Source organism: Streptomyces sp. NPDC052079 (genome assembly GCF_040680275.1).
Lineage (GTDB): Bacteria > Actinomycetota > Actinomycetes > Streptomycetales > Streptomycetaceae > Streptomyces.
In genome coordinates this window covers 1-53,564 of the sequence record NZ_JBFAWL010000031.1, presented here as the reverse complement: position 1 = coordinate 53,564, position 53,564 = coordinate 1, and the positions used below count along the sequence as shown (strand labels likewise).

At 72.1% G+C, this 53,564-nt stretch carries 42 protein-coding genes; 21 read left to right on the top strand and 21 right to left on the bottom strand.

What is annotated here, in order from left to right:
* Positions 1-549 precede the first annotated feature (549 nt).
* Both AB0L56_RS29195 and ptsP read left to right on the top strand, forming a co-directional pair.
* Entirely contained in the window at positions 550-999 is a 450-nt protein-coding gene (locus tag AB0L56_RS29195) for a PTS glucose transporter subunit IIA (protein WP_361033517.1), read from the top strand.
* 79 nt (positions 1,000-1,078) lie between these two features.
* Positions 1,079-2,749: a phosphoenolpyruvate--protein phosphotransferase gene (ptsP, locus tag AB0L56_RS29190; protein WP_365428491.1), complete on the top strand. Its 1,671-nt coding sequence runs from the start codon at positions 1,079-1,081 to the stop codon at positions 2,747-2,749.
* 82 nt (positions 2,750-2,831) lie between these two features.
* Here ptsP and AB0L56_RS29185 read toward each other — a convergent pair whose 3' ends face one another.
* A complete protein-coding gene (locus AB0L56_RS29185; protein ID WP_361033512.1) occupies positions 2,832-3,734 on the bottom strand; it encodes a hypothetical protein in 903 nt (300 codons plus the stop codon).
* 106 nt (positions 3,735-3,840) lie between these two features.
* Positions 3,841-5,817 carry an acetoacetate--CoA ligase gene (locus AB0L56_RS29180; protein ID WP_365428488.1) on the bottom strand — a complete coding sequence of 659 codons (1,977 nt, stop codon included), beginning with the start codon at positions 5,815-5,817 and terminating at the stop codon, positions 3,841-3,843.
* 213 nt (positions 5,818-6,030) lie between these two features.
* On the opposite strand from AB0L56_RS29180, the gene AB0L56_RS29175 reads away from it, so the two are divergent.
* Positions 6,031-8,409, top strand: a complete 2,379-nt coding sequence (locus AB0L56_RS29175) for a glycoside hydrolase family 31 protein (protein ID WP_365428485.1) — start codon at positions 6,031-6,033, stop codon at positions 8,407-8,409.
* On the opposite strand, the gene AB0L56_RS29170 is transcribed toward AB0L56_RS29175, so the two are convergent.
* Both AB0L56_RS29170 and AB0L56_RS29165 read right to left on the bottom strand, forming a co-directional pair.
* The gene (locus AB0L56_RS29170) at positions 8,400-8,933 is read right to left on the bottom strand and encodes an NUDIX domain-containing protein (RefSeq protein ID WP_365428483.1); all 534 of its coding nucleotides are present in this window, start codon (positions 8,931-8,933) and stop codon (positions 8,400-8,402) included. The genes AB0L56_RS29175 and AB0L56_RS29170 overlap by 10 nt on opposite strands.
* Before the next feature lie 47 nt (positions 8,934-8,980).
* Entirely contained in the window at positions 8,981-9,790 is an 810-nt protein-coding gene (locus AB0L56_RS29165; protein WP_365428480.1) for a M15 family metallopeptidase, read from the bottom strand.
* Between the two features lie 332 nt (positions 9,791-10,122).
* Between AB0L56_RS29165 and AB0L56_RS29160 the strand changes: the two genes are divergently transcribed.
* Together AB0L56_RS29160 and glpK are read left to right on the top strand one after the other, a co-directional pair.
* Positions 10,123-10,848: an MIP/aquaporin family protein gene (locus tag AB0L56_RS29160; protein ID WP_361033497.1), complete on the top strand. Its 726-nt coding sequence runs from the start codon at positions 10,123-10,125 to the stop codon at positions 10,846-10,848.
* A gap of 48 nt (positions 10,849-10,896) precedes the next feature.
* Positions 10,897-12,408 carry a glycerol kinase GlpK gene (glpK, locus tag AB0L56_RS29155; RefSeq protein ID WP_365428477.1) on the top strand — a complete coding sequence of 504 codons (1,512 nt, stop codon included), beginning with the start codon at positions 10,897-10,899 and terminating at the stop codon, positions 12,406-12,408.
* An 80-nt stretch (positions 12,409-12,488) separates the two neighbouring features.
* On the opposite strand, the gene AB0L56_RS29150 is transcribed toward glpK, so the two are convergent.
* Genes AB0L56_RS29150 through AB0L56_RS29130 form a run of 5 tightly spaced genes read right to left on the bottom strand, consistent with a single transcriptional unit; the run spans position 12,489 to position 20,627 of the window.
* On the bottom strand, positions 12,489-13,094 hold the full coding sequence (locus tag AB0L56_RS29150; RefSeq protein WP_361033491.1) for an ATP/GTP-binding protein: 606 nt from the start codon (positions 13,092-13,094) through the stop codon (positions 12,489-12,491).
* Positions 13,075-16,773, bottom strand: a complete 3,699-nt coding sequence (locus AB0L56_RS29145) for a hydantoinase B/oxoprolinase family protein (RefSeq protein WP_365428473.1) — start codon at positions 16,771-16,773, stop codon at positions 13,075-13,077. The genes AB0L56_RS29150 and AB0L56_RS29145 overlap by 20 nt, the downstream gene beginning before the upstream one ends.
* 24 nt (positions 16,774-16,797) lie before the next feature.
* Positions 16,798-17,193, bottom strand: a complete 396-nt coding sequence (locus tag AB0L56_RS29140; RefSeq protein WP_365428470.1) for a DUF742 domain-containing protein — start codon at positions 17,191-17,193, stop codon at positions 16,798-16,800.
* A 9-nt stretch (positions 17,194-17,202) separates the two neighbouring features.
* A complete protein-coding gene (locus AB0L56_RS29135; RefSeq protein WP_361033482.1) occupies positions 17,203-17,637 on the bottom strand; it encodes a roadblock/LC7 domain-containing protein in 435 nt (144 codons plus the stop codon).
* Complete coding sequence (locus AB0L56_RS29130; protein WP_365428466.1) at positions 17,634-20,627, bottom strand: nitrate- and nitrite sensing domain-containing protein; 2,994 nt, start codon at positions 20,625-20,627, stop codon at positions 17,634-17,636. Before AB0L56_RS29130 ends, AB0L56_RS29135 begins: the two co-directional genes overlap by 4 nt.
* A gap of 417 nt (positions 20,628-21,044) precedes the next feature.
* Here AB0L56_RS29130 and AB0L56_RS29125 point away from each other — a divergent pair, with 417 nt between their 5' ends.
* The 3 genes from AB0L56_RS29125 (at position 21,045) to AB0L56_RS29115 (ending at position 22,364) form a co-directional block, all read left to right on the top strand.
* A complete protein-coding gene (locus tag AB0L56_RS29125; RefSeq protein WP_365428463.1) occupies positions 21,045-21,671 on the top strand; it encodes a hypothetical protein in 627 nt (208 codons plus the stop codon).
* Positions 21,672-21,799: 128 nt separating this feature from the next.
* Entirely contained in the window at positions 21,800-22,156 is a 357-nt protein-coding gene (locus AB0L56_RS29120; RefSeq protein ID WP_365428460.1) for a hypothetical protein, read from the top strand.
* Positions 22,038-22,364 carry an IclR family transcriptional regulator C-terminal domain-containing protein gene (locus tag AB0L56_RS29115; RefSeq protein ID WP_365428457.1) on the top strand — a complete coding sequence of 109 codons (327 nt, stop codon included), beginning with the start codon at positions 22,038-22,040 and terminating at the stop codon, positions 22,362-22,364. Before AB0L56_RS29120 ends, AB0L56_RS29115 begins: the two co-directional genes overlap by 119 nt.
* 22 nt (positions 22,365-22,386) lie before the next feature.
* Here AB0L56_RS29115 and AB0L56_RS29110 read toward each other — a convergent pair whose 3' ends face one another.
* From AB0L56_RS29110 to AB0L56_RS29095, 4 genes are all read right to left on the bottom strand, one after another.
* The gene (locus tag AB0L56_RS29110) at positions 22,387-27,039 is read right to left on the bottom strand and encodes a hypothetical protein (RefSeq protein ID WP_365428454.1); all 4,653 of its coding nucleotides are present in this window, start codon (positions 27,037-27,039) and stop codon (positions 22,387-22,389) included.
* A gap of 32 nt (positions 27,040-27,071) precedes the next feature.
* Positions 27,072-27,953 carry a hypothetical protein gene (locus AB0L56_RS29105; RefSeq protein WP_365428452.1) on the bottom strand — a complete coding sequence of 294 codons (882 nt, stop codon included), beginning with the start codon at positions 27,951-27,953 and terminating at the stop codon, positions 27,072-27,074.
* 61 nt (positions 27,954-28,014) lie between these two features.
* On the bottom strand, positions 28,015-29,541 hold the full coding sequence (locus AB0L56_RS29100; RefSeq protein WP_361033461.1) for a hypothetical protein: 1,527 nt from the start codon (positions 29,539-29,541) through the stop codon (positions 28,015-28,017).
* 105 nt (positions 29,542-29,646) lie between these two features.
* Entirely contained in the window at positions 29,647-30,351 is a 705-nt protein-coding gene (locus AB0L56_RS29095) for a GntR family transcriptional regulator (protein ID WP_361033458.1), read from the bottom strand.
* Between the two features lie 134 nt (positions 30,352-30,485).
* Here AB0L56_RS29095 and AB0L56_RS29090 point away from each other — a divergent pair, with 134 nt between their 5' ends.
* From AB0L56_RS29090 to AB0L56_RS29070, 5 genes are read left to right on the top strand one after another with little or no spacing between them, the layout of a single operon-like run.
* Positions 30,486-31,805 carry an MFS transporter gene (locus AB0L56_RS29090; protein ID WP_365428447.1) on the top strand — a complete coding sequence of 440 codons (1,320 nt, stop codon included), beginning with the start codon at positions 30,486-30,488 and terminating at the stop codon, positions 31,803-31,805.
* Positions 31,806-31,834: 29 nt separating this feature from the next.
* On the top strand, positions 31,835-32,647 hold the full coding sequence (locus AB0L56_RS29085; RefSeq protein WP_365428497.1) for a putative hydro-lyase: 813 nt from the start codon (positions 31,835-31,837) through the stop codon (positions 32,645-32,647).
* Between the two features lie 58 nt (positions 32,648-32,705).
* Positions 32,706-33,464 (top strand): 5-oxoprolinase subunit PxpA, encoded by a 759-nt coding sequence (locus AB0L56_RS29080; protein ID WP_365428444.1) that lies wholly within the window; start codon positions 32,706-32,708, stop codon positions 33,462-33,464.
* Positions 33,461-34,090 (top strand): allophanate hydrolase subunit 1, encoded by a 630-nt coding sequence (locus AB0L56_RS29075; RefSeq protein ID WP_365428441.1) that lies wholly within the window; start codon positions 33,461-33,463, stop codon positions 34,088-34,090. The genes AB0L56_RS29080 and AB0L56_RS29075 overlap by 4 nt, the downstream gene beginning before the upstream one ends.
* Positions 34,087-34,956: a biotin-dependent carboxyltransferase family protein gene (locus AB0L56_RS29070; protein ID WP_365428438.1), complete on the top strand. Its 870-nt coding sequence runs from the start codon at positions 34,087-34,089 to the stop codon at positions 34,954-34,956. Before AB0L56_RS29075 ends, AB0L56_RS29070 begins: the two co-directional genes overlap by 4 nt.
* Before the next feature lie 909 nt (positions 34,957-35,865).
* On the opposite strand, the gene AB0L56_RS29065 is transcribed toward AB0L56_RS29070, so the two are convergent.
* Together AB0L56_RS29065 and AB0L56_RS29060 are read right to left on the bottom strand one after the other, a co-directional pair.
* A complete protein-coding gene (locus AB0L56_RS29065; protein ID WP_365428435.1) occupies positions 35,866-37,284 on the bottom strand; it encodes a HEAT repeat domain-containing protein in 1,419 nt (472 codons plus the stop codon).
* A 300-nt stretch (positions 37,285-37,584) separates the two neighbouring features.
* The gene (locus AB0L56_RS29060; protein WP_361033440.1) at positions 37,585-37,977 is read right to left on the bottom strand and encodes an ankyrin repeat domain-containing protein; all 393 of its coding nucleotides are present in this window, start codon (positions 37,975-37,977) and stop codon (positions 37,585-37,587) included.
* A 263-nt stretch (positions 37,978-38,240) separates the two neighbouring features.
* Here AB0L56_RS29060 and AB0L56_RS29055 point away from each other — a divergent pair, with 263 nt between their 5' ends.
* Together AB0L56_RS29055 and AB0L56_RS29050 are read left to right on the top strand one after the other, a co-directional pair.
* Positions 38,241-38,435 carry a hypothetical protein gene (locus AB0L56_RS29055; protein ID WP_030832645.1) on the top strand — a complete coding sequence of 65 codons (195 nt, stop codon included), beginning with the start codon at positions 38,241-38,243 and terminating at the stop codon, positions 38,433-38,435.
* A 50-nt stretch (positions 38,436-38,485) separates the two neighbouring features.
* Positions 38,486-40,213 carry a hypothetical protein gene (locus tag AB0L56_RS29050; RefSeq protein WP_365428430.1) on the top strand — a complete coding sequence of 576 codons (1,728 nt, stop codon included), beginning with the start codon at positions 38,486-38,488 and terminating at the stop codon, positions 40,211-40,213.
* A 582-nt stretch (positions 40,214-40,795) separates the two neighbouring features.
* On the opposite strand, the gene AB0L56_RS29045 is transcribed toward AB0L56_RS29050, so the two are convergent.
* Positions 40,796-42,295: a PLP-dependent aminotransferase family protein gene (locus tag AB0L56_RS29045; protein WP_361033434.1), complete on the bottom strand. Its 1,500-nt coding sequence runs from the start codon at positions 42,293-42,295 to the stop codon at positions 40,796-40,798.
* A gap of 100 nt (positions 42,296-42,395) precedes the next feature.
* Here AB0L56_RS29045 and AB0L56_RS29040 point away from each other — a divergent pair, with 100 nt between their 5' ends.
* From AB0L56_RS29040 to AB0L56_RS29025, 4 genes are all read left to right on the top strand, one after another.
* A complete protein-coding gene (locus AB0L56_RS29040; RefSeq protein WP_365428426.1) occupies positions 42,396-43,061 on the top strand; it encodes a hypothetical protein in 666 nt (221 codons plus the stop codon).
* Entirely contained in the window at positions 43,058-43,825 is a 768-nt protein-coding gene (locus AB0L56_RS29035; RefSeq protein WP_361033428.1) for a glycerophosphodiester phosphodiesterase, read from the top strand. Before AB0L56_RS29040 ends, AB0L56_RS29035 begins: the two co-directional genes overlap by 4 nt.
* Before the next feature lie 50 nt (positions 43,826-43,875).
* The gene (locus AB0L56_RS29030; RefSeq protein ID WP_365428422.1) at positions 43,876-45,222 is read left to right on the top strand and encodes an MFS transporter; all 1,347 of its coding nucleotides are present in this window, start codon (positions 43,876-43,878) and stop codon (positions 45,220-45,222) included.
* A gap of 278 nt (positions 45,223-45,500) precedes the next feature.
* Positions 45,501-45,875, top strand: coding sequence for an RNA polymerase-binding protein RbpA (locus AB0L56_RS29025; protein WP_003977404.1), 375 nt, complete (start codon positions 45,501-45,503; stop codon positions 45,873-45,875).
* A gap of 120 nt (positions 45,876-45,995) precedes the next feature.
* Here AB0L56_RS29025 and fxsA read toward each other — a convergent pair whose 3' ends face one another.
* The 4 genes from fxsA to AB0L56_RS29005 all read right to left on the bottom strand — a co-directional run bounded on the left by fxsA (position 45,996) and on the right by AB0L56_RS29005 (position 50,341).
* Positions 45,996-46,580, bottom strand: coding sequence for an FxsA family membrane protein (gene fxsA, locus AB0L56_RS29020; RefSeq protein WP_361033422.1), 585 nt, complete (start codon positions 46,578-46,580; stop codon positions 45,996-45,998).
* A gap of 76 nt (positions 46,581-46,656) precedes the next feature.
* Entirely contained in the window at positions 46,657-47,526 is an 870-nt protein-coding gene (locus AB0L56_RS29015; protein WP_365428418.1) for a polyprenol monophosphomannose synthase, read from the bottom strand.
* Positions 47,527-48,083: 557 nt separating this feature from the next.
* Positions 48,084-49,688 carry an amidohydrolase gene (locus AB0L56_RS29010; RefSeq protein WP_365428415.1) on the bottom strand — a complete coding sequence of 535 codons (1,605 nt, stop codon included), beginning with the start codon at positions 49,686-49,688 and terminating at the stop codon, positions 48,084-48,086.
* Between the two features lie 212 nt (positions 49,689-49,900).
* The gene (locus AB0L56_RS29005) at positions 49,901-50,341 is read right to left on the bottom strand and encodes an Lrp/AsnC family transcriptional regulator (RefSeq protein WP_142196567.1); all 441 of its coding nucleotides are present in this window, start codon (positions 50,339-50,341) and stop codon (positions 49,901-49,903) included.
* A gap of 215 nt (positions 50,342-50,556) precedes the next feature.
* Here AB0L56_RS29005 and AB0L56_RS29000 point away from each other — a divergent pair, with 215 nt between their 5' ends.
* Entirely contained in the window at positions 50,557-50,991 is a 435-nt protein-coding gene (locus AB0L56_RS29000) for a hypothetical protein (RefSeq protein ID WP_365428412.1), read from the top strand.
* A 333-nt stretch (positions 50,992-51,324) separates the two neighbouring features.
* Here AB0L56_RS29000 and AB0L56_RS28995 read toward each other — a convergent pair whose 3' ends face one another.
* A complete protein-coding gene (locus AB0L56_RS28995) occupies positions 51,325-52,497 on the bottom strand; it encodes an acyl-CoA dehydrogenase family protein (protein ID WP_361033410.1) in 1,173 nt (390 codons plus the stop codon).
* 278 nt (positions 52,498-52,775) lie between these two features.
* Here AB0L56_RS28995 and AB0L56_RS28990 point away from each other — a divergent pair.
* Positions 52,776-53,564: M66 family metalloprotease (locus tag AB0L56_RS28990; RefSeq protein ID WP_365428494.1), on the top strand; the 789-nt coding region annotated here is incomplete at its 3' end.

The window sequence follows — 53,564 nt, the reverse complement described above, 5'->3', positions numbered from 1 at the left end:
GGGTGACACATCACGAGAGCGGAACATCGGGAGGAATAATCCCGACGTTCACAGCGTCCTCGCTGTGTTTTTTCAAAGGAACCTCGACCATCCGAGCAAGTCGAATGGACGGGGTATCAACATATCTGGCGTTGACTTTTGGCACGCTGTTGAGTTCTCAAGGAACGGAGGCTTCCTTTGTACTCACCCTCTCGGGCTTTCCTCCGGGCGCTTCCCTTCGGTGTTCTCAACTCTATCAGTGTTTTCCGACTCCCTGACCACCGTCCCGCAGACATGCAGAAAGTGATCCGAAGATGGGATCTGATGAGTTTGGTTGCCTGCCGGGCTGGGACACTCGATCGTGTCACTCGCCCCCGAGCAGGATGTAGCACTCTACAACGGTCGCGGATTGCATGCAAGTCAACTAGAGTGGGTGGTCTAGACCTCTCGTCTAGACCAATATCCGGCCTGTCCCCCGGAACCGGTACGTCACATGACATACCCTGCTGAACAGCACCGGAGACAGGCAGTGACGGCGCTCGTACAACCCCACGCCTTGGGAGGCTTCCCATGACCACCGTGACGTCCCCACTTGCCGGACGTGCCATCGGACTGGCGTCCGTGCCCGATCCCGTCTTCTCCGGCGCCATGGTAGGCCCGGGTACGGCGATCGACCCGGCGCGGGAACCCTCCGAGGCCGTCTCCCCCGTCGACGGCGTGATCGTCTCCCTGCATCCGCACGCGTTCGTCGTCGTGGACGAGAGCGGCCACGGTGTGCTCACCCACCTCGGTATCGACACGGTGCAGCTCAACGGCGAGGGGTTCGAACTGCTTGTCAGCAAGGGCGACACGGTGACCCGCGGTCAGGGCATCGTGCGCTGGGACCCGGCCGCCGTGGAAGCCGCCGGCAAGTCCCCGGTCTGCCCGGTCGTGGCCCTGGAGGCCACGGCGGACGCTCTCTCCGAACTTCGCGACGACGGCGAGGTGAAGGCCGGCGACAGTCTCTTCCTCTGGAAGTGACACAGCGCCGTCCCTCTTACGGCCCCCACGACAACCACCACGGCGGCTGAGGCCGCCGGTACGAGCGGAGACGGGTGAGATGGAGACAACGCTGCGAGGCGTCGGTGTCAGCCACGGTGTGGCGATCGGCGAGGTCCGGCACATGGGTACGGCGGTGCTCGAGCCGCCCGCCAAGCAGATTCCGCCGGAGGACGCGGAGCGCGAGCAGGGGCGTGCCCGCATGGCCGTGGAGGCGGTCGCGGCCGATCTGATGGCACGCGGGAATCTCGCCGGGGGCGAGGCCCAGGCGGTGCTCGAGGCACAGGCCATGATGGCCCAGGACCCCGAGCTGCTGGCCGACGTGGAGCGGCGCATCGCCGTCGGCAGCACGGCTGAGCGGGCGGTGTACGACGCGTTCGCCTCGTACCGCGAGCTGCTGGCGAACGCCGGTGAGTATCTGGCGGGGCGGGTTGCCGACCTCGACGATGTGCGGAACCGTATCGTCGCTCGGCTGCTCGGAGTGCCGATGCCCGGTGTGCCGGACAGCGACGAGCCGTACGTGCTGGTGGCCCGGGATCTGGCGCCGGCGGACACGGCGCTGCTCGACCCGACGCTGGTGCTCGGCTTTGTGACCGAGGAGGGCGGGCCTACCAGTCACAGCGCGATCCTGGCCCGTGCGCTAGGTGTCCCGGCCGTGGTCGCCCTGCCGGGCGCTGGGGAGCTGGCGGAGGGCACGCTGATAGCGGTTGACGGCAGCACCGGTGAGATCTTCCTGAACCCGAGCGACGAGAAGCGGGCCCAGCTCGAGGCGGCTGCTGCTGAGCGCAAGGCCGCACTGGCCGCGTCGACCGGGCCGGGTGCGACCGCGGACGGTCACAAGGTGCCGCTGCTGGCCAACATCGGTGGTCCGGCGGACGTGGCGGCCGCCGTCGAGGCGGGCGCGGAGGGGGTCGGTCTCTTCCGTACCGAGTTCCTGTTTCTGGACGACAGCAAGAACGCTCCTTCCGAGGAGAAGCAGGTCACGGCCTACCGGCAGGTCCTCGAGGCGTTTCCCGAGGGGCGGGTCGTGGTGCGGGTGCTGGACGCGGGCGCGGACAAGCCGCTGGACTTCCTCACCCCGGCGGACGAGCCGAACCCGGCGCTGGGTGTGCGCGGTCTGCGGACGTTGCTGGACCATCCCGAGGTGCTGCGTACCCAGCTGACGGCGCTGGCCAAGGCCGCTGAGGGGCTGCCCGTGTACCTCGAGGTCATGGCCCCGATGGTGGCGGACCGGGCCGATGCCAAGGCCTTCGCGGACGCGTGCCGGGAGGCCGGTTTGCGGGCGAAGTTCGGCGCGATGGTCGAGATTCCGTCGGCCGCGCTGCGGGCGCGCTCGGTGCTGCAGGAGGTGGAGTTCCTGTCGCTGGGGACGAACGACCTCGCGCAGTACACGTTCGCCGCGGACCGTCAGGTGGGTGCGGTCTCCCGGCTGCAGGACCCGTGGCAGCCCGCGCTGCTCGATCTGGTGGCGCTCTCCGCGGAGGCGGCGAAGGCCGAGGGCAAGAGCTGTGGTGTGTGCGGTGAGGCGGCCTCCGATCCGCTTCTGGCGTGTGTGCTGACCGGGCTGGGTGTCACCTCTCTCTCCATGGGTGCGGCGTCGATTCCGTACGTACGGGCGTCGCTGGCGAAGTACACGCTGGCGCAGTGTGAGCGAGCCGCGGCGGCCGCCCGGGCGACGGACAGTGCCCAGGACGCCCGCGCCGCCGCGCACGCGGTGCTGTCGGGCGAGTAGCACTAACTCGATCGGTTTTCCGGAAATCCGGACAAGGGGGCGCTCCGCTGCAGGTGAGGCGCCCCCTTCGGTGCAGCCGGGGTCAGTGGTGGTGGGCCGGGTTGGGGCCCTCCTCTCCGAGGTCGGGTGGCTCGCAGTAGTCGACGTCGGACTCCGGTCCGATGAGTTCTCCGGATTCGGCGTCGGTGCAGTAGGCGTCGAAGACCTCCCCGGCGGTAAGGGGTGCGAGGCCGAAGGCGCGCAGGCGCCAGCCGTGGACGCGGTCGCGGGAGCCGGGTTTGCTGATCCGCATGACCAGTCCGCCGGGGCTCCCGGTGGCGAGGCCGACGGCCAGGACGGTGGTGAACTCCAGGGCCTCGGTTTCGTCGATGTCCAGGCGGCCGGCGAGGTCGTCCGCGTGGTCGTCCGCGTGCAGGACGGCCACAAGGGTGTCCGGTGGCCCTGAGACGCTGCAGACGAGGTGCCGGTCGCCGGGCGGGGCGGTGTCGAGGATGCGTACGAGCAGGTGTGAGGCGCGGGCGAAGGCGGCGCGGCCGAGGTCCTCGCCGCAGGAGGCGCAGGGGCCGAGTCGGGCGAGGAGTGCGGTCGCGTACTCCCAGGTCGCCTGGCGGACGGCCGCGTCGACGAGCGTGGGCAGGAGGTCGGTCAGCGGCCGGCCGTCGTAGGGGACGGTGGGTCCGGTCGACGACAGTTCGGCCGTGAACCGGGAGCGGCTGGTGTGGCTGTCGGGGTCGAGGCCGGTTTGTGCGCAGAACTCGGCGTAGTCCGCGGGGTCGAAGAGGGCCACGGTGGTGTGGCTGCCCTGCAGTGCCCGGGTCCTGAGGACGGCTTCGACGTGTTTGAGGTAGGTGGTGTGGTCGTCGAAGACGAAACTGTCGTAGCGCCGCATGGCGCGGAAGTCGTGCTCGTCGGTCAGCAGGCCGATGGTGCCGACGATCTCGCGGCGCAGGACGCCTCGCAAGGTTCGGTGGTCGGTGTACGCCATGTCTCCCCCTCTGCACAGTCGATCAATGCTCACTCACAGTAATCGACGGCACTGACAGTGAGGGTGTAGTGAGGGTGGAGGAGACGATGGCGTACCCGGAGGGGGCTCAGGCGCGCTTGCGGGCGAGGTCCTCGTAGAAGGTCAGCAGGTCGAGGTTGTCGATGGAGCCCGGGTTGACCGCCTTCTCCAGCGGGGTGCCCTGGAGCAGGCGCTTCACCGGGACTTCGATGCGCTTGCCGGTGAGGGTGTGCGGGACTCCGGGCACCTCGATGATCTCGTCGGGGACGTGGCGGGGTGAGAGCTGCTCGCGGATGGTCCGTTTGATGCGGTTGAGCAGGTCCTCGTCCAGGGTGGCGCCGGGTGTCAGGTGGACGAACAGGGGCATCCAGTAGCCGCCGTCGGGCTGTTCGATGCCGATGACGAGGGATTCCTTGATCTCGGGGAGGCGTTCCACGGCTTCGTAGATGTCGGCCGAGCCCATGCGGACGCCCTGGCGGTTGAGGGTGGAGTCGGAGCGGCCGTGGATGACGACGGATCCCCTCGAGGTGATGGTGATCCAGTCGCCGTGCCGCCAGACGCCGGGGTAGGTGTCGAAGTAGCTGTCGTGGTACCGGCTGCCGTCGGGGTCGTTCCAGAAGCGGATCGGCATGGACGGCATGGGGTTGGTGACCACCAGTTCGCCGACCTCGTCGGTCAGGGGCTTGCCGCTGGGGTCCCATGACTGCAGGTCGGTGCCGAGGCCGGGTGCCTGGAGCTCTCCGACGTGGACGGGGAGGGTCGGTACGGCTCCGGCGAAACAGGAGCAGACGTCCGTGCCGCCGCTGACGGAGGCGATCCACAGGTCGGCCCCGTTCTCGGCGAACTCGTCGTGCAGCCAGCGGAAGCCGTCGGGGGGCAGAGGGGAGCCGGTGGTGGCGACGCACTTGACGGCGGAGAGGTCGTAGTCGCGTGCGGGGTGCACGCCGGCCTTGCGGCAGGCCATGACGTAGGCGGCGGAGGTGCCGTAGAGGGTGGCTCCGGTGCGTTCGGCGATCCGCCACTGGGCGCCGGTGTCGGGGTAGCCGGGGCTGCCGTCGTACAGGACGATCGTCGTTCCGGTCAGGAGGCCGGAGACGAGGAAGTTCCACATCATCCAGCCGGTCGAGGTGTACCAGAAGAAGCGGTCCTCGGGGCCCAGGTCGCAGTGGAGACCGAGCTGCTTGAGGTGTTCGACGAGGATGCCGCCCTGGGACTGCACGATCGCCTTGGGCAGACCGGTGGTGCCGGAGGAGTAGAGCACCCACAGCGGGTGGTCGAAGGGCACCTGCTCGAAGACCGGCTCGGTGTCCGCCGAGGTGAGGGCGGCCCAGTCGAGGGCGCCGTCCGGGGCCCCGGTACCGAGCAGGGGGATGTGTACGACGGCGCGCAGGGTGGGCAGTTCGCGGCGGAGTTCGGCGACGACATCGCGGCGGTCGTGCTCCTTGCCGCCGTAGCGGTAGCCGTCGACGGTGAACAGGACGACGGGTTCGACCTGCTGGAAGCGGTCGAGGACGCTGCGGGCGCCGAAGTCGGGGGCGCAGGAGGTCCAAACGCCGCCCACGGCCGCCGTGGCGAGGAGGGCGACGACGGCCTGCGGGATGTTCGGCAGGTAGCCGCTGACCCGGTCGCCGGGACGTACCCCGAGGGTGCGCAGTTCGGCGGCGAGGGACCCGACCTGGCGGCGCAGTTCGGCCCAGGTGACGGGACGCGGATCATGGGTTTCGTCGACGTGCAGCAGGGCCGGTTCGTCCGCGCGGGTCCCGGTCGCGCGCAGGGCGTGCTCGGCGTAGTTGAGGGTCGCTCCGGGGAACCACTGGGCGCCGGGCATCGAGCGGTCGCCCAGCACGCGCGCGTAGGGCGTCGTGAAGCGGACGTCGAACCACTCCGTGACCGCTTTCCAGAAGGTCTCCAGCTCTTCCACGGACCAGCGGTGGAGCGCCGCGTAGCCGCCCTCGGCGGGGGCGTTGTGGTGCTCGGCGGCCCATGCCTGGAACGAGGTGATCCGTGCCTGGGCGACAGCTTCCGTATCGGGCTGCCAGAGCGGCTGGGGGTTCGCGGTCGACATGGGGCGGCTCCCGGACTGTGCGCGTCGTGTGCGTCCTGCGCGCACGGGCTGGGGTGTGCGCGTGACGCGGCTGACAGGGACGATGCCATGTGATCGACTTCTGCACCAGGGTGCCCCGCACATAGTCCGTGACGTGAAGATGTGGTCCGATCACGGATGAACGGGAGTTGAACGACACCCTTGCCGGGCTCGATCGGTGACAGGGTGAGCACTATGGACGGTCGTGGCCTGGTGCGTTCGGTGAAATCGGTCGGTTCGGTGGGGGCGGCTCAGGGGTTGCGTACCGTACGAGCGGCGTGGCGGAGGAGGCGGGCGGACGCCGACGGGCTGCCGGCGCACGGGCCGGTGCGGGCGCGGGTGCCCGGAACGGTGCGGGAGGCGGAGCCGGGGCCGGGTGGGGGCGTGCTCCGGTTCACCCGTTCGGAACTGCGGATCTTCGTTGCGGTGAACGGGGCCGTCTTCTGGGGCTGGGACGGAGCGGCTCCGGAGCCGTCCTACGCGCTGGCCGGCCGCTGCCCCGATCCGGATCCGCGGGCGGCGCTGGAGCCGGACAAGGACGGTGGCTGGCGCGTGGTGGCCGAGCGGGTCACGGTCGTCGTCTCGCGGCACGGCGCGGTGGAGGTGCTGACTCCGGGCGGGGTGACGCTGCGGCGCGACCTGCCGCCGCTGTGGTGGGAGCCGGTCAGGGGTGGCACCGCGCGGTGGAAGCAGCGGTCCGAGGTGCCGGCGGACGCCCGCTTCTTCGGTCTCGGGGGCCGTGCGTCGGGGCCTCGGCTGCGGGACGGTGTGTACCGGTTGTGGAACACCGGTCCCCGTCGTGCCGTGGGGCCGGGCGACGGTGCGCTGTCCGTCACGATGCCGGTGCAGATGGTGGTGGCCGACGCGGGCACGCATCTGGTGTTCCACGACAGTGCGTGGGACGGCACGGTGACGCTGCGGGAGGGTACGGAGGGCGTGGGGTCCGGGCACGACCGGGCCGGTACGAGCGAGCTGCGGATGGACGGCGGCCCGCTGCGCTGCTGGGTGATGGTCGGTACTCCCGCGCGCGTGCTGCTCGCCTGGGCGTCGCTCACCGGTGCGCCGGCGCTGCCGCCCGCGTGGGCGCTCGGTCACCAGCACGCGTGGTCGGGCGGCGGCGGTGAGGAGGAGCTGCGGCGGATCGTCGAGGACCACGTGGCGCACGAGGTGCCGCTGGAGGCCGTGCACCTCGGTGTGGGCCACTTCGACTCGCGGCAGGTGTTCACCGTCGACCGGGAGCGGTTCCCGAAGCTGCCGGTCCTCGCGGACGAGCTGCTGCGCAAGGGCGTCAGGCTGGTGTCGGTGGTGGCGCCTGCCGTCGGGGCGGTTTCCGGGAATGCCGTGTACGACGACGGGGTGGAACGGGACGCCTTCGTGCGGGGCGCCGACGGGAAGGCCGTACGGGGAGTGTCGTGGACGGGGGAGGCGGTCTTCCCGGACTTCACGCACGCGCGGGTGCGTGCGTGGTGGGGCGCGTTGTACGCGGAGCGGCTGGCCCAGGGGTTCGCCGGTTTCTGGCACACGCTGGACGAGCCGACGTCGTTCACGGCGTTCGGCGAGTCGACGCTGCCGCGGTCGGCCCGGCACGCTCTGGACGGCAGGGACGGCGATCACCGCGAGGCGCACAACCTCTACGGGCTGTGCATGGCCCGGGCGGCGTACGAAGGGCTCCTCAAGCAGGCACCGCGGGATCGTCCGTTCGTCCTGTCGCGCTCCGGGTGGGCCGGTGTGCAGCGCTACGGCGGGGTGTGGTGGGGCGTGGCGGGGTCGGGCTGGTCCGGGTTGCGGGCGTCGCTGGCTCTGGCGCTGGGACTGGGGCTGTGCGGGGTGCCCTGTGCGGGTCCGGACCTCGGCGGCTCGGACCGGGAGCGGTCGCCGGAGCTGTATCTGCGCCGGCTCCAGCTGGGTGCCTATCTGCCCGTGTTCCGTACGCGCACCGGTCCGCGTGCCGGGAGCGGGGAGCCCTGGGGGTTCGGTGCCGAGGTCCTTGAGCACGCACGTGGGACGCTCCTCGAGCGCCGGCGGCTGCTGCCGTACTTCATGACGCTGGCGCACCTCGCGCGGCGTACCGGTGCACCCTATGTGCGTCCGCTGTGGTGGGCGGCGCCGGAGGAGCGCTCGTTGCGCGACTGTGAGGACGCCTTCCTGCTCGGTGACTGTCTGCTGGTGGCTCCGGTCCTCGACCCGGGTGCGGACCGGCGGGCCGTCGTGCTGCCGCTTGGGCGGTGGTACGACACGGCGACGGAACGGGCGTACGAGGGCCCCGCCCAGGTGCTGGTCGACGCACCCCTGGGACGGATTCCGGTGTTCGCGCGCGGGGGCTCGGTCCTGCCGGTCCTGGGTGAGGACGGCGGTACGGAGCTCGAGGTGTGGGCGCCGGCCCGGGGGCGGAGCGGGGGCGGGCCGGCCGTGACGGAGGCCGGCGAGGGGTGGGAGGAGCCGGAGATCGAGCGGTACACGGTCCGCTGGTCGGGCCCGCGGATCGTCGTCGAGCGGGAGGGCGAGGACGGGGCGGAGGTGCCGGCCCGCCCGGTACGCGTCCGCGGGCTGGGGCCGGCCGGGGATCAGATGTAGCGCCCCTCGAACCAGGCCCGCACGGCCAGGGTGTGGAGGGGGAAGGCGAGTTCCTCGGGGCGGCGGAGCAGGCCCCGGGCCTCGGTCTCGTCGGTGGGGGCGAAGGGCGGCAGGTCGTCCGCGGGACGTTCGGGCAGGATCCCGAAGAGCAGCAGATGTCCGTCGGGCGAGCTCATGGCGTCGGCGAGGCGTACGTCGCGGCTCGCCGCCTCGATGCCGGTCTCTTCCCTGAGTTCACGGACGACGGCCTGGCGCCAGTCCTCCCGGTCGTCGATGTAGCCGCCGGGCAGGGCGGTGCGGCCGCGTGCGGGAGCGATGGCCCGGGTGACGACGACCAGGGCGGTGCCCTGGGTGTCGTACACGGGCTGGAGGGCCACCGCGACCGGGAGCGGGTTGCGGTAGGCGACGGTGCCGCAGGCCGGGCAGGTGCGGGGCCAGCCGGAGACGCCCTCTCCGAAGGGCGTGCCGCAGCTCGAACAGTGGGAGTCCGGCGCGGAGTTGGGAACCATGGGAGTTTCGGACACGCGCGGGACTGTATCCGATCACGGTGAGGGAGTCTCCGGGGGGTCGGTCAGCGGTGGCCGTGGAGTGACCTGCGGGACACCGGGAAGTCGAAGTAGGTGTCCGGGTGGGTCTCCGGCTTGAAGGTGTAATGCCACCATTCCTCGGCCAGGTTCACGAATCCGAGCTCCTCCAGGGTGTTCTTGAGCAGCAACCGGTTGGCGCGCTGTTCGCCCTGGATGCGCGGGTCGAGGGTGTGGCTGAGGGTGTCGAAGCAGTCGTAACCGGTGCCCATGTCCAGGGAATTGTCGGGGAACCGCTGGTCCTGGGGTGCGAAGCAGGGGCTGAGGGGTTGCCCGAGGTGGTAGGGCCGGGTGGGCCGCGCGGGGAGCTTCACGATGGTGAGGTCCACCGTCGAGCCGCGGCTGTGGCCGGACTTCTCCGCGATGTAACCGTCGGCGAACAGCCTGGTCTTGTCGACGTTCGGGTAGAACTCGGTCTTCATCCGCTGGTCGTCGAGGTCCTTGGCCCAGCGGACGAAGTGGTCCACCGCGCGTTGCGGCCGGTAACAGTCGTACACCTTGAGGGAGTAGCCCCGGCGCAGGAGCTTCGTCTGGGCCGTGTGGAGGGCCTTAGCGGCGGGCCTGGTGAGGATGCACAGGGGCTGGCGGTAGCCGTCGATGGGCTCGCCGACGAAGTTGTGCGGTGTGACGTAGCGGATCTCCTGAATGATCGTCGGGTCCACGCTGTTCAGCGCCACGAAGTCCCGAGGTGCCTTGGGTTCGGGCTCCGCCCGGGCGGGAGCGGCAGCGGCGGTCGCGGTGAGCAGGGCAGCGATGGTGGTGGCCAGACCGCGTACCGCGGTGGAGAGTCGTGTCATGTTCCCTGCATCTATCAGGAGTCGGGCTGGTGCGGGAAGCAGGTGGCCGAAAACCGTTGCGGTCGGCGACCTTGACGCCCCTTGAGCGCCGGTGAACACTTCCGGTGTCAGTCGACATCGCCGTACATCTCGGTGCTTTCCGGCATGCCCGTCCAGGGGTCCTCCTGCGACAAGGCCCACTCCCCACGGGCGATTCGACTGCGACGGCACGCTCGTCACGGACGCCGGGCGGGGCGCGGGTTCTCCCTGCCTTCGGCTGACGTAGCAAGGGAAACGCACCCTGCACGTGAGGTCCGGGGCGGATCGTCCTGGGCCAGGGCCTAGGAGCCGCCATGAGCAACGGAGACATATTCGTCGGGGAAGTCATCGGCACCGCGATCCTCATCCTGTTCGGCGCAGGGGTGGTCGCGGCCGTCGTACTGAACTACTCGAAGGCCAAGGACGCCGGCTGGGTCGTCATCGCGCTGGGCTGGGGTTTCGGCGTGATGGCCGGGGCGTACACCGCCGCCCCGCTGTCCGGTGGGCATCTCAACCCGGCGGTCACCCTCGGGATCGCCATCGACACAGGGGAATGGGACAAGGTCCACATCTACGTCGCCGGGCAGATGGTCGGTGCCATGCTCGGCGCCGTCCTGTGCTGGCTGGTCTACTACGCGCAGTTCCAGGCCAACTCGGAGGAGGACATCGCCCAGCCGACGCTCGGGATCTTCTCCACGTCGCCGACGATCCGCAATCCTGTCGCGAACCTCATGACGGAGATCATCGCGACCATGGGGCTGGTGCTGCCGATCCTCGCGTTCGGTCTGACGAAGGGGCTCGGCGAGTCGGGCACCGCGATCCTCATCGTCTCGTTCCTGGTGGTCGGCATCGGTCTCTCGCTCGGCGGTCCGACCGGATATGCCATCAACCCGGCCCGTGACCTCGGACCGCGCATCGTCCACGCGCTGCTCCCGATCCCCAACAAGGGCACCTCCGACTGGGGGTACGCGTGGGTTCCCGTGGTGGGACCGCTCATCGGTGCGGCGCTGTCCGGGCTGGTCTTCAACGCAGCCTTCTGAACGCAGCCTTCTGCACGAACCTCCGCACGAACCGACGAAGGGGACGTCATGACGGACAAGTTCGTCGCCGCGATCGATCAAGGCACCACCTCCAGTCGCTGCATCGTCTTCGACCAGCACGGCGGGATCGTCGCCGTCGACCAGCGCGAGCACCGCCAGATCTTCCCGAAGCCGGGCTGGGTGGAGCACGACGCCACCGAGATCTGGTCCAAGGTGCAGGCCGTGGTCGCCGGGGCGATAGCCAAGGCAGGCCTGCGTGCGGACCAGTTGAGCGCGCTCGGCATCACCAACCAGCGGGAGACGACGGTCCTGTGGGACCGGGCCACGGGCAAGCCCGTGCACAACGCGGTCGTCTGGCAGGACACCCGGACCGCCGCGCTCTGCAACCAGTTGGGCGGATCGGACGGGCAGGACCGTTTCCGCGGGCAGACCGGGCTGCCGCTGGCGAGTTACTTCTCCGGGCCGAAGGCGGCCTGGCTGCTGGACAACGTGCCCGGCCTCAGGGCGCGTGCGGAGAACGGCGAGATCGCGTTCGGCACCATCGACTCCTGGCTGATCTGGAACCTCACGGGCGGCACGGACGGCGGCCGGCACGTCACCGATGTGACCAACGCCGGCCGGACCATGCTGATGAACCTGGAGACGCTCCAGTGGGACGCGTCCATCCTGTCCGCGATGAACGTACCCGAGGCGATGCTCCCGGAGATCAGGTCCTCCTCCGAGGTCTACGGCACCGCCGTCGGCCAGCTCTCCGGCGTTCCCGTCGCCTCGGCGCTCGGCGACCAGCAGGCGGCCGTCTTCGGACAGGCCTGCTACGACGTGGGCACGGCGAAGAACACGTACGGCACGGGCAGCTTCCTGCTCCTCAACACCGGGAACCGGCCGGTGCCGTCGAAGAGCGGGCTCCTCACGACGATGGGCTACAAGATCGGTGACGAGGCGCCCGTCTACTGCCTGGAGGGGTCGATCGCCATCACGGGCGCGCTGGTGCAGTGGTTCCGTGACCAGCTCGGCATCATCCGTACCGCCGACGAGATCGAACCGCTCGCCAGGAGCGTGGAGGACAACGGCGGGGCCTACATCGTGCCCGCGTTCTCCGGCCTCTTCGCCCCGTACTGGCGTTCCGACGCGCGCGGTGTGGTCACGGGCCTCACCCGGTACGTGACGAAGGCGCACCTCGCGCGTGCCGTGCTGGAGGCGACGAGCTGGCAGACGCGCGAGGTCGTGGACGCCATGTACCAGGATTCGGGGGTGCCGATCACCACCTTGAAGGTCGACGGCGGTATGACGAAGAACAACCTGCTCATGCAGCACCAGGCGGACGTGCTCGGGGTGCCCGTGATCCGGCCCCGCGTGTCGGAGACGACCTGTCTCGGCGCCGCCTACGCGGCGGGGCTCGCCACGGGCGTGTGGAACGGCCTGGACGAGCTGAAGTCGCACTGGCAGAAGGACGCCGAGTGGACGCCCGCCATGGAGGCGTCGGTGCGCGACCGCGAGTACCACAACTGGCGCAAGGCGGTGGAGAAGAGCTTCGGCTGGATGGAGGAGGGCGACGACTGACCACGTGCGGTCGTCCCCTCCTTCGCGCGGCGGCCCGTGCTCCGGTCGGCGGGAGCACGGGCCGCACCTCCGCGGCCGCGTCAGGTGGTGACGGCCGCCCGTCTCTGCGAGGCCTGCGCCATGGCGTGCTGGACGACGCCGACCAGCACCTCCTTGACCGACTCGCGCTGCCGCGCGTCGCACATCACGAGCGGTACGTGATCGTCGAGGTCGAGGGCCCGGCGGACGTCCTCGGCCGGGTAACGGGGCGCGCCCTCGAAGCAGTTGACGCCGACGAGGAACGGTATGGAGCGTCGCTCGAAGTAGTCGACGGCCGCGAAGCAGTCCTCCAGCCGCCGGGTGTCGGCGAGGACCACGGCTCCGAGGGCGCCCTCGGACAGCTCGTCCCACATGAACCAGAACCGCTCCTGTCCGGGTGTCCCGAAGAGGTACAGCACCAGGTCCTCGCGGAGCGTGATGCGGCCGAAGTCCATGGCCACGGTGGTGGTGTTCTTGGCTTCCACACCGCTGGTGTCGTCGACGGGGCGGCCGGCCTCGGTGAGGAGCTCCTCGGTGCGCAGCGGCCTGATCTCGCTGACCGCGCCGACGAGCGTGGTCTTGCCCACGCCGAAGCCGCCGGCCACCAGGATCTTGAGCGTGACGGGCTCGACCGGGGGCTTGCCGCGCTCAGAACGCCCGAAGATCATCGATCTCTTCTCCTGCTTGATGGGTTTCGGGCGGCGGGCCGTATCCCCCGCCGCCGGGGGTTTCGATGACGAGTACGTCGTCGGGGCCGACGTCCGCCGAGTCGCTGCCGGCGAGCGGGGTGACCGTGCCGTCCGCGCGCTCGACCCGGTTGGCGCCCAGTGCTCCGGGTGCGCCTCCCGCCATGCCGTACGGGGGCACCCTGCGGTGCTGGGACAGCGTGGAGACGGTCATCGGCTCCAGGAAACGGATCCTGCGCACGGCCCCGTCCCCGCCGCGCCACCGGCCGGCGCCGCCGCTGCCGCGGCGCACCGCGAACTCCTCGAGCCTGACGGGCAGTCGCCACTCCAGGATCTCGGGGTCGGTGAGCCGGGAGTTGGTCATGTGGGTCTGTACGACGGACGCGCCCGGGAAGCCGTCCCCGGCGCCGGAACCGGATGCGACGGTCTCGTAGTACTGGTGGCGCGCGTTGCCGAAGGTGACGTTGTTCATGGTGCCGGAGCCCTCCGCCTGGACGCCCAGGGCGGCGTAGAGCGCGCCCGTGATGGCCTGGGAGGTCTCCACGTTGCCCGCGACGACGGCGGCCGGCGGCTCGGGCGCGAGCATGGAACCGCGCGGGACGACGATGTGCAGCGGGCGCAGGCAGCCGTCGTTCAGCGGGATGTCGTCGGCGACCAGGGTGCGGAAGACGTACAGGACGGCCGCGTTGACGACCGAGAAGGGGGCGTTGAAGTTGGTGGCCAGCTGCGCCGACGTCCCGGTGAAGTCGATGGTCGCGGACCGGTTCCCACGGTCCACCCGGACGCTTACCCGGATGACGGCGCCCGAGTCGGTCTCGTAGGCGTAGTCGCCGTCGTCGAGGGCGTCGATGACGCGGCGAACCGCTTCCTCGGCGTTGTCCTGGACGTGCTTCATATAGGCCTGGACGACGTCGAGTCCGAAGTTCTCGATCATGCGGCCGACCTCCTCGACGCCCTTGTGGTTGGCGGCGATCTGGGCGCGCAGGTCGGCGAGGTTGGTGGTCGGGTTGCGGGAGGGGTGGGGAGCCTCGGTGAGGAGGCGGAGGGTCTCCTCCTCCCGGAAGCGGCCGTTCTCGGTCAGCAGCCAGTTGTCGAAGAGGACGCCTTCCTCGTCGATGGTGCGGCTGTCGGCAGGCATGGAGCCCGGGGCGATGCCGCCGATCTCCGCGTGGTGGCCGCGTGAGGCGACGTAGAAGAGGATCTTCCGGTCACTCTGTGTGTCGTCCGAGGGCCGGGTGCCGAAGACCGGGGTGATCACGGTGACGTCGGGCAGATGGGTGCCGCCGTGGTATGGGTCGTTGACGGCATAGGTGTCCCCGGGGCGCATGCCGGAGGCGCGTCGTCTGATGACCTCCTTGACGCTGGTGCCCATCGAGCCCAGGTGGACGGGGATGTGCGGTGCGTTGGCCACCAGGTTTCCGTCGGGGTCGAAGAGGGCGCAGGAGAAGTCCAGACGCTCCTTGATGTTGACGGACTGAGCGGTGGACTCGAGTCGGGCACCCATCTGTTCGGCGATGGACATGAAGAGGTTGTTGAAGATCTCGAGCAGAACGGGATCGGCTGCCGTGTCGATGTCGGAACTCTGCGTGACCGCGGCGCGTTCCATGACCAGATGCCCGTGGTCGGTCGCGGCCGCCCGCCAGCCGTCGTCGACGACGGTCGTCGCACCGGATTCGGTGATGATCGCCGGACCGGTGACGGTCTCGCCGGGGGGAAGGTCCTCGCGGCGGTGGAGGGGTACGTCGCGCCAGGTGCCGCCGGTGTGGAGGCGGACGGTCCGCGGGGCCGCGGTGTGGCGTTCCGGGGTGCCGTGTTCCGGGGTGCCTTCGTAGGGAGCGAGGGCGGAGAGATCGGGGGGTTGCGTGATGCCGGTGGCTTCGACGGAGAGGGCTTCGACGACGATCGGGCGGTCGAGCGTGAAGGAGTACGTGGCGCGATGACGTTCCTCGAAGGTGCGCCGCATGACGTCCGGCTCGGTCAGCTCGACGGTGAGGGTGGTGTCGGTGCCGTCGTAGCGGAGCTGGGCGCGGCGGGTGACCTCGATCCGCTCCGCGGGGACGTCCTCGGCGAGGAGTTCGGCGCGGGCCGCGTTCTCCAGGTCGTCGGCGGTCTTGTGGACGCCGGGCATCGCGGCGGGCTCCAGGGGCGCCTCCACGGACTGCTCCCGCATGGCGGTGGTGTCGGCGAGGCCGATGCCGAGTGCCGACAGGACTCCCGCCATGGGCGGGACGAGGACGGTGCGGATGCCGAGGGAGTCGGCGACCATGCACGCGTGCTGTCCGCCCGCCCCGCCGAAGGTGGTGAGGGCGTACCGGGTGATGTCGTGGCCTTTCTGGACGGAGATCCGCTTCACCGCGCCGGCGATGTTGGCGACGGCGATCTGCAGATAGCCCTCCGCGACCTGTTCGGGGGTGCGGTCGTCGCCGGTCCGTTCGCGGATCTCGCGGGCGAGGGCGGTGAAGCGGTCGCGGACGAGCGCGTCCTCGAGCGGCTGGTCGCCGTCCGGGCCGAAGACCGCGGGGAAGTGGGCCGGCTGGATACGGCCGAGCATGACGTTGGCATCGGTGACGGCCAGCGGGCCGCCGCGCCGGTAGCAGACGGGGCCCGGGTCGGCGCCGGCGGAGTCCGGGCCCACGCGGTAGCGGGAGCCGTCGAAGTGGAGGACGGAGCCGCCGCCGGCGGCGACGGTGTGGATGTCCAGCATGGGCGCGCGGAGCCGGACTCCGGCGATCTGTGTGGTGAAGACGCGTTCGTACTCGCCCGCGAAGTGCGAGACGTCGGTGGAGGTACCGCCCATGTCGAAGCCGATGACGCGGTCGTAGCCGGCGAGCTGGGACATGCGCGCCATGCCGACGATGCCGCCGGCCGGCCCGGAGAGGATGGCGTCCTTGCCGCGGAACTGGCCGGCCTCGGCGAGGCCACCGTTGGACTGCATGAACATCAGCCGTACGCCCTGGAGTTCGTCGGCGACGTGGCGGACGTAGCGGCGCAGCACGGGCGAGAGGTAGGCGTCGACGACGGCGGTGTCCCCGCGCGGGACGAGCTTCATCAGGGGGCTGACCTCGCTGGACAGCGAGATCTGCGGGAAGCCGATGCGGGCGGCGAGTTCCCCGATGCGCTGTTCGTGGGCGGGGTGGAGGTGGCTGTGCATGCAGACCACGGCGACGGCCCGGATCCCGTCGTCGTAGGCCCGGCGCAGCGGTCCGGTGAGGGCGTCCAGGTCCGGTTCGCGCAGGACGGTGCCGTCGGCGGCGATGCGTTCGTCCACCTCGACGACCTGTTCGTACAGCAGTTCGGGCAGGTCGATGCGGCGGGCGAAGATGCGGGGGCGGTTCTGGTAGGCGATGCGCAGGGCATCGCGGTAGCCGCGGGTGACGACGAGCAGTGTTCGTTCGCCCTTGCGTTCGAGAAGGGCGTTGGTGGCGACCGTGGTTCCCATGCGTACGGCGTCGACGGGGTCGCCGGACCCGGCCAGCAGCGCGCGGACGCCCACGACGGCCGCGTCGGTGCCAGCCGTCGCTCTGCGGGTGCCGGGCGGGGACGGGTCCGGGGCCGGGCGGTCGGACAGCACCTTGTGGGTGAGCAGCCGGCCGTCGGGGCGCCGCGCGACGATGTCGGTGAAGGTGCCGCCTCGGTCGACCCAGAACTGCCAGCCTGTCACGTCAGTACCCCGCTTCCGCGCCGGTCACAGCGCCCGGAGGCCGTTGATCACGTCGCGCAGAATACTCTCGTCCGGCAGTTCTGCCGGGGGTACCGGCCGGTTCACATGAACGAATTCGGCGTCCACGAGGTCGCCGACGAGGACCCGGACCACTCCGATCGGCAGGTCGAGTTCGGCGGAGAGTTCGGCGACGGTCTGCGAGCTGTCGCGGCACAGTCCCACGATGTCCACGTGCTCCGGGGAGAGGGTCGGATCGTCCTCCGGATCGTCCGCGTGCGGCTCCGTGACGACCACCGCGATCAGGTCGAGGCGGTGCTGGGCCGCACTGGTGGTGCGGCCCCGCGTCATCGCGTACGGACGGACGACCGGTCCGGCCTCGTCGTCGAACCAGTGGCTCCTGTCCTGACCGTCAGCGCTCATGACATCCCACTACCCGCCCGCGGGCAGATCGGTGCGCGGGGCGGCGCCGAGATGTACGCCGACCCGCTTCACGAGGAGCGTCATCTCGTAGGCGACCTGTCCGACGTCGGAGTCGGCGTCCGCGAGGACGGCGAGGCAGCTGCCGTCACCGGCGGCTGTGACGAACAGGAACGCCTCGTCGAGTTCGACGACCGTCTGGCGGACGTCACCCGCCTCGAAGTGGCGGCCCACGCCCTTGGCGAGGCTGTGGAAGCCGGAGGCGACGGCGGCCAGATGCTCGCTGTCCTCCCGGGTCAGGTCCTTCGACGCTCCGGTGGCCAGGCCGTCGCCGGAGAGCACGATCGCCTTGCGGATGCTGGCGACCCGGTCCACCAAGTCGTCGAGGAGCCAGTTCAGCTCCCCCTTGTCGGTCTCAGTGTGGCCGGTGGCCCTTGGTGCGGTCATCGACCGTCCCCCTTTGTCGTTCGTCGTGCTTCTGTGCCGCTGTCGGCCTCGTCGCCCGCGGCGTTCTCCTCGCGGCCGCGCTGCCAGCCGCGCTGGAGCGAGGCCATGCGGCTGCGTACTTCGTCCGCGTCCCGTTCAACGGGCCGGGCCCGGTCGGCGTTCCGAGTTTCGGCACTCCGCTTGAGCTGGGGGGCCAAGCTGGCCTGCCGTACCCGCCGGGGTAGCGAGCCGCCGCCGGGCGGTGCCGAGCCGGCGTCCGGTGCGCCGGGGGCCGGCGGCGCGTCATCGGGTCCGCCGTCCCCGGTCGCGGGGCGGCGGGTGCGCTGGGGAAGGCCGGCCGGCGGCTCCGGCCGGGCCTCGCGCGCGGGGCCGGTGGCTGCCGAAGTGCCGCCGCGCCCCGCGTCGCCGATGCCGGGGCGGGAGGCCTCGGCGGAGCGCCGGCGGGCGGGCAGCGGCGGCGGTGTCTCCGCGTCCGGTTCTTCGCGCTCCTGGTCGGAGGAGAGCCGGTCGGCGCGCCGGCGGGCGGGCAGCGGGGCAAGGGCCTCCGAGCCCGGGCGGCCGGTCCCCCGGCGTGCTGTGGGGTCCTCACCGCGGCGGCGGGCGGGCAGCGCAGGCGCTGCCTCGAGCTCGGTGCGGGCGGAGGGGCCGGTCGTCTCCTCCTCCGTACGCTCCCCGCGGGCACGCCGGTCGCGGACCGGACGGCCGTGGGAGCTGACCAGTTTGGGGGCCGCCCTGCGGGTGAGCGGAACCGGGGAGTCCGTACGGTCGTCCCCTTCGGGTGCCTCCGGGGTGCCGGGCCCCGGTGGCCCGGACTCATGGCAGGGGCCCGTTCGCTCGTCGGTGGTTCCGCTGACGGAACGGCGGGGGCGGAAGAGGCCGCCGTGCTCGCCGTCCTCCTCGCCCAGGACGCCGGGGAAACCCTCGAGGGCGTCCAGGTCGACGGGGGACTCCAGTTCCACCGGCCCGTCCAGGAGCGAGGCGGGCAGCCGGGGCAGCTGCACGGGCACCTGGGAGAGCGCCGCGCGACGGCTCTCCTCCGGCTCCCGGTCCTTGGTGCGCCGAGGCCGGTCGAGACGGAACCCGACGCCGTTGGTGTCCGGGATGTCGTCCGTCAGCAGGGCGTCGGGGATGAAGACGATGGCCGTGGTGCCTCCGTACGGGGAGGGCTGCAGGGAGACCCGGACGTTCTGGCGCTGTGCGAGACGGCTGACCACGAACAGCCCGAGCCGGTCGGTGTCGGACAGCTCGAACTCCGGCGTCTCGGCGAGACGGAGGTTGGCGTCCAGGAGCGCGTCGGCCGCCATGCCGAGACCGCGGTCGTGGATCTCCAGGGTGAAGCCGTTGCCCACCCGGTCGCCCAGGACCTGGACGGCGGTGTGCGGCGGGGAGAACACCGTGGCGTTCTCCAGCAGTTCGGCCACGAGATGGGTGAGGTCGGCGACGGCCGGTCCGGTGACGGCGACCCTCGGCAGCCGGCGGACCTCGATGCGCTCGTAGTCCTCGACCTCGGCGACGGCGGCGCGTACCACGTCCATGAGCTGGACGGGTTTGCGCCACTGCCGGGAGGGCGCGGCGCCGGAGAGGATCACCAGGCCCTCGGCGTGCCGGCGCATGCGGGTGGTGAGGTGGTCGAGGCGGAACAGGTCGGCGAGTTCCTCGGTGTCCTCGGTCCTGCGCTCCATGGTGTCCAGCAGGGTGAGCTGCTTGTGCAGCAGGACCTGGCTGCGGCGGGCGAGGTTGACGAACACCTCGGAGACGCCGGCGCGCAGTTCCGCCTGCTTGACGGCGGCTTCCACGGCGGCGCGCTGCAGAGTGTTGAGGGCCTGGCCGACCTCGCCCATCTCGTTCTTGTCGTACTCCAGGCGCGGGACCTCGGTCTCGATGTCGACCTGTTCACCGGCCGAGAGGCGGCGCATCACGCTGGGCAGCCGCACGCCGGACGCCTCGTGGGCCTCCAGGCGCAGCTGCCGGAGGTCGCGGATGAGTCCCCGGCCGACGCGTACGGAGAGGAAGAGGGAGACCAGAAGGGCGATCAGTCCGAGGACACCGGCGATGACGGCCTGGGCGATGACGCCCATGGCGACGGGGCGTACGCGGTCCTGATAGCGGTCGGTGGCCTGGTCGTTGAGCGTGCCGAGTTCGGCGAGCACATTGCCGGCGGCGGTGTCCCAGCTCTTCGCGGTGATCCCCCGGGGCGGCCCGGTGCCGGAGGAGACGGCGGCCTCTTCGCCCACGCGCAGCGGGGCGGACGCGGCGTTCTTCCAGAAGGTCTCGTAGCGGTCGCGTTCGGCCGCGGGCAGCTGCGGCAGTCCGGCGTCGTACATCAGCGTGCGCTGGGCCATGAGGTCGGAGATGTCCCGCACTTCGGAAGGGGACAGCTTGCCGACGATCAGGGCGGAGCCGAGCAGGGCGTCCTCGCGGGAGAGCAGTTCGCGGGCGCGGGCGAGACTGACGAGGGCGCGGTACTGCTTGTCGAGCTCGACGTCCTCGACCACGTGCAGATTGGCCAGCAGCACGTAGCACGGGTCGACCAGCCGGTTGTAGAGGTCGAGGGCCTGGGAGCGGTCGACGGTGCCGTCCTCGACGCTGCGCCTGAGGGACTCGATGCCGTTGAAGGATTCCAGCACCGCGCTCAGCTCGTCGGAGCCGCCGTGCATGGCCTCGCGCACCTCGGGGTCGGCCGCGCTGGTGCGGATGCCCTCGACGGCCTTGTCGGTGGCGGCCCGGCTGCGCCGGAGTGCGGCAAGTCCGTCGGAGGCGCGGGGGTCGGCGAGATAGACCAGGGTCTGTCTGCGCTCCTGCTGGAGGACGCGCACGGTGTCCTCGACGGGGTAGCCGACCTCCTCCATCACGGATGACACGTCGAAGAGGTGGCTTGCCTCGCGGCCCGTGATCACCGTGGTGAAGGCCCAGATCGTCGTCAGGGACAGCAGCGGCACGAGAAGCAGCGCCACGATCTTCCGGCGGATGGACTTCCCGCGAAAGCGCATGGCCTCCCCCAGCTCGGCCCCCGAGAGACCCGGGGGTACACATGTGCGTCAACAAACGGCGCGAGCCTACTACCGTGCCGGGGTCAACTCGAAGACCCGTCCGGAATCTGTAGTTCCGTGCCGGTGGCGGGAGATGGTGAGTTGTCCGGCCATTGCGGGAGATTGCCTCCCGGAATCCGGGGTGTGCCCCCTGGGCCGATCTCCCGGGCGGGCGGGGGCGGTTGGCCGATTTCTTTCCCGATCGGGAATCTTCACGACGTGCCGTTCGTCCTTCTCTGTGGGAAATGGGGGCGGAATCGGCCACAGGAGCCGTGTCCCGCACCTGGGCGGCGTAAAACAGCGCAAGCCGGGCAGCCACTGAAGAGTCGGGTCTTCGGACAAGCAAGCGGTCTGCTGGCGGTGGGGAGTGACACGTTGATGGGCACGGCGGAGCGGCGCGAGGCGCCCGTGGACGGCGCGGCGGCGCGGATGACGGCGCGGCCGGACTCCGGGTCACCCGGTCGCGGTATACCCGCGGCCGAGCGCGGGGCAGCCGACGGGCGGGGCTCTCCGGCAACCGGGGACCGCCCGGCGCCCGAGGTCCGGCCCGGCACGGCGGAGCGGCAGGTTCCGCGAGACACCGAGGGGTCCGGCGATGCCCGCGAACAGGTGCGCTACCGGCCGCTGTGGGTCGAGGAGCCGGCGCGACGGCGCCGACTGCCGGATCCGGTGCGTACGGCAGCCGTGCGTGCCGTGCTCGTGGTCGCGGTGACACTGATTCAGGCCATGGTGGCCTTCCTGTGCACGCTGGCGGGGTCCTGGCTGGCCTTCCCGATGGTCATCAGCAGTGTCGTGAGTACGATCCTTGCCACCTGGGCGGCGCTGGACGTCTGGGTGACCCGGCAGGTCTGGGTTCAGCGCCATGGTGTGGTGTCCATGCCCAGCAGCACCGCGCGCGCCCTGCGTCGCGAGCGGCGGCGTGCCCGTCGTCAGGAGCGCTCCGCCCAGCGGTCGCAGACGCGAATAGGCAGGCCCGGTGGAGCCGGGCAGCTCTCCCACCCCTGACACGCCGGCTCTCGCACCCCGAGGTTTCTTATGGCGCACCGGTGAGTGGGCTGCGCAACCGCTCCGACAGAGGGTAAGAGCCGAACCGTGACCCGCGCGCAGAACCGGAGATCGCCGACGAGCTGGGGGTGCACAAGTCCACGGCCTACCGGCTGCTCGGTGTGCTGGAGAACAGCGGACTGGTGGCCCAGGCGGGCGTCCCGGTCTGCCGGGAGCTCGCGGACGAGCTGGGCGAGACGGTGAACACGGCCGTGCCGGACGAGGACACGGCCGTCAACATCATGCAGGCGCGGCGGCACGGCGTCGGTCACGGCGCAGAACTGGCTCGGCAGACGCACCCCGTTGTACGTGACCTCCAGCGGCAAGGTGTATCCGGCGCATATGTCCCCGCGGTGCGCGAGGACCGCTTCTCCCGCCCGCTCCAGCGGTTCACGGAGCACACGGTCACCGAGCCGTCGGTACTGCGCGGTGGCTGGAGCAGGTGAGCAGGGCTACGCGACGACGCTGGAGGAGCTGGAACCGGGGCCGGCGGCCGTTGCGGCGCCCGTCCGCTCGCACGACGGCACGGTCGTCGCGGCGATCAGCGTCTCGGGTCCGGTGCACCGGCTGACCGCGGACCGGCTGCCCCGGCTGGGCAGCCGGACGGCGAAGGCTGCGGCCGACCTGTCCCGGCGCATGGGTTGCGGCTTCTGAGCCACCCCCGGCTGACGCCTGATCAGCCGCTCGCTGCAGCAGGCCGCTTGAACATCCGCGTCGCGGTGATCTCGCTGTGCGCCTCCTCGGCCGGGTCCTGCTGGGGAAGCCCTGGCCTCAGATGCTCCTCCACGCTGATGTACTTCAGGCCCGCTCGCAGGTCGGCGTCGTTGCGCAGCCGGATGACCAGCGGGAACTCGGCGAGTGCCGTGGTGTCGAACAGGCCGGTGGTGTACAGCAGCTGGACGCCGAGCGCGTCGGCGACGGCTCGCTGGAGTTCCAGTAGGTAGGTGGCGTTGGCGCGGCCGATGGGGTTGTCCAGGAACAGCGTGCCGGCGTGCCGGTGCTTGTCCCGGCCCCGGTCGTTGGAGCGCAGGGCGGCCATCGTGCAGTACAGGGCGATGGCGGCGGTGAGCAGCTGGCCGCCGGAGAACACGTCTCCCATCTGGCCCACGGGCACCCGCTCGGCACGCAGGACCGCGTCGGGCTTGAGGATCTCGACGGCGACGCCCTTGGGCTGGAGGGCGGCGGCCACCCCGCGCAACAGCAGCGACATGCCGTCGCGCCGCAGATCGGAGTTCTTTCTGACGGCCGCCCGGGTCGCCTCGTCGATGACCTCCCCGAGACGCTCGGTCAGGGTGGCCTGGTCGGGTTCTTCGAAGCGGATGCGCAGGAACTCCTGGCCGGACCACTCGCCGAGGCCTTCCGGCAGCCGGGACAGCCGCTGGGCCGATCGTAGGGTGGCGAGGGCGGACTCGACCAGGCCCCGCAGGCGGTCGACGATGGAGTCGCGGTTGCGTTCGAGCTGTTCCAGCTCGTCGGTGAGGACCCGGAGCCGGGGGGCGAAGGCGTCCGCCCACTTCTGGGCGTGCTCGGGCAGCGCGGAGGCGGGCAGTTCGCGGATCTGCTGGCGTGCCGGTGTGCGGACCTGCTCATAGCGCGTGGAGTTGGCGTGCCGGACGAGGACGTCGCTCGCCTCGCGCACGGCGGACTCGGCGGCGGACAGATCGGCGGCGCAGCCGCGCAGCGAGCGGCGGGCCTCGGCGGCGGACTGCCGGGCCTCCTCCGGAGTGCCCGGGTAGGGCTCGGTCTCCTCCTGCTCCTCCTCGGTGGCGTTCTCGCGCAGCAGGTCGCGGAGCATGGCGGCGATCTCGTCGAAGCCGCCCGCCGCGTCCTCGGCGCTGCGGTGGGCGTCGAGCAGTTCGGCGTGGGCCTCCCGGGCCTGGCTCAACGCCTCGTTGCGGGAGGCAAGTTCGCTGGTGGCGGTGCGCAGCAGCGCCTGTGCGTGCTCGGCGTCGCCCGGGACCAGTTCCTCGGGAAGTTCGGTGTGCGCCTCGCCGTCCTCGGGCGCGAGCCGTTCGGCCTCGCCGCGCAGCCGTCCGAGCTGCTCGCTCGCGCCGGACATCCTGGTCTCCAGGAGCTGCACCAGCTCCTCGGCGCGGGCGGCGGCGGACTGCCGGCTGGGCCCGTCGGAACCGTCGGGCGACTCGAGCAGTTGTTCGGCGCGGGTGCGGACCTTGTTGCTGAGCCGGTCCAGCTCCGCGCGGGCGGCGCTCTCGTCGCTCTCCGCGCGGGCCTGTTCGGCGCGCAGATCGGCGCCGACGCCGACCTTCTCGTACACCTGGGACGCGGCCCGGTACGCCTCGCGCAGGGCGGGCAGGGACGCCTGCGGGGCGCCGCCGCCGTCCTCGGGCACGTCGTCGGGGGCGCCGGCGATCTCGGAGCGCTCGGCGCGCAGCGCACGGGCGGTGCGCCGGGCGTCGTCGGCGGCGCGCTGGGCGGCGCGGCGGTCCTCGTCGGCGGCGCGTGCCCGCTCCAGACAGGTCTGGGCGCGTGCTTCCGCCTCGGCCGCGTCGTCGGCCAGTTCCCGCAGTTTGACCTGCCAGCCGGCCCGTTCGCGCAACCGGAAGGCGAGCCCGGCCAGCGCGTCGGCCGCGCGCCGGGCCTTCTGTGCGGCCTCCTGCCGCTCGTCACGGACCCGGGCGGCCTCGGCGGCGGCCTCGTCGGCCTCGGCGCGTGCGGTGCGCGCCTCGGCGAGTTCGGCCTCGGCCTCTTCGGCGAAGACCCGCGCGTGGTGCGCCGTCGCGGCCAGTTCCGCGAGGCGTCCGGCGGGGCAGGCGGTGCGCCAGGAGACGAGCCGGGCGGCCAGTTCGCGGTCCTTGCCGAGCCGGGCGGCGAGGGCGCGGATCGTCTCGTCCCGCTCGGTCGCCCGGGCGCGCAGCGCCTGCCGTTCCTCGTCGGCCGCGTGCTCGTCGTGCATGGCCGGGTTCGGCGGTACGAGGAAGACGTCACCGGTGCCGCTGTCCGGCGCCGGGGTGGGGGCGAGCAGGGCGGCGGCGGTGCCGACGGCGACGGCGGACCGAGGCAGCAGCGCCGCGTCGCTGAGCGCCTCGCGGGCGCGGACGTGGGAGTCGGGGTCGGTGATGATGACGCCGTCGACCAGCTCGGGGCGGGCGGCGAGCACGCGGGCGTGGTCGGCCGGGTCGACGGCCTGGGCGAGGTAGCGCCAGCCGGGGAGGGCGGGGATGCCGTGCTCGCCGAGGAACTCGACCGTCGCCAGCACGTCCGGGCCCGGCGGCAGCAGTCCGCCGTCGCCGAGGGCGCCGAGGATCCGGGAGTCGTCCGCGGCGGCGGTCCGCAGGTCGAACAACTGGCGCTCGGCGGAGGAGACGGCGTCGTCGAGCAGTGCGCGCAGTTCGTCGGCGAAACGGTCGAGTTCCTCGGCGGTGAGGACGCCCTCGCCGGGGGCGACCACGGCGTCGGAGGCGTCCGGGACGCGATGCGCGCCCGTCCGTTGGCCCGGGACGGCGGCCCCTCGCCCGGCCGGCGCTTTGGGGAGGCTCAGCAGTTCCGCCGCCCGCGGCTCGGCGGCGAGGGCCTCGGCGGTACGGCGTTCGGCTTCGTGGGCGCGTTCGGCCGCCGTGGCCGCGTCGGCCGCGCGAGCGGCGGTGAGTTCCGCGCGGCTTTCGGCGGCGGCGGTCTCGCGCGCCTGCTCGGTGGCACGGCGGGAGGCCTCACGTGCGGAGTCCCAGGCGGCGACGGCCGCCTTCTCGGCGTCGCTGGCCGCGAGGGCGGCCCGGGCGGGATCGGCGTCGGGGGCGCTGTCGTCGAGCCAGCCGGCGCGTACGGCCTCCGCGGTCTCCTGCTCGACCTCGGCGAGCCGCTGCCGCAGGTGGCCGATCTCGCTGCGGGCCCGCTGTGCCTCGGTGGCGGCGGCCGTGGAGTCACGGTGGGCGCCGTCGCCGACGTCCTGGAGGGCAGCCGACCGCTCCTCCTCCTCGTTGGCGAGGTTCTCGGCGTTGCGGGCGGCCATGTGCAGGGCGCGTACCAGGTCGACGGCGGCCTTGGCGCGCGCGGCCAGCGCCGGGGCCGCGTCCCGCTCGGCCTCCTGGATGGCGGCGGCGACGCGGGCCACGCGGTCGGCGGCGGCGCGGTGGCGCAGCACCGCTTCGGCGGCCTGCCAGCCCGCGTACAGCGTGCGCGCGTCGGCGAGTTCGCGCTTCTGGGCGGCGGCGGACTTCTCGGCGGCGGCGAGCGCCAGGGAGGCGTGGCGGTACGCGAGTTCGGCGGAGACGAGTGCGCTGTGCTCGCGCGCCGACTCGGCCTGGGTGACGGCGTGCGCGGCGGCGGTGACCCGCCCGGCGAGGTCGGCGGCGCGGACGCGTTCCCGGGCGCCGCGTGCGGAGAGCCTGCGGGCCAGGGTGCGGGTGCGGCGTTCGGCGGCGGTGTGGATCTCCCGCGCGCGGGTGCGGGCCTCAGCGGCCTCCACGATCCGGCCGAGCAGATCGACCGACCCGGCGGTGAACTCCCGCTCGGCGATCAGTTCGGCGCGCCGGCCCAGCTTGTTGCCGAAGCCGCTGACGAGGTCGGCGAGTCCGTCGGTGTCGCGGGTGTCGGTGACGGCGCGCAGCAGCAGGTCGGTGAAGTCGGAGTCCTTCTTGACCGCGAAGAGGCCGGCGGCCTCGCCCTCGTCGGCGTTCATCTCCCGCTGATACCGGAAGAGTTCCGGGTCGAGGCCCAGGTCACCGAGGTGTTCGGTCCAGCGCTCGTGGATCTCCTCCCAGTGCACCTCAAGGTGCGGGTAGTTCTTGCCCGCCTCGGTGAGGGCATCCCGGAAGCCCTTCATGGTGCGCCGCCGTCCGCGGGCGCCCGACTGGCCCTCGACGGGCGCGCGCACGGCCGTGGACTCGGCGACGGGGAGGCCGTCCAGGCTGAGCCCGGGGCCGGGGCGCAGGGAGTACCAGGCCTCGGCGAACTTCCTCGGGTCGTTGGAGACCTGACGGCCCCGCCACTCGCTGACCTTGCCGACGACGACGCACTCGCCGGTCTGCACATGCTGCCACTCGAGCGCCACATGACCGCAGTCGTCGGCGAGCAGGAACTTGCGCAGCACGCCGGAGCTGGCTCCGCCGAGCGTGTTGCGGTGGCCCGGGAGCATCACCGAGAAGATCAGCTTCAGCAGGACGGACTTGCCGCCGCCGTTCTCCAGGAAGAGCACCCCGGCGGGGGCGGGGCGGCGGGGCGGGCCGACGGGCTCCTCCTCGAAGAACTCCGCCTGCGTCGGCGCGGGGTCCGGCACGGCGGCGCCGACACCGCGCAGGTCGAGCACCGTGTCGGCGTAACGCGCGCCGGCCGGCCCGATGGAGTAGAGGCGGACCCGGGACAGCTCGTACATGGCGGACTCTCGTGAGGCTTCGTGAGGGGAGTTCAGGCGGAGTGGAACGGCAGGCCGGCGTCGGCGACCAGCTCCAGGTCGTCGGCGTCCTGGGGCGGCAGCAGGGTGGGCGTGCCGTCGGTGACCGGGACGACGCCCAGTTCCAGCAGTTCGGCGAGGGCCGCGCTGCCCGCCAGGTCGCGGACCTGGAGCTGGTAGCGGGCCGTGGTGCGGTAGGTGCCGCCGTTGTCGTCGCCGGTGCGCTGCAGGAAGCCTGAGTCGGTGAGGAAGGTGACGGCCTTGGCGACGATACCGGTGGTGGAGCCCGCGAGCCGGCGCGCGTCCTTGGTGGCGCCGGTCGCGCTGCGCCGGGCCCAGATCCGCCAGGCGGCCTCCAGACCGGGGGCGTCGCTGGCCGGGTCGGTGTTCTCTCCCTGTTCGGCGGCCCGCTCCTCCAGGCGGTGGCAGGCCTGGCGTACGAAGGCGTCCACGCCGTTGACCGTGACGCGGCCGATGTAGCCGTCGTCGGCGAGGTCCTCGGGACGGGGGAAGGCCAGGGCGGCGACGGCGAGGTGGGCGAGTCCGTGCAGGAACCGGTCGCCACCGTCGGCGGAGGTGCGGCGCGCGTAGTCGCCCATGCGGACGGCGAAGACGGAGTCCTCGGCGGCGGTGACGGCCATGCCGGCGCGCGGCGACACCTCCAGCACGATAAGTCCCAGGCCCGTGGCCACGGCGTCGGCGAGCCGGGCGAACGGCGCGTCCTCCCGGTAGCGGCGCAGCAGGTCGGCGTACTCCTGGTCGCGCGCGGGCTGGAGCTTGGGCTGGAGGCCGAAGGCGACGAGCCGTGCCGCGTCGGCGGCGTCGGCGGGCGTGACGGCGGCGCTCGCCGGTGCGGCGGGGGCCTCCGGCTCACTCCACTCGACGTGCTCGGTCACGGTCGGGACTCCTCGCTGGGGGAAACGTGGGAAAGGTCGGTACGGGTCGCTGCTGGCGCCGTCATGCCGCCTCCGTCCGGTCCGCGGCCATGCCCGCCGCGTCCAGCAGGGCGGTGCCGACGATGAGGTCGGCGCCGCCGAACTCGGGGTCGTCCAGGTCGGTGCCGTCGTCCACGGCGAACAGCAGCTTCCGTTCGCCCTGGCGGTAGGCGGTGCCGACCGGGGGGCTGGCGGCGTGGATGGCCAGCAGGGCCACCAGGTAGGGCAGTTCGGGGTCCTGGCGGCGGGCTTCGGCGAGCAGCCCCGACAGCCGGCGCGGGGCGTCGGCCGGCAGGTCCAGCAGTTCGGTGGCGGCGGCCAGTTGCTCCTCGCTGAAACGGCTGTCGTCGGGTGTGGCGATCAGATCGGGCTCCGGCATCTCGGCGCCGAGGTGTTCCCGCTCCACGGGCGGCGTCAGCAGTATGCCGACGAGGTCGGTGACCCGGACGGACACCGGGGTGCGCAGTCCGGTGCCGTGGGTGAAGAAGGCGTCGGTGACCCGGGACGCCCGCTCGACGGGCAGCGGGAGCAGGGGCGCCAGGAGGTGGCCGTAGAGGTCGGTGCCGGAGGTGGACATGGGGGTGGCGAACGCCTGCCGGTCCTGTTCGGCACGGAACAGCGGGCCGGCCTCCAACAGCCGGGACTGCAGCTGGGTATGGCGCCGGATGCAGTCCTTGACGATGTCCACCAGCTCGGCCGCGCGGCGCTTGTGCTCGGGGTCCTCGGACTCGTCGCGGGCCCTGCGGATGTTGGTGAGGATCGCGTTCTCGTGGCGGTACCGGTCCGCCACGTGGTCGAGGGCCTCGGCGATCATGTCGGGCACGGCGCTCAGCCAGTCCACCGCGCGGACATTGCGGCGGGTGGCCTCCAGGGCCCGGCGCAGGGTCTCGGAGTACTGGACGGTGCGGTAGCGGGCCTGTTCGGCTGCGAGCTGGGCGTCGGCGAGCCGGCCCCTGCTGATCAGCACCTCCAGCTTGACCTCGGCGGCGATCTGCGCGCTGGTGACATCGGTGTCCAGGGCGCCGACCAGGACGTTGACCGCCTCGTCCGTGGTCCGCAGATACACCGTGCCGCCAGGTCCGGGGACCTCTTCGACCAGCTTGAAGTCGTAGTCGCGGCGCACATAGGTGCCGTCCGCGCCGAACACGCCGTACACCGCGCGGAAGCCGCGGTCGACGCTGCCGACGTTGATCAGGTTCTCCAGGACCCAGCGGGCCACCCGCTCGTGTTCGGCGGCGGGACGGCGCGGGGCCTGGGCGGCGATGCGCGGGATGAGCCGGGCGACGATCTGGTCGTGGTCGGCGCCGGTGTCGAAGTCCATGTTGAGCGTGACCAGGTCGATGGCGGCGAGGGCGATCTCCGCCATGCCGTACACCGAGTACTCACCGGCCAGGTTGGCCTTGCGCACGTCGAGGTCGTGCAGCGGCGCGGTGCAGGCGAGCGCGCGCAGCCGCCGCGCCAGCCCCTCGTCGGCGGCCGGACCCGGCGCGGGCCGCGGCCCCGCGCTGAGCTGCGGCGGAATGCTGTCCGTCGATGAAGGCGAGGTCACGGTGCACAGACTAGGTCCTCGGTCTGACAAGGACCCAAACGAGGCAGATGGGCCCCGGCGTCACGGTTGTCACACCGCCGTCGCACGCGCCGGCCCGCCGACGGCTCAGCCGCCCTGCCCCTCCTCCCCCACCCGGCGCCGGTACACCTCCACCACGCGTTCCAGCGACACGTCGAGGTACGCCGCGAGCAGCTCCTCGGCCTTCTCCCGTTCGCCCACCTGAAGGGCCCCAAGAATGGCGACATTTCGCGCGATGTACGGTTCGTGCAGCCGCTTGGGCTCGTCCACGACGTGGAAGGCCAGCCGCAGTTCGGCGAAGACGCTGCGCATCAGTTCGTCCGTGCGCTCGCTCCCGGCGAGCGCGATCAGTTCCCGGTGGAAGTGGATATTGGCCGTACCCACCGCTTTCCAGTCACCTTCGCGCGCGGCCCGTCGCCCTTGTTCGACCACGGCCGCGAGCGTGCCGAGCGCATAGGGCGGGTCGCCCAGTCCGCGTACCACGGCGCACTCGACGAGCCGCCGGGTGCGGTAGATGTCCTCGACATCCTCGACGGTCAGCACCCGGACGAAGACACCGCGGTTGAGTTCGTGGACGAGCAGCCGCTCGTGCGTGAGCAGGCGGAACGCCTCCCGCAATGTGTTGCGGGACACGCCGAGGGCCCCGCCGATGCTGTCCTCCGACAGCCGGGTTCCGGGCGGGAAGTACCCCTCGGCGATCCGGCTTCTGAGGATGTCCGCGACCCGCTCGGCGGTGCTGGTGCGGCCCAACAGGGCACGGTCGTCGGCCAGTCCGCTCAGCTGCTCCGTCATGCCCGGAATTGAATCGCACACCGAAGGACGAGACAACACGGGTATTGAAGGATCGTTCAACGATCCTCTACCTTGCTGCGCACGGCACGGCTCACTTCTTCCCGCACCCTCCGTCCTCCCTCTGCGAGGTGCCCATGAGCACGACCCCTCCACCGAAGGCCCCGACCGACGAACCACCCCCCGTGGCGCCCGAAGGCACGGCAGACGACGGGGCATTGGGCTGGCTGCGCGCGCTGGGGCCGCGCGGCCGACGCGCCTTCGGCGGCGCGTTCGGCGGCTATGCCCTGGACTCGTACGACTACTTCACGCTGCCGCTGACCATGGTCGCGCTGTCGGCGTACTTCGGCCTGGACAGCGGCCAGACGGGCCTGCTGACGACCGTCACCCTGGTGGTCTCGGCGGTCGGCGGCGCCCTCGCGGGTGTGCTGGCGGACCGCATCGGCCGGGTGAAGGCGCTGCTGCTGACCGTGATCACGTACGCGGTGTTCACCGTGGCGTGCGGCTTCTCGCCCAACTACGAGACGCTGCTGGTGTTCCGGGCGCTTCAGGGACTCGGCTTCGGCGGTGAGTGGGCGGTCGGCGCCATCCTGGTCGCCGAGTACGCGAGCGCCCGGCACCGCGGCCGTACCCTCGGCGCGGTGCAGAGCTCCTGGGCCGTGGGCTGGGCGCTGGCCGTGATCGTGTACACGATGGTCTTCTCACTGCTGGACGACGACCTGGCCTGGCGCGTGATGTTCTGGACCGGCGCGCTGCCGGCGCTGCTTGTCGTGTGGGTACGGCGCAGTGTGCGGGACGCGCCCGAGGCGGCCGCCGCGCGGGAGAAGAGCACCCGGAAGGGCTCGTTCTCGGCGATCTTCCAGCCGGACCGGCCCGGATCGGCCGGGCTGCTGCGCACCACGCTGTTCGCTGTGCTGCTGTCCACCGGGGTCCAGGGCGGCTACTACACGCTCGCCACGTGGGTGCCGACGTATCTGAAGACGGAGCGCGATCTGTCGGTCGTGGGCACCGGCGGCTATCTGGCCTTTCTGATCTCGGGTGCCTTCACCGGGTATCTGACCGGCGGCTATCTCACCGACCGGCTGGGCCGCCGGCGCAACATCTGGCTGTTCGCCCTGCTCTCGGCGGTGTGCATCCTGGCGTACACGAACCTCCCCAGCGGCGCCAACACCCTGGTTCTGGTGCTCGGTTTCCCGCTCGGGTTCTGCATGTCGGCCATCTTCAGCGGCTTCGGCTCCTACCTGAGCGAGCTGTACCCGGCAGCGGTGCGCGGCACGGGACAGGGCTTCACGTACAACACCGGGCGTGCCGTGGGCGCCGTCTTCCCCACGACGGTCGGCTTCCTGGCCGACAGCTGGGGCGTGGGCGGGGCGCTGGTGTTTGGAGCGATCGGCTACGGCCTCGCGGCGCTGGCGCTGCTGGGGCTGCCGGAGACGCGTGGGAAGGAGCTGGAGTGAACCACGGCGACGACGCCACGCCGACCGTCATGGACGACCGCCCCGTGACCCTGGCCGACGGCCGCGCGCACGCGTGGACCCCGCGCGCGGCGCGCGCCCGCTTCCGGGAGGGCCTGTCGGGTCCCACGGCGGGTGTGGCCGCGGGACACACGCAGGCCAACCTGATCTCGGTCCCCGCCGACTGGGCATACGAGATGCTGCTGTTCTGCCAGCGCAACCCCAAGCCCTGCCCGGTCCTGGACGTCACCGACGCCGGGGCCGTGACCACCGTCCTGGCCGACGGCGCCGACCTGCGCACCGACCTGCCGCGCTACCGGGTGTGGGAACACGGAAAGCTGGTGGACGAGCCGACGGACGTGCGGGCGCACTGGCGCGCCGATCTGGTGTCGTTCCTGATCGGCTGCAGCTTCACCTTCGAGTGGGCGCTGTCGGCGGCGGGAGTTCCCGTCCGGCACGTCGAGCAGGGCCGCAACGTCCCCATGTACGTGACGAGTTGGCAGTGCCGTCCGGCGGGGCGGCTGAGCGGGCCGATGGTGGTGTCCATGCGGCCGGTACCGCCCGGGCTGCTCTCGGCGGCGATCCGGGAGAGCAGCCTGCTCCCGGCCGTGCACGGCGGTCCCGTGCACTGCGGCGACCCCTTCGGGCTGGGCATCGACGACCTCGGCCGTCCGGACTTCGGCGACCCGGTGGACTTCGAGCCGGACGACATCCCGGTGTTCTGGGCCTGTGGAGTGACCCCGCAGGCCGCGGTCATGGCCTCCCGGCCGCCGTTCGCCGTCACGCACGCACCGGGTCAGATGTTCGTCAGCGACGCCCGGGACGAACAGTTCCGCGTGGCATGACGCAACCGCGCGCACGAACAACGGAACCGCGCGCACGAACAGGAGACACGACGCACTCATGACCTCGATCGACCTGAACGCCGACCTCGGCGAGGGCTTCGGCCGTTGGCGGCTCACCGACGACGAGCGGCTGCTGTCCGTCGTCACCAGCGCCAATGTGGCCTGCGGCTTCCACGCCGGGGACGCGGCCACCATGCGCCGGGTGTGCGAACTCGCCGCCGAGCGCGGGGTGCGGATCGGCGCCCACGTCTCCTACCGGGACCTGGCGGGGTTCGGGCGCCGCGCGATGGACGTGCCGTCCGCCGAGCTGGCGGCCGAGGTGGCCTATCAGATCGGAGCCCTGGAGGTGTTCGCCCGCGCGGCGGGCGCTCGCGTGGCCTACGTCAAACCGCACGGAGCGCTGTACAACCGGGTCGTGCGGGACCAGGAGCAGGCCCGCGCGGTGGTCGACGGGGTGGTCCTCGCGGACGCCACGCTGCCCCTGCTCGCCATGCCCGGCTCCCGTCTGCTGGAGCTGGCAGGGAAGGCGGGTCTGCCCGTGGTGTCCGAGGCGTTCGCCGACCGGGCGTACACGGACGAGGGCACGCTGGTGCCCCGTCGTGAGGAGGGCTCGGTGGTCACCGACGCGGCGTCCGTCGTGGCCCGCTCGGTGGAACTCGCCCGGTACGGGGAGGTGGACGCGCTGTCGGGGCGACGTGTCGAGGTGCGGGCGCGCTCGCTGTGCCTGCACGGCGACACGCCCGGCGCGGTGGATCTGGCGCGCCGGGTGCGTGCCGCGCTGGAGACGTCCGGGGTCAAAGTCGAGGCCTTCGCATGAGAGTGCTGCCCGTCGGCGAGAACGCCCTGCTCGTCGAGGTCTCCTCGGGGGGCGAGGCGCAGGCGCTCCACGCGGAACTGCTGCGGCGCCGCGCGGAGGGCACGTTGCGGGCCGGCGAGATCGTCCCGGCGGCACGCACCGTGCTGCTCGACGGCCTGCCCGAGCCCGCCCGGCTGGCCGCCGAACTGACCGCCCTCCAACTGCCGCCCGTACCCCCGCGCGCGACGGAGACGGTCGAGATCCCGGTGCGGTACGACGGCCCGGACCTCGCCGATGTCGCCGCGCACTGGGGCGTCTCCGCGCGGGAGGTGGCCCGTGTCCACGCGGGCGTCGAGTTCCGTGTCGCGTTCTGCGGATTCGCGCCCGGCTTCGGCTACCTCACCGGTCTGCCGGCGCGCTACGCCGTGCCCCGCCGGCCGACCCCGCGCACCGCCGTCCCCGCAGGATCGGTGGCCCTCGCCGGACCCTATACGGGTGTGTACCCGCGGTCCTCGCCGGGCGGCTGGCAGCTGATCGGCACGACCGACCTCGTGCTGTGGGACCACGCGCGCGTGCCGGCGGCGCTGCTGTCCCCCGGCACGCGCGTGCGCTTCGTCCCGGTGGCAGCGCAGGAGCCGGCGGCATGACGGACCGTGCGCTTGCCGTCGTCCGCGCGGGGGCCCTGACCACCGTGCAGGACCGGGGCCGCCCTGGCCATGCCCACCTCGGGGTGCCCCGCTCCGGGGCGCTGGACGGGCCCGCCGCGGCGCTCGCCAACCGGCTGGCGGGCAACGCGCCGGACGCGGCCGTCCTGGAGACGACCCTCAACGGCTGCTCCGTACGCCCCCGTTCGACGGTCACGGTGGCGGTCACCGGGGCGCCCTGTCCCGTCGCCGTGGACGGCCGTCCAGTCGCCTGGGGCGCACCGGTACGGGTGCGTGCGGGGTCCGTGCTCGACGTCGGGACGGCGGTGCGCGGGGTACGTGCCTATGTGGCCGTCTCCGGCGGGATCGCCGTCGAACCGGTGCTCGGCAGCCGCTCGACCGACCTGCTCTCGGGTCTCGGCCCGGCCCCCCTCACGGACGGTGCGGTGCTCCCCCTCGGGGCCCCGCGCGAGGGTCGTGCGCGCGCGGAGGTCGCCCCGCAGCCGGGGCCCCCGTCGGAGCTCGTGCTGCGCGTGACCCCGGGTCCGCGCGACGACTGGTTCACCCCGGGGGCCCTGCGCCTCCTGACGTCCCGCACGTACCACGTGTCCCCTGCGAGCAACCGCATCGGACTGCGCACGACCGGACCGGCCCTGGAACGGGCCAGGGCGGACGAGCTCCCCAGCGAGGGCCTGGTGCTGGGCGCCGTCCAGGTACCGCCGGACGGCACGCCGGTGGTCTTCCTGGCCGATCATCCGACGACCGGCGGCTACCCGGTGATCGCCGTCGTCCGCCCCTCCGACCTCCCGGCCGCCGCCCAGGCCCGCCCCGGCACCCCGATCCGCTTCGTCGCCGTACGCCGCCGCTGAGGATCCCCGGCGCAGGTGCGCAGGCCCGGCCCGGGTGCTCGTGCCCCGCGCGGTGACGCGCGTTCGGTCGGCGGTCAGGGCAAGCGCTTGCGGCGGACCACTGCAGGCTCGCGCACTGAGTAGGCGCGGGGCTCGCTTCGTCGAGCGGGGGCAGATCGCAACACTGCGGATGCACCGGCAAAACGGCCGAACGACCGCCTCACCGCCGCTCACGTTCCTACGGGGCACACCCGGCGGGATCGATCCGGCGGACGGCAACGGCGGGCAGACCCAGCGCGTGCGCCGGGAAGGCCCTGCACGTGCACCCAGGCGCAGACCAGGACGAGGCCCAGCACGCGCGCCCGACCGTCGGCCCAGCTCGTACGCCGGGAAAAGGCCCGGCACGCGCACCCAGCCGCAGACCACCACGGGCCCCAGGACGAGGCCAAGCCCCAGGCCCACCGCGTACACCGGGAGAAGGCCCAGCACGCAAAGCCCAGGCGCAGACCCACCAAGGGCCCCACCACGGGCCCCAGCACGAGCCCAGCACGCAAGCCCAACCGCAGGCCCAACGCGTACGCCGGGAAACGGCCCAGCACGCGCGCCCGAGCACAGGCCCAACGCGTACGCCGGGAAAAGGGCCCAGCACGCGACCCCAGGCGCAGACCCACCAAGGGCCCCACCACGGGCCCCAGCACGAGCCCAGCATGCGAGCCCAACCGTAGGCCCGGCGCGTACGCCGGGGGAAGGCCCAGCACGCAAAGCCCAGGCGCAGACCAGCACGAGCCCCGGGGACAGCTACGGCGCGGGCTCCGGGGTCAGAGCGCTGCGGCCCCGGGCAGATTCAGGGCGGGCCCCGGGGTCAGAGCCCTGCAGCCGCGGGCAGATTCAGGGCGGGCCCCGGGGTGGGCCGGCACGTGTGCCGGGGGATCACACGGCGGTTTCCTTGGGGCCGATGCGGTTCCGTACGGCGGTCTGCACCTCGGCCTCCTCGGCCGGGTCGGCGGCGAGCCGGTGCAGACGGTCGATGACCCGGGTGTCACCGGTCTCGGCGTGCCGGGCGGCGATCTCGCGGGTGGTCTCCTCGCAGTCCCACAGGCACTCGACGGCGAAGCCCGTGCCGAAGGACGGATCGGTGGCGGCGAGGGCGCGGGCGGCCCTGCCGCGCAGGTGGGAGGAGGCGGTCTCGCGGTAGATATGGCGGAGCACGGGGGCGGCGCAGGCGATGCCGAGACGGCCGGCACCGTCGACGAGGGTCCACAGGGTGGGGGCGTCGGGCCCGTCCCCGCGCACCGCCTCCCGGAGCGCGGCCAGGACCAGGTCACGGTCCTGGAGGCCGCCCCGGCAGGCGAGGACCCGGCCGGCGGCGGCACCCAGCGGATCGGGCCGGCGGGCCCAGCCGCGCGCCCGGTCGACGGCGGCGAGACTGCGCATGCGTTCGAAGGCGTCGACGGCGGCTTCCACGACGGGCGTGGAGCCGGTGGCCACGGCACGTTCGATCAGCGCCAGGGCGTCGGGATCGTTGTGGTCGGCCAGGTACCGCAGGGCGGTGCAGCGGGCTCCCTCGGTGCCGTCCTCGGCGGCCCGTACGATCTCGGGCCGGTCCTCCGGGCCCGCCACGGCACCGAGACACCGGGCGGCCGGGACATGGAGCGCGGCGCCGCGTTCGATGCCTTGCTGGGCCCAGTCGAACACCGCTCGCACGCTCCAGCCGGGGCGCGGGCCGCTGGGGCGCATCTGGCGCTGCCAGCGGTCGAAACAGCCGGCCTCCTGGGCGGCACGCACGCGTGTGGCGATGGATGGGCGCGGATCGTCGGCCCACAGCCGCCAGGGCCGTGGTTCGAAGGCGTCGCGGACGGTGGCGGCGAGCTCCGCCTCGCCCTCGGCGTCGGTGGTGAACCGCGCGAGGACCGGTGCGGCCAGGGCGCGCAGGCCCGCGTCGTCGTCCCTGAGCGCCAGTTCGTCCAGGGCCCAGGCCCAGTTGGTCCCGTGGGCGGCGTACCTGCGCAACAGGTCGAGGGCGTCCCGCCGGCCGTAGGAGGCGAGATGGCCGAGGACGGCGAGGGCGAGTCCGGTGCGTGACTCGTCGCTGTCGAGGATGTCCTCGGGGTCGAAGAGGTGGGACTCGATGGCGTCCAGTTCGCCGTGCAGATCGAGATAGAGGCGGGCGTAGTAGAGGGAGCGGTTCTCCACCTGCCAGTCGTGGCGCGGGTCGCGCAGCACACAGTGGTTCAGCGCCGCGAGCGCTTCGGAGCGCGGGGCGGTGAGCGCGTGCAGCGTGCCGTCGCCGCGGCCCCGCTGGAGCAGGCCGAGCAGCGTACCGCTGGGCGCTATGACCGGATCGAACATGGGAAACAGCCTCACATCAAGCGTCGACGCAACCGGGGACGTGCATTACCTGGCCGCGTGACAACACGTCGGTGCGCCCGCCGTTTCCTGCTTGCTGTAGACCATCTCTCTCTGCCTCTCGTCGGTGGCCCATGCGGACCGCATCACGGCCCGCGCGGTGCGGCAACACCTGCCCAGCCATCGCGTCCGTGAATCACGTCGTCATGATGACCCGGCGGTCACATCTACCGCGACCGAAATTTCGGCGGCCCTGTACCGCCTCCCCCGTTTTCCGTGTCTTCGCTGGTCGGAGCGGGTCGCTCAGCGCTCGCCGAACAGCTCCAGCAGTTCCGTACGGCCGAACATCCGGGCCGTGTCGACGGCCGAGGGGGTGCCCGCGGACGGATCGGCGCCGCCCTTCAGCAGGGCTTCGATCACCTCGGTCTCACCCTTGAAGACCGCCCCCGCGAGTGGTGTCTGGCCCCGGTCGTTGACGCGGTCGGCGTCGGCCCCGCGCCCGAGCAGCGCCCGCACCGCCTCGGCGTGACCGTGGTAGGCGGCGAGCATGACGAGCGAGTCGCCGCGGTCGTTGGTGAGGTCGGCAGGCACACCCGCGTCGACATAGGCGACGAGCTCCTCGGTCCGGCCACGCCTGGCCAGGTCGAAGATCTTGGTCGCCAGCTCCACGACCTCGGGGTCGGGGGCTTCAGTCATTGCCGGACCGCCTCTCACTGCACATTGCTTCACGCATCGGGGACAGGGCGTACGTCTGCGAGCGGTGCAGAGCCGTACGGGTGAAACGCCAGCGTACTGGCTCGCGCGGCACATGACCTGATGCGCCGGAGGTAAGGATCATGGCAGGTCCGAACGGGGGTAATCAACGAAAATCCACCCAGTTGCACCTTTTATCGTATAGATACATTCTGTGATCCTGGAAGTACTCATGGTGACTGTCCCCGCGAACCAGGAGAACTCACATGATCATCTCGATCTCATGCGTGGTGCTGCTCGGCGTTGTCGTCTTCATTTTCTTCCGCAAGGACGGACTGAAGGCGTCGCATGCCCTGGTGGCGATGCTGTTCGGCTTCTATCTGGCCAGCACGGCCATCGCGCCCAGCATCAAGGCGGGCGGCGAAAGCCTGGCCGGCCTCCTGGGCGGCTTCAAATTCTGACCCGCCCTCGACCACGCCCCGCCCGCCCGTACGACCCTCTGGAGACAGCAGTGGCCCGGCGCCCCCTCCCCCGCATTCTGAGCAACGGCAGCGGACAGCTCGCCCGGAGCCGGGAGCTGGCCAAGGCGGCGGCCGACAGCGCCACGGATGTCCTCCACCCGCTGATCACCATCACGCGCGGTCTGCGCCGGCTGGCCTCGGCCGGGCGGCGCAGGTGGGCCGACACGCCGAAGGACTGGCGCGGTGCGCTGCTCTTCCTCGCAGCGTCGGTGGTGCTGGTCGTGGCGCTCGCGCCGTACGGCCCGCTGCTCGCCGTCGTCGGTCTGATGGCGGCGGCGGCCTGGCAGGGCCGGGACCGCGCCACGGCGGCCAACGGGCCGGACCCGTCCCAGGCCCAGCGCCTGAGGTCGCTCTACGAGGCTCTGGTCCCGTACTTCTCGACCGCCAAGGACCCGCAACCGCTCTACGCCCACGGCGGCGACTGGGGGAAGGTCTTCTCCGAATACGAGTTCGACGGCAACGGCCGCATCACGCACCTGGTGATCGCGTACCCCGCCTACTTCACCGACGGCGAGCCGGAGTCCCGCGCGCGGATCGAGCATCTGCTCGGCGCCAAGTCGGGGCGGGGCCGCGAGTACCACTTCGGGTGGGACCAGGAGGGCAACCAGCTCACCGTCCGCGTCCTCGCACCCTTGCCCACGGACATCGCCGCGCAGCCCTTCGTCACGGCCCCCGGAGAGACGGTCCTCGGCTTCACCGACCCCATCCGGGTGCAGCGGACGCTGCCGCTCACGCACGGCGTGTTCGGTGATGAGCAGCGCGACGTGCCGCCCGTTGTCTGGCGCACCGGCATCCGCTCGACCGAGCCCCATCTGCTGGCCGTCGGCCAGCCGGGCAGCGGCACTTCCACGCTGCTGCGCTCCATCGCCCTGCAGGCCCTGCACCACGGCGACGTGGTGATCGTCGACGGCGGGGGCACCGGCGAGTACGCGTGCCTCACCGGCCGGGACGGCGTGCTGGCCGTCGAGTGCGGGCCGGCGGGCGCGCTCACGAGTCTGGAGTGGGCCGCGCAGGAGACGGAACGCCGGCTGATCGCCGCGAACCGGGCCCATCAGGCCGGGGACCCACCGCCGGAGGACACCAGACGCCCCCTGTGGCTGCTGCTGGACCGGCCGAGCGCGTTCACGCACCTGGCCGACGGGGACGGCCGCAAGGACCCCCAGTCGCTGCTCCAGGTCCCGCTGCGGCACGGCCGCCCGGCGAACGTCACCGTGGTCGTCGCTGAACAGTTCGACAGCCTGGACGCCCTCAGCGATCCGGTACGGCAGCACACGCGCGCGCGTGTCGTCCTCGGCCCCGCGACGGCGGAGCAGCTGACGGCCGTCCTGGGCGCTCCTCCGCACATCACTCCGGTCGACCAGGTCCCGCCGGGACGCGGGTACGCCCGCCTGGGTGCGGGGCCGGTGCACCGCCTCCAGGTTCCGGCGACGCCGAACCCGTACGACGACGCGACCAGCGACGCCCACCGGCAGGCGGTCATGGACCTGCTGCCGCCCCGGACGACACCGGCGGACGAGGAGCCGGAGCGGCTGGAGGCGGAGGCGGCGGAACCGGGGGCGGCGCCCGCGGAGTCCGTACGCCTGGACAAGGTGACGACGGAGAAGCTGCCCGCCGAGGCCGGAGGGCCCGCGGGGCGTGCGGCGGGCGACGTCGTCACCGCCGAACCCGTCTCCGAAGAGACCGTACCCGCCGAAGCGGCGGTCGCCGAGTCCTCCTGAGCCCGACCCGGCCGGGGCGGCACCACGCCGTGCCGTGCCACTCCCGCGCCGGGGCCGGCCAGAACCGACCCGGCCGGGGCCCCGGCGGCGGACGCGCCACCCAGGGAACGCGGGTGTCGCACACGCCCGTGGCATGCAAGGGGCAGGCCCGCCAGGGTCCCGGTGCAACGCAAGCTGGTGCGGCGGGCGTCCATCCGCCCCCGTGCACGCCGTCTGCGGCGCCAGAGGAGGCGGGCCTTCTGGCCCAGGTCCCGGGACTGACGCGCTGACCGGGTGGTGGCGGTGCCCCGGCCCGGGCGCGCTGTCCCAGACGCAGACGCGGGGCGAGCCCGCCGCCCCGAGCCCCGGTACCACGCACGCTCCCACCCGGGAGCCGCCCGTCTCCGCACGACCGTGGTACCGGGCCCGGACGAGACCGCTCCCCTCAAGCCGGGGGCGGAGGCGAGCCCGCCGCCCCGAGCCCCGGTACCACGCACGCTCCCACCCGGGCGCCGCCCGTCTCCGCACGACCGTGGTACCGGGCCCGGACGACACCGCTCCCGTCGAGCGGCGGGCGGACGGCCATGGTCCCCTCGGCTCGCGCTACGCCACGAACGTGCCGGGTGCCTCCGCGCCCAGCGTCCCGCCGGACTCCACCACCCGGGCCGCCGCGGCCAGCCGTACCGCCGCTTCCTCCGCAACGGCGCCGCCCACGGTGAACGGCAGCCGCACATAGCCCTCGAACGCCCCGTCGACTCCGAAGCGGGGTCCGGACGGCACCCGCACGCCGACCCGCTCCCCTGCCTCGGCCAGCCGCGAGCCGGAGAGCCCGCCGGTGCGCACCCACAGCGTGAGCCCGCCCCGCGGTACCTCGAACTCCCAGTCGGGCAGCTCCCGCCGCACCGCGCTCACCAGTTCGTCGCGGTTCTGCCGGGCCTGGGCACGCCGGATCTCCACCGCCCGCTCCCAGCCCTCCGTACCGAACAGCCAGTTCACGGCGAGCTGTTCCAGCACCGGCGTGCCCATATCGGCGTACGCGCGGGCGGCGACGAGGCTGCGGATGACATCCGGTGCCGCGCGGACCCAGCCGATACGCATCCCGGCCCAGAAGGCCTTGCTCGCCGAGCCGACCGTGATCACCGTGGACCCGGCCGGGTCGAAGGCGCACACTCGGCGGGGCATCTCCACGTCCGGGTCGAGCCACAGCTCGGTCATCGTCTCGTCGGCGACCAGCACCGTCCCGGCCGAACGGGCCGCGTCCACCAGTTTGCGCCGCTGGTCCTCGTCGGCCAGCGCACCGGTCGGGTTGTGGAAGTCGGCGACGACGTACGCGATGCGGGGAGCCGCCTCACGCAGCACCTGGCGCCAGCGGTCCATGTCCCAGCCGGTCAGGCCCTCGGCCATCGCGACGGGCACGAGCCGCGCGCCGGCCTCCCGCATCAGCTGCAGGATGTTGGCGTAGGACGGCGACTCGACGGCGATCCGTTCACCACGCCCGCCGAAGAGGTGGCAGATGGCATCGATCGCGCCCATCGCACCGGTCGTCACCATGATCTGCTCGGGCATGGTCGGGATGCCCCGCGCGGTGTAGCGGTCCGCGATCATCGACCGAAGCGCGGGAAGCCCGGCGGGATAGTCGCCGTGCGTGTGTGCGTACGGGGGGAGTTCCTCCAGGGCGCCCTGGACGGCCCGGGTGAGCCAGGGTTCGGGAGCGGGGAGTGCGGCGCAGCCGAGGTCGATCATGGAGCCGAGGGCCTCGGGCGGCAGCGGTTCCAGTCCCCGCGAGGGGACCGGGTTGCCCGCCGGGACCGCGGTCCAGCTGCCCGCGCCGCGCCGTGACTCCAGGAAGCCCTCGGCGCGCAGCGCCTCGTAGGCGGCGGCGACGGTGGTGCGGCTGACGGACAGCGCGAGCGCCAGTTCCCGCTCGGCGGGCAGCCGCGCGGCGACCGGCACCCGCCCCTCGAGCACCAGCAGGCGGACGCCGTCGGCGAGCGCGCGGTAGGCGGGCGGGCGCCGGGTTCCGGGGCCGGCCGGACGGTCCTGCTGGGAGTTGAGCAGCCGCGCGAGCTGTGCCGCACCTACTGCCGAAGTCCACTGTGCCATGATAATCAGTCCACCTTCCCCGGATTGGCCATGGATGGCATGACCAGTCACGCCACAGGGTGTCACGCATCGGTCCACTTCCACCACAGGGGGGCACGTTTTGGCCAGGTACTCGTCCCGGCACGGGCATCTCACACGCCGGCTGTTCCAGCTGTACGCGGGGCTGGCGCTGTACGGCGCGAGTTCGGCGCTGCTGGTGCGGTCCGGGCTCGGTCTCGAACCCTGGAACGTGCTGCACCAGGGCCTGTCCGAGCGGACCGGGCTGTCGATGGGTGTGGTGCTGACCATCACGGGTGCGGCCGTGCTGCTGCTGTGGATCCCGCTGCGCCAGCGGCCCGGGCTGGGCACCGTCTCCAACGTCCTGGTGATCGGCGCGGCGATGGACGCGACGCTGGCCGTGGTGCCGGACGCGCAGGCCATGGTCGTACGGGTGTCCCTGATGGTGGCGGGCATCGTGCTGAACGGGGCGGCGACCGGGCTGTACATCGCGGCGCGCTTCGGGCCCGGCCCGCGCGACGGCCTGATGACGGGGCTGAACCGGCGCACGGGGGTGTCCGTCCGTCTGGTCCGTACGGCCATCGAGATCACGGTGGTGGTGACCGGCTTCCTCCTCGGCGGCACCGTGGGTGTGGGCACCCTGCTGTACGCGGTGAGCATCGGCCCGCTCGCCCAGCTGTTCCTGCGGGTCTTCGCCGTCCCCTCGGCATCCGAGGGCAGCCAGGTCGTTGCCGGTGGGCGGCCGCGGCGCGCGATACTGCGTCCGTGAGCCCTCGGATACGCCACCCCTATCTCGACCATCCCGGCCCCCTCGCCTTCGCCCACCGGGGCGGGGCCGCGGACGGCCTGGAGAACACCGTGCGGCAGTTCCGGTGTGCCGTCGAGGCGGGCTACCGGTACATCGAGACCGATGTGCACGCCACGCGCGACGGCGGGCTCGTCGCCTTCCACGACGCGACGCTCGACCGGGTGACGGACGGCGCGGGGCGGATCGCCGACCTGCCCTGGCGTGACGTGGCGCACGCGCGCGTGGCGGGCCAGGAACCGATCCCCCTGTTCGAGGAGCTCCTGGAGACCTTCCCCGAGACGCGCTGGAACATCGACGTCAAGGCCGAGCCGGCCCTGTTGCCCCTGCTCGACCTGATGAAGCGCACCGACGCGTGGGACCGGATCTGTGTCGGCTCGTTCTCCGAGGCCCGCGTGGTGCGGGCACAGCGGCTCGCCGGACCGCGGCTGGCGACGTCGTACGGCACCCGGGGTGTGCTGAACCTCCGGCTGCGGTCGTGGGGGATACCGGCCGCGCTGCGCCGGTCGGCCGTCGCCGCCCAGGTGCCCGAGGTGCAGTCGGGCGTGCGGGTGGTGGACCACCGCTTCGTGCGGGCGGCCCATGCGCGCGGGCTGCAGATTCATGTGTGGACCGTGAACGAACCCGAGCGGATGCACCGCCTCCTGGACCTCGGAGTGGATGGCATCATGACCGATCACATCGACACACTGCGCAAGGTCATGGAGGACCGCGGCATCTGGGTCTGAGACCCCCGCACCCCGTCGCCTCGGCGCGTTCACGGGGAAGCGAGGCGCGGGTGGACACCGACACCCTGCGGTCACCGGCGGGCGACGAGACCGCCGGCCGGCGACGCGAACAGCGCGGCTGGTACGTCTACGACTGGGCATGCTCCGTGTACTCCACGAGCGTGCTCACCGTGTTCCTCGGCCCTTATCTGACGTCGGTCGCCGAGGCGGCGGCGGACGCGGACGGGTTCGTCCACCCGCTGGGCGTCCCGGTGCGCGCGGGATCCTTCTTCGCGTACGCGGTCTCCCTGTCGGTGATCCTGGCCGTGCTGGTGATGCCGCTGGTGGGTGCCGCCGCCGACCGCACGGGCCGGAAGAAGCCCCTGCTCGCGGCCGCGGCCTACACGGGGGCGGCGGCCACGGCGGGCATGTTCTTCCTCGACGGCGAGCGCTATCTGCTCGGCGGTGTGCTGCTGGTCGTGGCGAACGCGGCGCAGTCCGTGGCGATGATGCTCTACAACTCCTACCTTCCGCAGATCGCCCCGCCCGAGGAGCGCGACGCGGTCTCCTCGCGCGGATGGGCCTTCGGCTACGCGGCCGGGGCACTGGTCCTCGTCCTGAACCTCCTCCTCTACAACGGTCACGACAGCTTCGGGGTCTCCGAGGGCATGGCGGTGCGCATCTGCCTGGCCTCGGCCGGCCTGTGGTGGGGCGCCTTCGCGCTGGTGCCGCTGCGCCGGCTGCGCGACCGCCGCGCTCCCGCGCGGGAGGCCGCCCTGCCGGGCTTCCGGCAGCTCGCGGCGACCGTCCGCGACATGCGCCGGCACCCGCTGACGCTCGCCTTCCTGCTGGCGTACCTCGTCTACAACGACGGCATCCAGACGGTGATCTCCCAGGCCTCGGTGTACGGGTCGAAGGAGCTGGGGCTCGGACAGTCGACGCTGATCGTCGCCGTGCTGCTGGTGCAGGTGCTGGCGGTGGCGGGCGCGCTGGCGCTGGGCCGGATGGCCCGGCGGTACGGCGCGAAACGCACGATCCTGGGCTCGCTGGTGGCCTGGACCGTGACCCTGGGCGCGGGGTACTTCCTGCCGGCCGGCGCGCCCGTGTGGTTCTTCGTGCTGGCCGCCGGCATCGGCCTGGTCCTCGGGGGAAGCCAGGCCCTGTCCCGCTCGCTCTTCTCCCACCTGGTACCGCCGGGCAAGGAGGCCGAATACTTCTCCGCCTATGAGCTGAGCGACCGCGGGATGAGCTGGCTAGGACCGCTGCTGTTCGGGCTCACCTACCAGCTCACGGGCAGCTACCGGGACGCAATCATCTCGTTGGTGGGCTTCTTCGTCCTGGGATTCGCGCTGCTCGCGCGGGTGCCGGTGCGGCGGGCGATCGCCGACGCGGGCAACGCGGTTCCCGAACGGATTTAGTACTCGGCACGAAAGGGCGGTAGTGTACGCGTTTGGCCTGCCAGGCGTACCGTTACTGCGCGTCAAAGATGCCGAAACGCTGTGTGACATCTGCTATCAGATGTGACAAACCGGGCGTCGGTGGGTACTGCAATGGTTGACAAGGCTGCGGCTACGACGGCGACGCAGGACCCGGAACGGGACACGGAACGGGAATCTTTACCGCCGACCGGACGTTGACCGGATGACGACGACAGCGACACCTGTCCTGTGGGCGACAAGCCCGGGAGGCACGATTCATGAGTGAGCGAGCTCTTCGCGGCACGCGCCTCGTGGTGACCAGCTACGAGACGGACCGCGGCATCGACCTGGCCCCGCGCCAGGCCGTGGAGTACGCATGCGAGAAGGGGCACCGCTTCGAGATGCCCTTCTCGGTCGAGGCGGAGATCCCGCCGGAGTGGGAGTGCAAGGTCTGCGGTGCCCAGGCGCTCCTGGTGGACGGCGACGGCCCGGAGGAGAAGAAGGCCAAGCCGGCGCGTACGCATTGGGACATGCTGATGGAGCGGCGCACCCGAGAGGAGCTCGAAGAGGTCCTCGAGGAGCGTCTCGCCGTTCTGCGTTCCGGTGCCATGAACATCGCGGTTCACCCTCGGGACAGCCGAAAGTCGGCTTGATCCCCGGCGGAGGCCGGCGCGGAAGCACCATCGCACAGCGGTAACAGGACCGTGGGCGCCGAACATGTTCGGCGCCCACGGTCCTGTTCGCGTGCGTTCGCCGCGGCGGGTCGGCGGGAGCTAGCGGGTCAGCGGCGGGCGCGGGCCCTGCGGGGCGTCGCCGTCGGTGCTTCCGGGCTCGTCGCGGATGACCTCGCCCTGGACGACCTTGCCGTCGGGCCGGTGGATATGGGCCTGCTGGAAGGCGTCGCCCAGTGAGCCGTGCGCGGCCTCACGGAGCTTGCGCTCGAAGGTGCGCTCGGCATAGCGGCTCACGGCTTTCTGGACCGGCGGCACCAGCAGAAGCAGCCCCAGCGCGTCCGAGACGAGGCCGGGGATGATCAGGAGCAGGCCGCCCAGCATCATCAGGCCGTTGCCCTCGCTGTTCGGCCGGGCCGCCTCGGGTGCCATGCCGCTCTGCTGCTGTTGCAGCGTCTCGGTGAGGTTCTTGAAGGCCCGCCTGCCGGCCCGCTTGATGACGATCGAGCCGAGGACCAGACCGGCCATCAGGACGAGGAAGACCACCAGGCCGTTCGACGCCCCGGCGACCACCGTGAGCAGCCAGATCTCCAGAACGAACCACGCGGCGACGGCGAGCGGCAGAACACCGCGCAGCCGGGAGCGCCGGGGCCGGACGGGATGCGGGGTCTGAGCGCCAGTCGTCATGGTCCCAGTGTGCCTGGGCCCGGCTCAGAGCGGTATAAACGGGCGGTCGCAAGGCTGTCGGCGTCCTGCCGTACGCCTACGCTTCGGTCTGGCCCTCCGGCTCGGAGCGCTTTGTCGCCGACCGGACCTGCCGCTCGACGTCCGGCTCGGGCCGCTTGTGGTCGCCGCGTCCCAGGACCTTGCCGACGCGCTCCCGCACCCCCCACGCCGTGACCCGCCACAGCGCCTCGACGAGGATGTCGCGGCTCATCTTCGAGTCCCCGAGCTCGCGTTCGACAAAAGTGATCGGCACCTCGACGACGTGGCAGCCCGCCTTGACCGCGCGGCGGGCCAGGTCGACCTGGAAGCAGTACCCCTGGGAGGCCACCTCTTCCAGGCCGAGTCCCTCCAGGGTCTCGCGGCGGAACGCGCGGAAGCCGCCGGTGATGTCACGCAGCGGGAGATCGAGCGCCATCCGCGAGTAGAAACTGCCCCCGCGCGAGATGAACTCGCGGGACTTCGGCCAGTTCACCACCCGGCCGCCGGGCACCCAGCGGGAACCGAGCACGAGGTCGGCGCCCTTGAGGGCGGTCAGCAGACGGGGCAGTTCCTCGGGCTGGTGGGAACCGTCGGCGTCCATCTCGACCAGTACGCCGTAGCCATGCTCCATGCCCCAGCGGAACCCGGCGAGGTAGGCAGCGCCCAGGCCTTCCTTGCCCTTGCGGTGCAGCACCTGGACGTGGTCGTCCTCGGCGGCCAGCTCGTCGGCGAGCTTGCCCGTGCCGTCGGGGCTGTTGTCGTCGGCCACGAGGACGTGCGCCTCGGGGACGGACTCGCGCACCCGGCCCACGATTGCCTTGATGTTCTCCGCCTCGTTATAGGTCGGGATGATCACCAAAGCCGTACCGAGCGGGCCGAAGTTCCGCCCCTGGGATCCCGCCTCGAGGGTCCCGTCGCCGTCGTCCACTGCTGCCCCTTCACGTCCTGTGCGCAGGGTCCCACCATAGTCGTCGGGCTCTGCGGCGACGCGACAGGACGTTCGTATGGCGGTGTCGTTCCCCGAAGATCGGGTAGCCATACGTTTTTCGGCCGCGCCGCGGGGCGGCGTCGCGGGGTACGGCAGCGGATGGGGGCCCGGCGCTCTTCGGGCCGGCCTGGGATCCGCCGGCTGCGGATCGACCTGAAGCCGTTGTCTACTGAGCGCCCGGGCCCCACCCGGGGTCACACCTCCCCGGCCGTCTGGAACGTTCCCTCGGTACGGCGCCGACGCTGAGCCTGGCTCCCAGTGGCGGTGCCCCGGTGCGGCACACCGTCCCTGACCCAGCGGCGCTGACCCGAGTGGCCGGAAGTTCCCCGGTCGGGCGTCCGGTGGTGGACCCGGCCGAACCTACCGGCCCCCTGCCGCCGCCTGTCAACAGTCGTTTGACCTGCGTAATGTGGTTCAAATGCCTGGTCAGCGGCGAGGATGCGCAGGTCGCGAACGAGCGGCGCGGCGCATGATCGTCACCGCGCCCACCTCGTAGATCACTCGCCCGGCCGTACGAAGACCGTGCGCCCGCCGACCACCGTGCGCAGGCAGACGGGCAGGTCACGGCCAGGAGTGAGGTCGGGCAGACCCGGGGTGCCGGAGCGGGGGTCGGTGGACCAGCGGGCCACCCGGTCGTCGGGTGCCTGGACGACGAGTTCGCCAGTGCGCCAGACGGCGTAGTCGGCGGGTGCGCCGGGCACCAGGACGCCCGCGTCGTCACGTCCGACGGCGCGCCAGCCGCCGCGCGTGTGGGCGGTGAAGGCGGCGCGGACGGAGACACGGTGCTCCGGAGTGCGGTGGAAGGCCGCGGCGCGGACCGTGCCCCACGGGTCGAGGGGGGTGACCGGGCTGTCGGAGCCGAAGGCGAGCGGGACTCCGGCCCGCAGCAGCGCCGCGAACGGGTTGAGGGTGCGCGCCCGCTCCGCGCCCAGGCGCCGGGCGTACATGCCCGCCTCGCCGCCCCACAGCGCGTCGAAAGCGGGCTGGACGGAGGCGGTCAGGCCGAGTTCGGCGAAGGCGGCGATGGTCTCGGGGGTGAGCATCTCGGCGTGCTCGACGCGGTGCCGGGCGGCGCGGACGCGGGCGAGGCCGACCTTCTCGGCGGCGGCACGGACGCCGTCGGCGACGGCGCTCACCGCGGCGTCGCCGATGGCGTGGAAGCCCGCCTGCATGCCCGCCTCGGTGCACTCGACGACGTGGGCGGCCACCGCGGCGGCATCCAGGTGGGCGGTACCCGTGTGGCCGGCGTCGGCGTACGGCTCGTGCAGGCAGGCGGTGTGCGAGCCGAGGGCGCCGTCGGCGAACAGATCACCGGCGGCACCGATCGCGCCCAGCTCGCGGGCCTTGGCGACGTTCTGTTCGGCCCAGTAGCCGACGACGCGCGGACCGGTTTTGTCGGCGGCGAGCCGCAGTAGCCCGGTGAAGTCGTCCTCGGAGGAGATCTCCGGTCCGCCGCACTCGTGGACCGTGCCGATGCCGAAGGACACGGCGTGGGCGAGGGCGGCCCGCTGGGCCTCGGCGCGCTGGGCCGGCGTGACGGCGCCCAGTGCGGCGGCGCGTACCGCGTGGTGGTCGTCGCCGGTGAGCGGGCCGTCCTCGCGGGTGACGGCGGCCGGGACGAGGTCGAGCAGCGCGGTGGTGACGACCGCGGAGTGCACGTCGATCCGGCTGAGGTAGAGGGGGCGGCCGCCGGTGGCCTCGTCGAGTTCCGCGCGGGTCGGGGGGCGGCCGCCGGGCCAGCGGGCTGCGTCCCAGCCGTGGCCGAGCAGCACGCGGTCGTGCGGGCGGGCGGCGGCGAACTCGCGTACGCGGGCTAGTGCGGCCTCCAGGGAGGGTGCGCCGGACAGGTCGAGACCGGTGAGGGCGAGGCCGGTGGCGGTGGTGTGAACGTGCGCGTCCGTGAACGCGGGGGTGACGAGCGCACCGTCGAGGTCGATCACCTCGTCGACCCCGTCCGCGAAGGCGTCGGCGGCGCCCTCGGAGCCGACCCAGGCGACCTGGCCGCGCTCGACGACCATCGCGGTGGCGAAGGGGTCGGCGGGGCTGTGGACCTCTCCGCGGCGAAGCAGGACGGTGTGCGGCGGGGCGGTGCGTTCACTCATGCCCACAGTGTCCCGCGTCCGGCGGGGCGCGCAGTACGCGGGTTCGACGGCGAGCCCCGTGTGGGTGCGGGCCGGGGGGTGTCTGCGCAGCCCGGCGCAGGCGGGGTGCGCAAACCACCCCCGGCCCACACCCACGCGGTCAGCGTTCAGGCGCCGGGCTGCGCGACCTACCCCCGGCCGGCACCCGCGCCGGCGCGTGTGACCGGGCCTGTTCAGATGCGCGGTGGGCGGGACTCGTATGGGGTGGAGAGGACTACCGTCGTGCGGGTCGAGACGCCGGCCAGGGAGCGTACCCGGGCGAGGAGTTCCTCCAGTTCGTGCGGTGTGGACACGCGCACCTTGAGGATGTAGTTCTCGTCGCCCGCCACACTGTGGCACGCCTCGATCTCGGGCACGCCCGCAAGGCGGTCCGCGATGTCGTCGGGGGCGCTGGGGTCGAAGGGTTTGACCGAGATGAACGCCGTCATGGGCAGGCCGACGGCCTCCGGGTCGACGACCGCGGCGTAGCCGCGGATGACGCCACGCTGCTCCAGCCGCCGCACCCGCTGGTGCACCGCCGACGTGGACAGGCCCGTGGCCTTGCCCAGGTCTGTGTAGCTCATCCGCCCGTCCTTGACGAGCAGCTGCACGATCTGTCGGTCCAGCTCCTCCATGCCGCAAGAACCTACAGTGCACGTGATCTCCTCGGATACCTGAGCGAGAGCCCGGAGTCGCCGCGCGGGGCACCTGCGAGCGGCATGTGACGAACGCCACAGCCTTCGGACGGTCTCCGTGATGTTCTCGTGATTACGCCCCGAGGCCGACGGGAAGTGCTTGCTGTGGTCGAGGCCGCAGCGCCTTCACGGCCCAGCCCGAGGGGGAGAACCCAATGCAGAGTCTTAAGCGCCATGGTCGTACCACGTCCAAGCGGCAGCAGCCGGTCGTCACGCCCGAGCCGGAGTACGTCGAACCCGACACCCTGGACGACGAATCCGACGCGTACGACACCTTCGAGATGTACCGGGTGATCTGCCCGGACTGCGCACAGCCCATCGCCCTGCTGGCGGACGAGGATGTCCTGCCGGAGCACGCGCTGTGCGCTTCGCCGTGGAACCCGTTCGGACTCACCGTCTGTGCCGGTACCGGCCGCCGGGCCTCCGAGGCGCGGCCGGCGGACGAGTCCGTCGGGCCCCAGGAGCAGGACACCGCCCTGCTGTTGACGCTCCCTCAGGGACTCAACTGGCGCACCCAGCCGTTCTCGCACGTCGGCGGCCCGGGGTCGCGCCCGATCAGGGTCCCGTCGATGCGGCGCCACGCCGCCTGAGCACACGCGGAGGAGGGTGGCACCGTGCGTCACCCTCCTCCGCCGTACGGGACGGCCGTGAACTCACGCCCTATTCCGGCGTTCGGTGACCCGTCCGGTCGCTCCCGCGTTGCCCAGGTATGACGACCCCCACGTACTCGACGACCGGGCGTCAACGCCGTGTCTTCGTGCCGCCTCCCATGGAAGCGGCCGCACCCGCCCCGCCCCAGCTCCCGGATCCGCCGATCTACCGCGAGCTCATGCGGACCTGGGCCGACCGGGGCCGCACGCTGCCCGGGCGGCACGACCCGGAGTGGACCCGGCTCGCCGCGCCCTGGCGGGGGCTCGGTCAGTTCAGCGCGTCTCCGGCCCCGCGAGGTGGCGGGCGATGACCATGCGCTGGATCTGATTGGTGCCCTCGACGATCTGCAGCACCTTGGCCTCGCGCATATAGCGCTCGGCGGGGAAGTCCGCGGTGTAGCCGTAGCCGCCGAGGATCTGCACGGCGTCGGTGGTGACCCGCATGGCCGTGTCGGTGCAGTGCAGCTTGGCCATGGCGGCCTGCTTGGCGAACGGCCGTCCCGCGTCGCGGAGCCGGGCCGCCGCCAGATACAGCGCGCGTCCGGCCTCGATCTGTGTGGCCATGTCGGCGAGCATGAAGCGCAGCCCCTGGAAGTCGGCGATGGGCTTGCCGAACTGCCGCCGCTCGGTCGCGTACGCGACCGCCGCGTCGAGCGCCGCCTGGGCCAGGCCGATGGCGCAGGCGGCGATGCCGAGCCGACCGCCATCCAGGGCCGACAGGGCGATCGCGAAGCCCTGCCCCTCCTCGCCGATGCGCCGGGTGTCGGGGATCCGGACCCCGTCGAAGTGGACCTGGGCGGTGGGCGAGCCCTTCATCCCCATCTTCTTTTCCGGCACGGCGGCGCTGAGCCCCTCCGCGTCGCCGGGCACGAGGAACGCGGTGATCCCCCGCGGGCCGTCCTCGCCGGTGCGGGCCATGACCGTGTAGAAGTCGGCGATGCCCCCGTGGGTGATCCAGGCCTTGGTGCCGGTGATCACCCATGCGTCGCCGTCCCGCACGGCCTTGGTGCGCAGCGAGGCCGCGTCCGAGCCGGAGGCGGGCTCGGAGAGGCAGTAGGCGCCGAGCAGGCCGCCGTCGAACATCGCGTTGAGGCGCTCCGCCTGCTGCTCCTTGGAACCGAAGGCGGCGAGCGCGTAACAGGCCAGGGTGTGCACGCTGACGCTCAGCCCGACGGTGAGGCGGGCGATGGCGAGTTCCTCGAGGACCTGGAGGTAGACCTCGTAGGGCTGGTCGCCGCCGCCGTATTCGGTGTCGTAGGGCAGACCCAGCAGGCCCAGCTCGGAGAGCCGGGTGAAGAGCTCGCGGGGGAAGCGTCCCGCGTCCTCCTCCTCGGCCGCCCTGGGGGCGATCTCGTGCTGCGCGATGTCGCGGACGAGCGAGATGAGGTCCCGGGCCTCGTCCGTGGGCAGTTGCCGGTCCACCGGCTGCGGGGCGCGGTCGGGCATGGCGACGCTCTCCTCCCTGTTCGGGCACATCGGCGTGCGCCTTGGGTGGGGGCGGCTCCGCCGGGTCGTATGGGTGCCTCGCCGATGCTCGCAGTCCCGGGTCGCGGAAGCTGCTGACCAGCGGCTGTGCGCTGTGAGTATGCCCGATCGGCGGCATCGAGTCACCAGTTAACGACCGCTCACCGAAGATACCTTCGCCCCAGCCTCCGCCCGTCCGCATTGGTCCGCACCATTGACCAACTGGTCTAGTCCTCCTAGGGTTTGGCTCCAGTCAGCCCCTGAAGCGTGCAGGGGGCGGGGGTTCCACGGGCGAAATTCCCGCCGCGTGGATGACTTCGGCGCTGCAACTGCGCGTGGTCGCCGACAACTACCGCGCCGGCGCGCTGCAGGCGCCGGTGATCGGCGCCGATAGCCAGGCACTGATCCGGGCGCTGCCGTTCTACCTGTTCGGCACCACCCCGGACAATTCCTTCCCGCTCTCGCAAACCGGCACGGCGCCGCAGGACGCGGTGGACGAGCTGTACGCCAAGTGGCCGATGGCGAGCGTGGTGGTGAGCAACCATCCGGCGCGCGCGGCGATCTGGCCGACCCTGGTGATGCCGCCGCAGGACGGCAAGCCCGCGTTCCTGCGTCGCGCCCGCGACGCGCGAGGCGATGGCGACGGGTTCAAGATCCTCGGCGTGGTGTTGAACCTGCTTCGCAATATGCTCGATGCCAACGGCGAAGCCCCGGGCCGGGTGCAGTACTACGCACCGACGATCATGCGCGACCTCAACGGCGTCGACTTCGTCGAAGGCGCCGGCCTGGGCGGTTTCTCGGTCGGCTCCGGCGGAGCGGGCTACTCGGGCGTCTTCATCCACGAACAGGGCCACGCTATGGGCTCGCCGCACCAGGGAACCGCCTACCTGGAGGGGCGATATCCCTACCTGGCCGGCGGCCTGGCGGGTTCGGTGTGGGGCTACGACCAGAACAAGCGCCGGTTCCAGGGGCCGTTCGTGCCGACGTCCGCTTCCAGCTACAAGGGCTGCCGCGGCGATACCTATGAACGACGCCTTCGACGCCGCGGT

What these genes read in the sequence shown, in the direction of transcription:
- AB0L56_RS29195 (WP_361033517.1), top strand. Translation starts at nt 550, where the DNA reads ATGACCACCGTGACGTCCCCACTTGCCGGACGTGCCATCGGACTGGCG.
- ptsP (WP_365428491.1), top strand. Translation starts at nt 1,079, where the DNA reads ATGGAGACAACGCTGCGAGGCGTCGGTGTCAGCCACGGTGTGGCGATC.
- AB0L56_RS29185 (WP_361033512.1), bottom strand. Translation starts at nt 3,734, where the DNA reads ATGGCGTACACCGACCACCGAACCTTGCGAGGCGTCCTGCGCCGCGAG.
- AB0L56_RS29180 (WP_365428488.1), bottom strand. Translation starts at nt 5,817, where the DNA reads ATGTCGACCGCGAACCCCCAGCCGCTCTGGCAGCCCGATACGGAAGCT.
- AB0L56_RS29175 (WP_365428485.1), top strand. Translation starts at nt 6,031, where the DNA reads ATGGACGGTCGTGGCCTGGTGCGTTCGGTGAAATCGGTCGGTTCGGTG.
- AB0L56_RS29165 (WP_365428480.1), bottom strand. Translation starts at nt 9,790, where the DNA reads ATGACACGACTCTCCACCGCGGTACGCGGTCTGGCCACCACCATCGCT.
- AB0L56_RS29160 (WP_361033497.1), top strand. Translation starts at nt 10,123, where the DNA reads ATGAGCAACGGAGACATATTCGTCGGGGAAGTCATCGGCACCGCGATC.
- glpK (WP_365428477.1), top strand. Translation starts at nt 10,897, where the DNA reads ATGACGGACAAGTTCGTCGCCGCGATCGATCAAGGCACCACCTCCAGT.
- AB0L56_RS29150 (WP_361033491.1), bottom strand. Translation starts at nt 13,094, where the DNA reads ATGATCTTCGGGCGTTCTGAGCGCGGCAAGCCCCCGGTCGAGCCCGTC.
- AB0L56_RS29140 (WP_365428470.1), bottom strand. Translation starts at nt 17,193, where the DNA reads ATGAGCGCTGACGGTCAGGACAGGAGCCACTGGTTCGACGACGAGGCC.
- AB0L56_RS29135 (WP_361033482.1), bottom strand. Translation starts at nt 17,637, where the DNA reads ATGACCGCACCAAGGGCCACCGGCCACACTGAGACCGACAAGGGGGAG.
- AB0L56_RS29130 (WP_365428466.1), bottom strand. Translation starts at nt 20,627, where the DNA reads ATGCGCTTTCGCGGGAAGTCCATCCGCCGGAAGATCGTGGCGCTGCTT.
- AB0L56_RS29125 (WP_365428463.1), top strand. Translation starts at nt 21,045, where the DNA reads ATGGGCACGGCGGAGCGGCGCGAGGCGCCCGTGGACGGCGCGGCGGCG.
- AB0L56_RS29110 (WP_365428454.1), bottom strand. Translation starts at nt 27,039, where the DNA reads ATGTACGAGCTGTCCCGGGTCCGCCTCTACTCCATCGGGCCGGCCGGC.
- AB0L56_RS29095 (WP_361033458.1), bottom strand. Translation starts at nt 30,351, where the DNA reads ATGACGGAGCAGCTGAGCGGACTGGCCGACGACCGTGCCCTGTTGGGC.
- AB0L56_RS29090 (WP_365428447.1), top strand. Translation starts at nt 30,486, where the DNA reads ATGAGCACGACCCCTCCACCGAAGGCCCCGACCGACGAACCACCCCCC.
- AB0L56_RS29085 (WP_365428497.1), top strand. Translation starts at nt 31,835, where the DNA reads ATGGACGACCGCCCCGTGACCCTGGCCGACGGCCGCGCGCACGCGTGG.
- AB0L56_RS29080 (WP_365428444.1), top strand. Translation starts at nt 32,706, where the DNA reads ATGACCTCGATCGACCTGAACGCCGACCTCGGCGAGGGCTTCGGCCGT.
- AB0L56_RS29075 (WP_365428441.1), top strand. Translation starts at nt 33,461, where the DNA reads ATGAGAGTGCTGCCCGTCGGCGAGAACGCCCTGCTCGTCGAGGTCTCC.
- AB0L56_RS29070 (WP_365428438.1), top strand. Translation starts at nt 34,087, where the DNA reads ATGACGGACCGTGCGCTTGCCGTCGTCCGCGCGGGGGCCCTGACCACC.
- AB0L56_RS29065 (WP_365428435.1), bottom strand. Translation starts at nt 37,284, where the DNA reads ATGTTCGATCCGGTCATAGCGCCCAGCGGTACGCTGCTCGGCCTGCTC.
- AB0L56_RS29060 (WP_361033440.1), bottom strand. Translation starts at nt 37,977, where the DNA reads ATGACTGAAGCCCCCGACCCCGAGGTCGTGGAGCTGGCGACCAAGATC.
- AB0L56_RS29055 (WP_030832645.1), top strand. Translation starts at nt 38,241, where the DNA reads ATGATCATCTCGATCTCATGCGTGGTGCTGCTCGGCGTTGTCGTCTTC.
- AB0L56_RS29045 (WP_361033434.1), bottom strand. Translation starts at nt 42,295, where the DNA reads ATGGCACAGTGGACTTCGGCAGTAGGTGCGGCACAGCTCGCGCGGCTG.
- AB0L56_RS29025 (WP_003977404.1), top strand. Translation starts at nt 45,501, where the DNA reads ATGAGTGAGCGAGCTCTTCGCGGCACGCGCCTCGTGGTGACCAGCTAC.
- fxsA (WP_361033422.1), bottom strand. Translation starts at nt 46,580, where the DNA reads ATGACGACTGGCGCTCAGACCCCGCATCCCGTCCGGCCCCGGCGCTCC.
- AB0L56_RS29010 (WP_365428415.1), bottom strand. Translation starts at nt 49,688, where the DNA reads ATGAGTGAACGCACCGCCCCGCCGCACACCGTCCTGCTTCGCCGCGGA.
- AB0L56_RS29005 (WP_142196567.1), bottom strand. Translation starts at nt 50,341, where the DNA reads ATGGAGGAGCTGGACCGACAGATCGTGCAGCTGCTCGTCAAGGACGGG.
- AB0L56_RS29000 (WP_365428412.1), top strand. Translation starts at nt 50,557, where the DNA reads ATGCAGAGTCTTAAGCGCCATGGTCGTACCACGTCCAAGCGGCAGCAG.
- AB0L56_RS28995 (WP_361033410.1), bottom strand. Translation starts at nt 52,497, where the DNA reads ATGCCCGACCGCGCCCCGCAGCCGGTGGACCGGCAACTGCCCACGGAC.